Here is a 57,671-nt window from a genome sequence, read left to right on the forward strand (position 1 = left end):
CTCCAGCGGATGAAGCGATTGTAGAGTGTCTTGTGGGGACCGTAGCCCTTGGGCGCGTCCTTCCACTGCAGGCCGTTGCGGATGACGTAGACGATCCCGCTCACCACACGCCGATCATCAACCCGTGGCACGCCATGCGACAGCGGAAAGTACGGCGAAATCCGCGTCATCTGCCGCTCGCTCAGCAGAAACAAATCATCCATCACGGCATCCTCCAGGACACCGTGAATCACATCTCAAGCAAAATTAATAGGTCCTGAGCCTAGTGACGATGAGGCTCGAGTCATCCAGTCTAAAGCCCTCTCAGACGCCGTCCCTTAGGAGCCGTCTCGGAGATTGCCAACAGGCTTTTTCAGACGAGCGGAACGTCCACCAGAACAGCCCCGTGAGACCGAGCGGCGGCAACGTCCGGATCTGCGTTTATCTCCGCGAAGGAGCGTGGCGCGGGCAACTGCTTACAAGAACGCGCCGCCTTGAGGGTTAGTGCAATCCCTGTCGGGCAGACTCCGCACATGCGTCCATCGTGTTGCCGGCTGCGGATTCCGACGAATTCGGCGGGCAATTCCGATATGAATTCGGCACCCTGTTCCGATTTCATTCCGGCACCCCATTCCGATTTGAAGCCGGCAGGTGCGAGGTGATTTGCCTGGGTCGTTCGTGATGATTGTCGTGGATGGATTTGACGGTCAAGCGATCGTGGCTGGAGGGCTCTGCGACTGGCGTTGTCGCATGCTCTCGCCGGCGAGTTCGATGCGGTAGGCATTGTGGGCAATACGATCCATGACGGCGTCGGCGATCGTGGGATTCCCGATAATCTCGTACCAGCGGTCCACGGGGATCTGGCTGGTGATGATGGTGGCGCGGCGCTCGTAACGATCCTCGGTGAGTTCGAGGAGATCGCGTCGCTGGGTATCGTCGAGTTTTTCCGGCCCCCAGTCGTCGATGATCAGGAGTTCGACCCTGGCGAGCGCCTTGAGCAGGCGGGCGTAGCGGCCCTCGTCACGGGCCTGGGCCAGGGTGGTGAAGAGCCTCGGGGCGCGATGGTAGGCGACCGAGACATCGTCGCGGCAGGCCTTTTGCCCGAGGGCGCAGGCGAGCCAGCTCTTGCCGACGCCGGCCGGCCCGGTGATCAGCAAGCTGCGATGCTGACGGATCCAGTCGCCGCCGGCGAGGCTGAGGAAGAGCCCGCGGTCGAGGCCGCGCGACGCCTTGAAGTCAACATCCTCGATGCTGGCGTTGTGGCGCAGCCTGGCGGTGCGTGCGCGGTTCTCGAAGCGTTTTTGGCTGCGCGCGGTGCTCTCGCGTTCGAGCAGGAGGGCGAGCCAGTCGGCATGTTCGAGGGCGCGGCTTTCGGGCTGGGCCTGGAGCTCCTGGAAGCTTGGCCATGCCGTGCAGTCCGAGCTCGGCGAGCAAGGTCATGGTGGGATGGATCAACATGATGATGTCTCCTGGTGTCAGTGGAAGTAGCCGGGGCCGCGCAGATTGCTGTGCTCGATGATGGCGGCGGGTTCGGTGGAGGTCCTGGCTGGTGCCGCGGCTTGTCGGGCGGCGATGGCGGCAACCGCGCGGTAGGCGAAAGCGCCGATCTCGAGGGCGCGCGCGGAGACGGCTTCGGCCTGGGACGGCTTGAGGTCGCGGAACAGGCGCAGTACGCCGAGGCAGGTTCTGAAGTCGTGTTCGGGATGCGGGCGGTTGGCCAGGATGGCAATGACCAGGCCCTCCGTGCTCGGGCCCACCGTCGCCGCCCAGCGCCGAAGCCGTTCAGGGCTCCAGTCGGCGTAGCGCCGGTGAGAGCTCGGCATGTGATCGGGGTTGGTACCGTGCCGGCGTCCGCCATAGCGGCGCTGGTGAGCGGCGACGCGCTGGCCGCGATGGAAGACCTCGATCGTCCGGCTGGTGGCCCGCAGATCGACCTGTTCGCGGATCAGGCCGTGGGGGACGGAGTAGAAATAGCCGTCATACTCGACGTGGTAATCGACGCCGGCGCGGGCCAGCCGCCACTCGGCGAACTCGTAATCCTCGGGCAGTACCGCCAGGGCCGGCCGCTCGACGGTCTCGAACAGATGGCGGCGGGTGACGCCAAGGCGCCGGATGACATGGTCGTTGATCCGGTCGACGGCGTCGCGGATCGCGGCATTGGCCTCGGCCAGCGAGAAGAAGGTCTGGTTGCGCAAGCGTCCAAGGATGGCGCTTTGCGCGAAGCGGACCCCGTTCTCGACCTTCGCCTTGTCGCGCGGTTTGCGGACGCGGGCCGGCAGTACGCCGACGCCGTAATGCGAGGCCATCATGCCGTAGCTGCGGTTGAGATCCGGATCGTAGAACGAAGCCTTGTTGACGCCGGCCTTCAGGTTGTCCGGCACGATCAGGCGGGGGACGCCGCCGAAAAACCGCAACATCCGCACATGCGAGCCGATCCAGTCCGGCAGGGCCTGGGTCCAACTTGCCTCGGCGAAGGTGAAGTTCGAGGCGCCAAGCACGCCGACGAAAATCTCGGCCTCCCGGATGACGCCGGTCCGGGCATCGACGATGCCGAGCTTCTTACCGGAATAATCGACGAAGACCTTGTCGCCGGCGACGTGCTCCTGACGCATGGTCGGCGACAGCCGACGCTGGAAGCCGCGCAGGAGGTCACAGAAACGGCTATAGCCGTAGCCCTGCGGATGGACGCCGCGATACTCCTCCCACAGGATCGCCATCGTCACGCCGGGCTTCTTCAGCTCGACGACGAGGTCGCCCCAGTTCGGCTCGGGGCGGCGACGCGCCCCCGAAAGAGCACCGGATCGCGCGAACAACCGGCCTGCCAGCGCATCCTCGCTCAGCTCCGCCGGCAGCGGCCAGGACAGGCCGGCTTCCCGGGCTCGTGCCAGGTTCCCCTGCACGGTACTGCGCGCCACACCAAGACGACGCCCGATCTCGCCGGGGCTCAGATCTTCCTCAGCCAAACGCAGCATCTGCCGCAGTTGTCTCATGGTCAGCTTCCTCTTCGCAGGCATCACGGTCTCCGTCTCGGTCGATACGGAAAACGTCTGCCAGAGTGGCTGACCCAGGCCTCCAACACCCCCTTCAGGGTGCCGGCTTCATCTCGGAATCACATGCCGGCTTCAAATCGGAATGCCCTGCCGGCTTCGCTTCGGAATACCCCGCCCGCTTCAATCGGAATCCGCATGCCGGCCGACGCTGCGTCAGGGCAATCTGGAAACCAGCCCCCGTACAGGGTGGTGTCCTCTTTGTCTATGACAGCGAGAAGTGGCGAGCGTTCACCGATTTAGAACATCCCGTTTTGTCCGTCAGCACAAGCCTCCCGGCCCGGATTCCGCCCAATTCGCGAACCACAAAACGGAGCCCGCCGGATCTTGGACGCGCCGGGTGCCGCTGGCGAGCTGGGTCAAGTGGAGCGCCAGCGGCGTCATTCTGCATTGTCCACATCTCCGGCGGCCACGAGCCTGAGTCCTGGTAGTCATGGGGGAGCGAATGCATCATGGCACCCTTGCTCGAGCGATCGAGATCGCCGCGGAGGCCCACGAAGGCCAAAAGGACAAGGCCGGCGAGCCGTACATCGCGCACCCGATGCGGCTGATGGCGCGGTTCCTCGCAGCCGGCGGAGAGCAGGATGCCATCATCGCGGCACTGCATGATGTCGTGGAGCACTCGTCGTGGACTCTGGGAGATCTGCGGCAGGAAGGTTTCTCCGACGAGATAGTGTCCGCTGTCGACGCCCTCACCCGCCGAGACGGAGAGGAATACATCAGGTTCGTTCGCCGCGCGGCCCGTCACCCGCTGGCCCGTTTCGTGAAACAGGCCGACATCCTCGACAAAATGACTCATCTGTCGAAGGTCCGCGATGGTGAGCGCTTGCGTGAGAAATATGCCGCAGGTCTTAGCGTTCTTGATGAAACGCCGCTCTCACTCTGATGCGCTTCAGCTTCGGCCCATCCAATTCCCAGATGGCCCTCTCCGCGATCCTGACCGGACCGCTGCGCTATAGGGTCGGTGGACGGGCGCCTGGAGCTAATGTTGACGCCGAAACTGCAGAGGCCCTAGCAGCCCTTAAAACGAACAGGGCTGGCGGCCCCAGCACTCGCCGCGCACTCGACCTCACTACCCGATATGCGAACCTGATCAGGATCAGACTCAGAACTTTCTTGTGTTTCAGGGGCGCTCTCATCACAAGAATGGGGATCTTGCGGTGAAGCGCCCTTTGCCCGCGTTCTATTTGTGACCGATCCGCCTCGTAGGCTTCGTTCAGTTCCCGGATCCTGTTCTCCAAACTGTCATAGGTTGCCTGCTTGCCCGCAAGCATGGCGTGGCTCGCCGCGCCGATTACCGCCTCTTCATCAGCATTTGACAGCGAGGCCTCGAACGACGCTCGTGCCTGCTGGTGCCGAGCCTGTTCTTTGACGATCTCAATCTGGTGCAGATCGACCGCCCGCGCCAACTCGCTGCTGGCGATATTCCAGGAAGATATCTGCACCGGGATACTCGACGCGGCCGTCACTCTCAGCAGGGTTTCAGTTTCTGACGCATATCCAGCGTCGATGCGGAGCAGTTCAGCCCGAAAGAGAGAAACAAGCCGGTCGAACTCATCCGAGAGCCGCTTGATCTCGCTGTCATAATGTAAATTCTCGGCGACTGGGACCCGGAAATCCTTGCCGGCCTTCGGCATTGCGGTGGGCCGCTCGAACATCAGGCCAGAGGCATCAAGGCGCGCGCCAATCAGTATCCTGGCGGCTTGCGCGGGTACGACCTGCTTCTCAACTGCCTTGCTCTCGATCGCCGCGGCAACGCGAGCGTAGAAGGCCCGATAGGTGAAGGCTCCCGACGCAACGAGGTGATCAAAGGCTCGTTGCGTCATCGCCTCCGCAGCCGGAATGTCCTTCAGGCGCTCCAGGATCTGATCGACGTTCGAGAAATCCTTCTCCAATGAGAGATAATGCTCGTCCGGCTTGATCGCATCCGAGTAGCGCCCCTTGAAGAGGACCATGGGCGTCCGCATGATCGCGCACTCGAAGATGCGCGGCGAAATCTGCCCCATCTCGATCTCAGCTTCGCGCGCCGCCACGAACGGCTTGAACTGCTCATAGCTCGGTACAACGCAGCCATTCACGGCCGTCATCTCATGGAAACGCTTCGCGATACTGCCGTCAAAGTCGAAGACGTTGCAGCCTGACTCCGAGCCGAGCATGGCCTGACAGTCGCCGACGAAATCGAACCAGGCCGTGCCGTAGATCCGGCTCGCCTCATCCATCGCGATATCGCACTTGATCCCGCGCGCGTCGCAGACTTCTTTCATGCGCCGGCCGATTTCGAACTTCTCAAACCCCAACCGACCGTAGAGGCCGCCGATATCGCGCCCGCGATAGCCTATCGGGATCGAACGCTCAGCCAGCGGCTTGGGCTTCGACCTATTGGTTGCGATGTCGTCGGGAGCGTATCCGGTGAAGACGGTAAGGAATTCGACGCCGGGGAATTCTGCCCGGGGATAGACGTATTCCAGGCTATCCTGCGGGACGCACGTCAACACAATATCGAAGCCGATATCCTTGATCGCCGCCTTCACCGTGTCCGTTCGATCATACTCATCCTGGACGGCAAGGACCTTGATCCCGCGAAACGTCCTCAGCTTCTGGCGATATGTGTCAGAGACATAACCATCGATGCAGAACCTGGCGCAATAGCTATGGAAAACGACGTCATAACAGTCGAAATCGAAATCCACGAGCGCGTTATGAGTGGCATGGACAAATTCAACGTCGTACCCACTGAACTGCTTGAAGGCGTTCAGATAATCGAGCGTCGTCTGGACGAAGGCGCTCCACTTCGAGTAAGCGACGAGGGCACGCCTAGTTGAAGACATCGGCCAGTCCTCTTCCGAGTGGTGGCATCCAGTATTATTACGTTAGCTGGTTTTTTAATTGCGTGTCTATTCCTTTTTTTTGCGAAGACTTGTTTTCCTAGCGGAACTTCCAAAAACCCAGGCTGAGTTACGTTTCCAGAAGGTCACCGTAGTAGCATTTAAAATGCTGCGGACAGGATAAACTTATGAAATCTATGCAAAAGCAGAGACGTGGGCCTGGGATGGACGGTCATCACATTGCGGTCGGAGGTTCGCCCCTACCGATCCCTGTCGACAGTTATCTTACAACGACACTGGATTTTTTGAGGTCGCTTCGCGGACTGGCGACCGAAGAGGACGGCGTGCTGACAAATAGCGCGCGATTAGAACAGCGTTTCCTTGAACGCCTCGGCTGTTGCCGGGTCGTCATCCCCTATCCCGGTCCTGTTCATCCGCTGAGAGACAATCCATTCGCGCAGTTCCTGCGGAGGCTGCATCAGCAGATCTTTGCCGCCAGAGCCATCGAGCCAGGCTTCGAAGTCTCGAGGCAGCAATGTCGCCGGCATACGGTTGTGGATCTCGGACATCCATTTGTTCGCGTCGCGTGTGATGATCGTGCAGGTTGTGATCGTCTCGCCGGTCTCCGGATTGGTCCAAGCCTCCCACAAGCCCGCGAATCCGAGCAGGCCACCATCTGCCGCGTTGATGAAGTGGGGAGTCTTGTCGCCCTTCTCTCCAGTCCATTCGTAGAAGCCGCTCGCCGGGATGATGCAGCGGCGTTTGACATACGCCGATCGGAACATGGCGCTGGAATCGACCGTCTCGATGCGGGCGTTGAAGGTCGCCCCGGACTCGTTCGCCTTCTTCTTCCACCAGCCGGGGATGAGGCCCCACCGCGCTTTCTTAAGCATGCGGTTGGAGTCGGCGTCGCGCACGATGATATCGACCTCGGTCGTCGGCGCGATGTTGTAGCGCGCCTGCAGGTTCGGCCGGTCGGCCGGTACGGTCAGCGGCTGGCTGAAAGTGACGATCTCTTCCCACGAATACGCTTGGCTGAACCGACCGCACATTGCCGCTACTCCTCGCCTATCCGTTTCCGCCGCTCGATCTCGCGAGGCTCGGCGGGCAGCAGATCATCCCGCCCGCCGTCGATCACGGTCAAGCCTCCCATCGTCGTCGGAAAATCGGGCGGCCGTGTCTTCCCAACGTCCAGGCAATAGCCCCCGCACTTGAACCCGTACTTCTACGCGCACCGGCCCCGGAACATCTCGAGCAGATCGCCCAGCGTCATGGCAGCGCCGAATTTCTCCGCACAGGCCACCAGACCCCCGTCTGCCCAGCGCTTGCAGTGGTTGCAGCAAAAGCGAATGACGACCCACGGATAATGCCTCAGGTCCGTGTCGAGTGTCGGCGGAATGGTGGGCCTGATCGGCATTGATATATGACATTTGACTCGTGCTGAATGAGAATAAAGATAGAACAAACGACCACCCCAAGGAGTCAACTGATGAGTGATCGCCGCGCGAATACGTCGCTGATTGCGACGGCTAGGCCGCGTAGGAAGGACCGGCCGGCGACGAAGGTGAAGAACCAGCGCGAGCGCCTCGCCGATCCGGGCGCCCTGCGCAAAAGGGAACGCCAGCACGGCGCGCGCCATCGGGTTCGGCCAGATCACCCTGATATTCCGTTCTAAGCGGTCGCGATCATGGAAACAGTTCAGGACGCCATTTTCGAAGGCGCTACCGAGCTGTCCATTCACTGCGAGGAGTGCAGGTTTGTTCGCGTCGTGGATATTCGGCAGTTGCCGGGCCTGATGGGTGAGCAGCCGCTTAGCTCTTTGCATGAACGGCTGAGGTGCAAACGCTGCGGGTTGCGGCCCAAACCTGAGCACGTCAAATTAGCGAAGCCTCCAACCTTCCACTCGGGCCGTTACCCTGGATGAATGAACTGGATGTGTACCGGGCCGTCGAGCGCGTCGAGCAGCTGACTGGGTGTCTCGAGGAAACGCCGGAAGAGGCCGAGCTGATCGCGCTCGTTACGGCGCTGGAGGAATGGATCGTCCGCAATCCCTACCGCGATAGCCAATGACTTCCCAAATGGGGTGGAGAGCGGACACTACAAATTGAGACCTTCAGTTTCCTTTACAGGAGGAAGTGAAATCCAAAAGATAGCACTCTCGCGAAGCGAAGGAGACCAGCATGCCCACATTCACCGGCACTCTCGCGAACGACGTCCACGCCAGCGCGACGGACAACGTCCAGTACGGGCTCGACGGCAATGACTCGTTGACCTATTCGGGCACCGCCGCTCCGGCCCTGTACGGCGGCGAAGGCGACGACACGCTCGACTACAGCAACGGGTCCGCCACCAGCGGCGCCCTCTATGGCGGCAACGGCAACGATACAATCTTCTGCACCAGCCTCGGGCTCGGCGGCGGCTCGTCCACCTATGGCGACGAGGGTGACGACCAGATTACGAATTTTGGTGGCTGGACCGATGGCGGCAATGGCAACGACACTATAACCGTCGGCAAGAGCGGCTTTTACGGCGGGATCGCCTTCGGCGGCTGGGGTAACGACCTCATCCAAGCGTCGAATACGGGGTTAGTCGACGGCGGCTACGGCAACGACACGATCTACGCCGGCTATTCGGGTATCGGCGACACAGCAATCGTCATTGGTGGCGATGGCGACGATTTTATTGCAAATACGAACCAGACTGCAGGCAGCACGGAGCGCATGTCGATCTTCGGAGGGGATGGAAACGATTCGCTCTATGGCGGCGGCGGGCATGACGTGCTGGTCGGCGGCACTGGACGCGACCTGCTCGTCGGAAACGGTGGAAATGACTACCTTTACATGGGAAGTGACGGCGGGTCCGGTTACGGCGGCAGTGGCAACGACGTCGGCGTAGGGGCAGCCGGTAACGACGTTTTCGTCATGGAGGCCGGTGCCGATACCGCCTACGGTTATGACGGCGCCGACTACTTTTACCTCGGGGACGGAAACGACATTGCTTTTGGTGGGAGCGGCACGGATGTTCTGCTCGGCGAAGCCGGCGCTGACTATCTCGAGGGTGGCGAGGGCGTGAACTACTACTTCGGCGGTGCCGAGGGCGACACGTTCGTCGTCAAGGATGTCGCTTCGGTCCAGGTGGTCCAGGACTGGAAAAACGGCGCCGACATCGTGAGCTTCGAAGGTTCGGGCTTCTCGTCCTTCGCCGACGTGATCTCGCATTCGTATCAGAACGGCGACTATTTCGTCGTCGAAGTCGATAGCGACACGGCTGTTTGGCTCGTCAACGCCTCGGCTCAAACAGTGACGGCGTCCGACTTCTTCTTCTGACATGCCTAACATACGGCCGCCCCAGCGCTGGTATCTTTCGCCGACGATTGCAAAGGGCGGCCGTTTTGATCAGGACGGATCCTCCAACTGAAGTACCTGCCGTTGATCGGCTTCGTCCCGCAGACCCTTATACGACGCGTGCCGCAGCTTCCCGTCAGTGGTCCAGCCGCGGAATTCGATCTCCGCGACCAGGATCGGATTGACCCAGCGCGCGCCGGCTCGCTTCAACTGCTGATCTGGCTTTGGAGTCACCAGCGCATCGAGAGCCTTGCGTAGATTCGTAGCGGATCGATGCGTGAAGCCCGTGCCGACGCCACCGACATAGGAGAGGTGGTCGCCCTTCCTAGCCGCGAGCAGCAGCCGACCAATGCCGCCCAGCGCCGACGACGACAACTCATAGCCGATGATGGCGAAGCCCTCGGATTGGATGCATTTGATTTTCCGCCATTCGCCGCCCCGGCCGGATCGATAGGGGGAGCCGCGCCGCTTGGCGATGATGCCCTCCAGGCCCATCTCACAGGCTACCGTCAGGAAGGCGTCGCGGGCGGCGTCGACATCCTCGCTCATCAGGATCGACGTGTTTGGCTTGATGACTCCGGCGAGCATCTCGCGCCGCTCCTCGCACGTCAGCGGGCGCAGGTCGTGACCGTTGAGATAGAGCAGATCGAAAGCGTACAAGAGCGCCCCAGCGGCAGATCGTTTACCGCCCCGACCTCCGAGAGCTTGCTGCAGGGCGCTGAAGTCGGAAGCCCCGCGGTTGTCGAGCACGACGGCCTCACCGTCTAGGATAGCGCTATCCAGCCCGAGATCCAGAGCATCAGCCGCGATCGTCGGGAACCGGCTCGTCCAGTCATGGCCGCCGCGAGTCAGGATTCGCACTGTGCGGTTATCAATGTGGATGGCGAGACGGTAGCCGTCCCATTTCACTTCAAACGACCATTCGTCGCCAGTAGGCGGCTTTGAAGCCAATAGAGCCAGGCAGGGCTCGACCCGCTCGGGGATGGGGTCAAAGTTGAGCTTCCGCTGACGCGCATCCCGCGGCTTGCTGACAGGGCCACGGACAGTCTCGGCCACAGGGCCAACACGCAGGATACGACGCGCGCACACAACTGATACTCCACCAGTGAAGAGCGGCCCCGCCGGCTGGGGGGACGTTTTTGGCGGGACTACTCCCAGGCCGTGAGGGCGCCGGATGTGGACAGCGCCAACACGCATAGCGAACCCATCGCGAAGCGCCGAGTTCCGCCATCGCGGGTTCATCGAACCGCTGTACGGATAATTTGGCTAGATGGATCGTTTGGCCCGCCGACCCCAACCCGGCGGCAGTTCAAGACGAAGCGATAGCGGAACGATTCGGCTTCAGTTCCCGTTCACTCTCCAGCGGGCAGTATCGTCTACAGGAGGATAGCGATGAGACTAAGAGCAATCGCTTTCGCAGCCGGGATTTTGTTCACGGCATTCGCCGGGGCCGCATCGGCGCTGCCGCGTGGACTGGAGATCGATGCTCCATCTGACCTTATCCAGGTGCAGATGCGGTGCGACGCAAGCAGGTGCATCGATCAACGCACCGGCGTCTATTCGCAGTCAACCTGCGACCGCTACGGCTGCAGGCCGCTCGGCGGTCCGGTGGGCCGCGTTGGCGGTTCTGGACGTGGCTATGATGGCGGTCCTAGAGGAGGCTATGACGGCGGGTATGAGGATCGTCCTCGGCGGCGCGGTTGGGACGATGACGGTCGCGGCTATCGGGGCGGAGGCGGTTTCAACTGCAATTCCTCCCGCTGCATCGAGGCAGGGACCGGCCGTGTCTGGGAGAGCACCTGCGATCGGTACGGCTGCCGTCCTCTTCGGCCGGCCCGCGGCCAGCGCTGGTAGAGCAGCGGTGCCGCTGGCGACGACTAGTCCTCGGCCTTGATCGGGAGCGTCTCGAATGCCGCGGCCCGGTCGGAAGCGCTCATCGGCAGAGACAGGAGGAAGAGCCTGATCTCGCGATCAATAATGTCTTTGGGCCGCATACTGCCGAATTTGTCCCAGACCGCCGCAGCGAGGTCCGCATTGTCGGACCAGGGCCAGCGCTTCTGAGCTCCCTTGACCGGGATCCGTTTGGCATGACGATCAGAAAAGATCTGCCACCGGAGCGCACGCAGGAAAAGCCGCTTGTCGCCGATCGAGCGGGCAATCGATGCCAACGTCGCGGCATGGAAGGGAAGGTACTCGGGGGCGACCTGGCCCCAGCCCAGATCGCCGAGGCTCACTGAGAAATCGACAGTCGTGTCGGAGCCCGTTTGGCCCCTCACCCCGTCGGCCAGGCGAAAGAACTCGATATCTCCCGGCCGCCCGCCGGGGGATGAAGCCTTGACCTCGCCATCGCCTGCGAAGATGAATCTTAGATTCAACGTGTCGTGGAGCTGCTCGGGATCAAACTTTCGCCCATGCCGCGTCGAGAAGGAAATCAAGGCAGGCCGCGACGTCAGGACTAGACCCTCATGCATGCGCAGCTCTGAGCTATCTCCGGTACGCAGCTCGACTCGGCGCAGTGATCCTCGCCCGCTGATCTGAAAATCGACTGACATATACCGAGGCCGCAAGTCGTACCGGTTCCAATATCCGTTATCGATGACGCCGAGCGCTGCTCGGAACGACTGGATCCCCCGCTCAGCAAGGGAGCGAAATCCTTCATCGGGAAAGTGCTGGTCGAGCAGGAGGAGCGTCTGGATCGAATAGAGGTGCGCATTGACGATGAAGGGGTTGTGCCGGTCAGGCATCGGCACTTCCTGAAACCAGATGAACTGTTCGTTTTCAGATCTCAGGCCGCCCAATGTGACTGGTAGCAAAAACGCCTTGCCTGCGCGCCTGGCGAGCTCCGCGAACCTGGCCTCACCCGTTTTGCAGGAGTGGATCAGAAGCCGCTCGACGATAGCCGCCTGGCCGAACGCGGAAGCCCACGGCGCCTGAAGGAGGACATCATTGATCTGCGTGTCGTAGTCATACCGCCACACGACTGCATCGCCGCCCACTCCAACCGCATTCTGCTCGAAGAACGCCAGCGCGGCGCGTGCCTTCTCATTCGGCTGGTACGTGGCGCATGTCTCCTCGAAACTACGCGCGTCCCGCGCAAACATCGCAAATGCCACCGACGACATGTTGCGGAACCGGCTGCCGTCGGGCGCCTCGGAAAACGGAAGCCCTTGTTCGTCGAGCCGCGGCGACGACCGCCAGTAGGCTGTCTTCTCCGGCAGATCGACAGCGCCGGAGGTGGCCTGCGCAGCGATGCAATAGCTCACCACGCCGCTGAAGCACTGACCATCACTGCCTATCCCAGAGTTGCGTCGTTCCATCCCGAATATCGCCGCCGCACCGAGCAAAGCGATCGAGACCGAAGCTACCGAGACTGCAACGTGCAGATACCGCATGCCCATGCGTCCTCACAGTTGGAGCGGGATGGGGTGCGCAAAAATGGCGCCATCGAAGCGGTGCCGACGGCCCCGCGCTCAGTGAGGAAACGCTCAGGGAGCATCCGAGGTTGCGCCCGCTAGCTAGTCAATTTTGGAGGCGGGAAGAACGGCTGAAAGCGAAGAGCCCTGAAGCCGTCAGTCATCCTTCACTGCAAGCCCCGCCAAATAAAGGCTGGAGAGAATGAGCGCACCGATTGTAAGCGCCCCAAGGGCGCTTCCGGTTATGGCAAACGCTGAAATCGTGGAGGCGGTCGCGAAGCCGGCGGATAGTGAAATACTCACCCGAATCCCTCCAGTTTTGGCCGTTCTATCACGTAGTATAGAAGGTCACGAGATCTTCGAGATGGGTGAACGGCTTAGTTTTCCTCCCTATTAACACAAAAAGCCCGCCGCCCCTTGCGGAGCAGCGGGTTAATCTCAGGGGTCTCGTCACTCAAGGCTCGCATACGCCGGGAGTTTCCGACAAGCGTTATTATGCCGCCTTCCTTGCCGGTGGACGCCCCTCGATGACCACGCTGAGCGGGCCGGCTTTGCCCTCGGCGCCGTTCTGCGCGAAACCCGAGGTCGTTCCAAAACCGCAGCCCCCCGCGCCGAGCCCATATTGCGATCGAATGCCATTGATTGAATAGCCCGCAACATTCACGCTAGGCGTCGAGGCCGGCGAATACCTCGGTCGTCCTGTCAGGGCCGTGTACGGCGCTAGCATGGAAGTGCCCGGGGTGATCCGCCCCCGCCGAGCGGTCCGGGTTGAATGTTAGTGGGAGGTTGGCCTGAGCGCCAGCGCGGGCGGCGTAGCTGGTGCGGGTTGCGCAGCCGGCCGCGCGGCCATGGCGGGAATGAAGACCTCCGGCGCGGGAGGCTTGTATCCGAGCGAACCGTGCGGGCGCAGCGTGTTGAAGTGCCGCCGCCAGCTTTCGACGACGATCTTCGCCTCGGCGAGGGTGTAGAAGATCTCGCCGTCGAGGAGTTCGTCACGCAGCCTGGCATTGAAGGACTCGATGAAGCCGTTCTCCCAAGGGCTGCCGGGCGCAATGTAGGCGGTCTTGGCGCCAACCGCGCCGATCCATCCCTGCACGGCCTTCGCGACGAACTCCGGTCCATTATCTGACCGAATGTGCTCTGGCACACCGCGCAGGATGAACAGGTCCGAGAGCACGTCGATGACATCGATGGCCTTCAGGCGCCGGCTTACACGGATTGCCAGGCATTCATGGGTGTACTCATCGATGACGTTCAGCATCCGGTATTTTCTCCCGTCATGGGTGCGGTCCTCGACGAAGTCGTAGGACCAGACATGGTTGGGCCGCTCGGCGCGAAGACGAATGCAGGATCCGTCTCCCAGCCAGAGACGGCCGCGCTTGGGTTGCCGGGCCGGAACTTTCAGCCCCTCGCGTCGCCAGATGCACTCGACCCGCTTGTCATTGACGACCCAGCCTGCCGTCGAGCGCAGCAGCTCGGCGATCTTGCGATAGCCATAGCGGCCGTAACGGCGGGCGAGTTCCACGATATCGGCGGTGAGTTGCTCCTCATCGCCGCGTCCGCGTGGAACCCGGCGTTGGGTCGAGCGATGCTGCCCGAGCACACGGCAGACCCGCCGCTCCGACACCTTCATGACGAGCCGGACATGCTCGATGCAGGCACGGCGACGCGCGGGGCTTACCAGTTTCCCGACGCGGCCTCCTTCAGGATCAGCTTGTCGAGCGTCAGGTCCGCGACGGCGCGGCGCAGCCGGGCGTTCTCGGCCTCGAGCTCCTTCATCCGCTTCACCTGATCTGTCTTCAGGCCGCCGAACTCACGGCGCCAACGGTAGTAGCTCACCTCCGTCACGCCGATCGAGCGGATCGCGTCGGCAACGGATTGGCCCTGCGAGACCAGCACATCGACCTGGCGCAGCTTCGCGACGATCTCTTCGGGTTTATGACGCTTCTTCGGCATTGCGGTCCTCCTGTCTGCCTCAAGACATACTTCAGGGTGGACCAATTCAACGGGGGTGGATCACTCCTTGTAGTCGCGCGCCTGTCGTGCCAGATACCCAAAGCTAAGCTTGATTGGTTCTGCCGCGAGAGCAGAATGAGTCGCTCTGCCGCTACCAACTATGATGATCTGGGCCCATCCTGTGACGATCAAGGCCTCACAACAGCGAATTCTGCTTACAGGCACTGCAGGCTTCGTTGGCTTTCATGTCACCGAGGCTTTGCTCGCGCAGGGCGTTCAGATCCTGGGTATCGACAATCTCACTCCGTATTACGATCCTGCGCTCAAGCAGGCGAGGCTCGATCGTTTGGCTCCGCGCAACGGCTTTTCTTTTGAGCAACTCAACATTGCCGACTATGACGCGCTTGATGACGCATTTGCTCGATTTCGCCCGGACGCCGTGATTCATCTCGCGGCGCAGGCTGGCGTGCGCTATTCGCTTAAAAATCCGCGCGCGTATGCCAGCGCCAATCTCGACGGCTTCGTGTCAGTATTAGAGGCCTGTCGTCATCATCCGGTTCAGCACCTGATCTATGCCTCATCGAGCTCGGTCTATGGCGCCAACGCCAAGGTGCCGTTCAGTGAGCATGATGGCGCCGACCACCCAGTCTCACTATATGCGGCAACCAAGCGCTCCAATGAACTGATGGCACATTCGTATGCCCATCTCTACGGCATACCGGTCACGGGCCTACGCTTCTTCACGGTCTATGGTCCTTGGGGCCGACCGGACATGGCCTATTTCAGCTTTACCAAGGCGATTCTGGAAGGCCGACCGATCGACGTGTACGCCGAAAGCGAGATGAGCCGGGATTTCACCTATGTCGACGATGTCAGCGAGGCAATCGTCCGGCTAGTCGGTGAGCCGCCCGGAACTTCCCCCGATTTCAACGGTGCCTCGCCTGATCCCGCAACGGCTGCGGCACCCTACCGGGTTTACAATATCGGCAATCACACTCCAGTCCGACTCGACCACTTCATCGCCGTGATCGAGGCTGCATGCGGTAAGAAGGCCATCAAACGGCATATGCCAATGCAGCCGGGCGACGTGCCCGCCACATATGCCGACGTAAGCGCACTCGCATCCCGCGTCGGTTTCAGTCCGTCCACCACGATAGAAGACGGCATTCAGCGCTTTGTCGATTGGTACCGCGACTTTTACGACTTATAGCTTGAAGATCGAGCGCGCTACACGTCGACTTGCCCGATCCATGCAGCGAGCCGCGCATATGCGAAACCGGCTCCGCTCACCGGCGAATGATGAGCCTCAAGGCTCGGTGGAGATTTCCAACCTCAAGACCAACCGGTCCGCCAGATCGCGAACTTCGCCTTTGTCTCGGCATTAGCCGGATAAAGTCCGAAGATGGTTTCACCGGCACGGACGCGTTCTTCGACGAAATCCTCATAGGCCGTCTGCTCATAGGCCTCCCCTGCGACTTCGTTGGCGAGATGGGCCGGGATCACGCAGACCCCCTCGCCGTCCCCGACCACGATGTCACCGGGGAATACCGGTACATCGCCGCAGCCGATCGGGACATTGATATCGGCCGCGTGGTGGCGGATCAGATTCGTCGGGGCGCTCGGCCGATTGTGAAAGGCCGGGAACGGCATCTGGGCGATGTCGGGCGAATCCCGGAAGCCACCATCAGTGACGACCCCGGCGACTCCCCGCTGCATCAGCCGGGAGACAAGAATGCCGCCGGCAGACGCCGCGCGCGCATCCTTGCGGCTGTCGATCACCATGACATGGCCGGGCGGGCAGGCCTCGACCGCCTTGCGCTGCGGATGCTCGATATCGGCGAAAACCCCGAGATGGTCGAGATCTTCGCGCGCCGGGATGTAACGCAACGTATAGGCCTCGCCGACCATCCGAGGGACCGCAGTTCCGAGCGGCCGCACGTCCTGGATGAAAACATTGCGGAAGCCACGCTTGAACAGGGCAGTCGTTAGAGTAGCGCTGGAGACGCGCTTCAGCTTTTCGCGATTTTCGGGGGTCAGCACGGACGTCATCGGAAGGTGATCCTCATTCGCTCAAAGGAGGCGGCATTCGACGCTGATGATCGCCGCCCCGGGGCCGCTATACCGCGCAGCCCCGGAATGCCGCTCTTGGTCAGGACATGGCAATCGCGCTTCACTCGATCTTTACGTTCGCCTTCTGGGCCACCTCGGCCCAGCGCTTGGTTTCGGCGGCGATATGGGCGGTGAAATCGGCCTGGCTCGAGCCGACCGGGTCGACCCCAAGCTTCCTGAGCTGCTCGACGGTTGCCGGCTCGCGCATGATCGCCTGCACCTCGGCAGAGAGCTTGTCGACGATCGGTTTCGGCGTCGCGGCAGGCGCAAAGAAGCCGTGCCAGGAGGTCGCGGCATAGCCCGGAATGAACTCGGCCAGCGCCGGCAAATCCTTGGCCACGGCGAGCCGTTCCGGCGTTGCGGTCGCGAGTGCCCTGATCTTGCCGGCTTCCACATGCGGCCACGCTATGGTGATGTTGTCGAAGGAAAGCTGGATCTGGCCGGAGAGCAGATCCTGGGTCACCTGCCCGCTCGATCGGTAGGGTACATGGGCCATATCCGTGCCGGTCGCGACCTTGAACAACTCGGCTGCCATATGCGTCGAGGTGCCGGCGCCGGACGAGCCGAACGAGTATTTGCCCGGGTTCTTCTTCAGCAGTTCGATGAGTTCCGGTACTGACTTCGCCGGCAGGTCGAGATTGACCATCAGGATATTCGGCACGCTCGCCACCTGCGAGATCGGCGCAAAATCCTTGATGTGGTCAAAGGGCATCTTGCTGTAGACGGCCGCGTTGATCGCATGGGTCGAAACCGTGCCCATGGTCAGCGTGTAGCCGTCGGCCGGCGCCCTCGCGACAGCCGCAACACCGGTATTCCCGCCCGCGCCCGCCCGATTTTCGACGATGAACCTGCCATTGAGCCGCACGGCCAGCCGCTCGGCCAGGATTCTGCCGAGAAGGTCGGTCGTGCCGCCGGCAGCGAAGGGCACCACGATGGTCACGACCTTCGAAGGGTAGTCCGACTGCGCCAGGGCAGCCGGGGCGATCATCAAGCAGGCGGCGGCCATTGCCGCGCGTCGCGTCAAACTCATCAGGTCTTCCTCCCTTGTTGCAGCGCCCGCGCAATTCTCGCCGGCTCGACCCTTCCCGGGTTCCTTGCCGCAGGACATAGCACAGCATTTCAGATTTGAAATCTGAAATTTCAGACTTGTTCGGACTTGATGTTTGTGATGTTTGATGCGGCGATGCAGGGCGGAACGCCGGAGCCCGATCGGGATTTCGGTGCCTCCCCCACACATGCTGGGACTATGATGACCGAGACCACCACGATCGAACCCGTCGCCCCTCACCTGCTGCGCTCCTTGCGCGAGCATGTGCATGAGCGTCTGCGTCGTGCGATCGTGGCCGGCAGCTTCCAGAACGGGGAGCGGCTGAACGAGCGTCAGCTCGCCGAAATGCTCGGCGTCAGTACAACCCCGGTGAAGGATGCGATCCGTAAGCTCGAAAGTGAAGGGCTTGTCCGCACAGAGGCACGACGCGGCGTCTTCGTACTCTTCTCCGCGCGCCAGGCTCTGGAGATGGCGCTTGGCCGCGCCGCAATCGAAAGCGTGATGGCCCATATCGCCGCCAATCGCATCAGCGACGCCGAGATCCGCGACATGTCGCGGCTGATCGACGACATGGCGCACGCGACCGAGCACAGCGCACTCGAGGACCTCGTCAATCTGAACGAGGCCTATCACGGCGCGATCCACCGGATCTCGGGCTGCGCCTATCTGGAGCGCCGGCTGGACGGACAGCGCATGTATGATCACGCCCAGCGCATCGCACTGCTCGGCGAGCAGGACGAACGCCGCCAGGGTTTTGTCGAACACCAGGGAATCTTCGAGGCGCTGGCTGGGCGCAAGCCGCAGCTCGCCGAGCAGCGAATGAGGAGCCACATCGTGCGCTCGGCCAAGAGCCATGTGCGCCAGGTGTTCGGCTCGGATGCGGAGGGATTGGCCTATGACGAATGACCGCTTGCGGACCGCATTACGCGGGATTTCCGGTGTGCATGTCACAGCCTGGAAGGGCGACGGCGAGGCCGACTGGGCCCTGACCGGCCAGATCGTCCGGCGCATTGCCGAGGCCGGCATCCACAATATCGTCTCGGCCGGAAATACCGGCGAATTCTACCCGATGACCACCGACGAGGTCGTCCGCAGCCATGCTGTCGCCGCCGAAGCTGCGGCCGGCAAGTCGCTGGTCACGGCCGGCATCGGCCGCTCCCTTCGCGAAGCGATTGCGACCGGCAAACTCGCAGTTGCGGCCGGTTGCGATGCGGTGATGGTGCATCACCCGCTCGATCCCTTTGCCGCGCCGCAATCGCAAGCCGATTACATTCTCGCCATTGCCGAGGCCCTGCCGATTCCGGTCGTCGCCTATATCCGCTCCGACGCGATCGGCGTGAAGGACCTCGCCCGCGTCGCGACCCACGCCAATGTCGCCGGCGTGAAGTTCGCGTCAAACAACATGATGCTGCTGGCCGAATGCGTGCGCGCGACCCAGGGCACCAGTGCGAACTGGATCTGTGGACTGGCCGAAGGCTGGGCCGCACCGTTCCACGCGCTCGGCGCCCGCGGCTTCACCTCCGGACTGGTCAACGTCGTGCCCGAACGCTCGCTGGCGATCTGGCGGGCGCTGGAAGGCAACGATTATGAACTCGCCCGACACCTCGTCGACGAGATCGCCGGTTTCGAGACGCTGCGTACCAAGTATGGCAACGGCGCCAATGTGACCGTGGTCAAGGAGGCGCTCGGCCTGCTGGGCACGCCCGTCGGCCCCGTCCGCCTGCCCGGCCTTCCCGAACTGAACGAGAGCGAGCGCGCCGAGCTGCGCCGTGTCGTTGCTGGCTGGGGCGCACGGCAAGCAGCAGCGGAATAGCCGCAAGCGTCATCGCAGAGCACTGCGACAAGGCATGCAGCCCGCATCCCCGCCGGCGCACCGCGCGCAATGGCGGTCAGGACCACAAGCAAGAAACATCCGAGGAAACACCATGCCCCACCCCCGCAAGACGCCCGAGACGCTGCGCAGCAGGCGCTGGTTCGGCGCCAGCGACCTGCGCTCCTTCGGTCATCGCTCGCGGGCGCTGCAGATGGGCCTCAATCACGAGGAGTTCATGGGCAAGCCGGTTATCGGCATCCTCAACACCTGGTCCGAGATCAACCCCTGTCACACCCATCTGCGCGACCGGGCCGAGGCGGTGAAGCGCGCGGTCTGGGCCGCGGGCGGTTTCCCAGTCGAAATCCCGGTGATGTCGGCCTCCGAGCAGTATCAGAAGCCGACGACGATGCTCTACCGCAACTTCCTGGCGATGGAGGCAGAGGAATCGATCCGTTCCCATCCACTCGACGGCGCGGTGCTGCTCGGCGGCTGCGACAAGTCCACGCCCGCCCTCGTGATGGGCGCATGCAGCGCGGGCCTGCCCTTCATCTTCGTGCCGGCCGGCCCGATGCTGCGCGGCAACTGGGCCGGCAAGGTTCTGGGCTCCGGCGCCGATGTCTGGAAATACTGGGCCGAGAAGGAAGCCGGTAACATCACCGACGGCCAATGGCGCGAGATGGAAAGCGGCATCGCCCGCTCGCACGGCACCTGCATGGTGATGGGTACCGCGGCGACCATGATGAGCCATGCCGAGGTGCTCGGCCTCACCTTGCCCGGCGCCTCCGCGATCCCCGCCGCCGATGCCGCCCACCCCCGCATGGCCGCGGCCGCGGGAAAGCGCATCGTCGAAATGGTCTGGGAGGACCTGACCCCCGACCGCATCCTGACCCGCAAGAGCTTTGAGAACGCGCTCACCGTCCATATGGCGGTGGCGGGCTCGACCAATGCGATCATCCACCTGATCGCGATGGCGGGTCGGGCCGGTGTGCCGCTGACGCCGGAGGATTTCGACACCTTTTCGCGCACGGTGCCGGTGATCGCCAATCTGCGGCCGTCCGGCGACTTTCTGATGGAGGATTTCTTCTATGCCGGCGGTCTCCCCGCTCTGTTGAAACAGCTTGAGAGCAAGCTGCATACCGACGCCATGACAGTGACAGGAAAGCCCCTTGCCGAGACGATCGCGCTCGCACAGGTCTATGATGACAACGTCATTCGTCCACTCGACAGGGCCGTCTCGACCGCCAACGGGCTTGCCGTCCTGAAGGGCAACCTTGCGCCCGATGGCTGTGTCATCAAGCCTTCCGCGGCCGAGCCTCGGCTGCTCCAACATCGCGGCCCGGCTCTGGTTTTCGAGGATTACGACGCGATGATGCGCGCTGTGAACGACGAGGACCTCGATGTCACCGCCGATCACGTCATGGTCCTGAAGAACTGCGGCCCGGTCGGCGGCCCGGGCATGCCGGAATGGGGCATGCTGCCCATTCCCAAAAAACTGCTGAAACAGGGCGTGCGCGACATGCTGCGCATCTCGGACGCCCGCATGTCCGGCACCAGCTACGGCGCCTGCGTGCTCCATGTCGCGCCGGAGGCTTATATCAAGGGGCCCCTCGCCGCGGTTCAGACCGGCGACGTCATCGTTGTCGACGTCGAGGCTCGCAGTATCTCCGTCGAGCTTAGCGACGAAGAAATCACCGGTCGCCTCGCCACTTGGTCACCACCCGACCGCAATTATGCTCGCGGCTATGGCCGCATGTCCGCCGCCCATATCCGCCAGGCCGACAAGGGCTGCGATTTCGACTACCTGGAGGGCACGGCCAAGGTGGCGGAACCGGAGATTCACTGAGCGACCGCAGAACGGCCACGGCCGTGGAAGCGGCAAGCCTCACGACAGGCCAATCCTGCCCTTGGACTAGCCGAGAGCCCGGGGCATTATCCATGCGAGCACCGAAGGCGCCGAAATGGTGTGGCTAAGGCGATGGGGCAGTTGATGACGATGGGGTATGACGACACGCTCCCCTTCGACCCACGCCTTGCCTACGAAATGCCGACCAACTCGCAGATCGAGCAGGAGCGCTGGGTCTTCGCCATGTGCAATGGCAGGCGCGGCGGCCGCTTCGCCGAGATCGGCGCCTTCGATGGCGTCCTCCACAGCAACAGCTACTTCCTCGAAACCGAACATGGCTGGACAGGTGTGGCGGTCGAGCCCAACCCCGAACTCTTTGCGAAGCTCCGGCAGAACCGCACGGCGATCTGCCTGGAAAAGGCTGTCTACCGCGAGTCCGGCAGGGTCCTTGACTTCGTTGCCTCCCAGGAGATCGGCACCCTCGAGGAATTCGCCGACAGCGACGGCTATTCCAGACACCGTCGCCAGGTCGTCGCGGAGAAGGGGCTGATCCAGGTCGAGACCATCACCTTCAACGAGATTGCGGCGATGGGCGATTTCGCGCTGAACGGCTTCGACTATGTCTCGCTCGATACGGAAGGCTCCGAACTCGACATTCTGCGCGGCATCGATTTGGCTCGCCACCGAATCCCGCTCTTCACCATCGAGCACAATTTCGTCGAGCCGCGCCGGGAGGCGATCAGACTCCTTCTGGCGCAGGCAGGCTATGATAGGCTCAACGTCGGCTTCGACGACTGGTATTTTCATCCGCCGATCTTGTGCGAACGAAATCACGGCACCGTCGTAGACCACGGCAAAATCAACCGCCATTTCAAGAACCTCTACAGGGACTAGGGGAGTGATTACACAGCACGCACATCCCGAAAGGCCTTCGACGCATGTTGACGGTTTCCAGCAAGTCTGGAAGAAGCACGCACACAAAACGGCCAATTGAACGATGTTGGCGCAATCTTGAGGTTGAATGTGAATTCGCCAGTCGCGCAGCGGTTTATTGAACGCGTCCAGGATCGGTCGGTCGTCATTGGTATCGTCGGACTGGGTTATGTGGGTATCCCGCTTGCGCTGGCGGCGCTGCGCCAAGGCATCAAGGTCATCGGCTTTGATATCGACCAGCACCGCGTCGACGATCTGAACGCCGGGAAATGCGCAATCAAGCACATCCCAATGGATCTGATCATCGAAGGCGTGAAGAACCGCACCTTCATTGCGACCACGGACTTCGACCGTATGGCCGAACCGGATGCATTGCTGATCGCGGTGCCCACGCCGCTGACCAAGCATCGCGAACCTGATCTCTCCTATGTGGTGAAGACCACGGAGGCGATCGGCAAGCGCCTGCGCAAGGAACAGCTCGTTGTCCTCGAATCGACGACCTATCCCGGAACGACCGACGAGGTCATGCGCCCGATTCTCGAGCAGGCCACGGGCCTGAAGAGCGGCGAGGAATTCTTTCTGGCATTCTCGCCGGAGCGCGAGGACCCGGGCAATCCGGACTTCGGTACTTCGACCATCCCGAAGGTTGTCGGGGGCGACGGCGCCGATGCGCTCGCCATATCGATGGCGCTTTACAGCGCGCTGGTTGTCAAGGCCGTTCCCGTTTCCTCGACCGCCACCGCGGAAGCGGTCAAGCTGACCGAGAACATCTTCCGTGCCGTCAATATCGCGCTCGTCAACGAGCTGAAGCAGGTCTACGCCGCGATGGGCATCGACGTCTGGGAGGTGATCGATGCCGCCAAGACCAAGCCCTTCGGCTTCATGCCCTTCTATCCCGGCCCCGGCCTCGGCGGCCACTGCATCCCCATCGATCCGTTCTACCTGACCTGGAAGGCGCGCGAATACGACATTACCACGCGCTTCATCGAACTCGCTGGGCAGATCAACACCCAGATGCCCTATGCCGTGGTCAACAGGCTCGCCGAGCTCGTCGACACCGAGGTCCGCAAAAACCTGAGCGATGCGAAGATCCTGATCCTAGGTATCGCCTACAAGAAGAACATCGACGACATGCGCGAAAGCCCCTCGCTCAAGCTGATCGAGCTGATCGAGAAGCGCGGCGCGCACGTTGAGTTCCACGATCCCTTCATCCCTGTCATCCCGCCGACCCGCGAGCATGCCGAGCTGACGGGCCGCAAGAGCGTGCCGGTTAGTAAGGAATCGCTCGCTGGCTTCGACGCCGTGCTGATCGCCACCGACCACGACGATGTCGACTACGGAGCGCTGGTCGCAAATTCGAAACTGGTCGTCGACACGCGCAACGCCTGTGCCCGCGCCGGCATCGTCGCCAACAACGTTTTCAAGGCCTGATAAGATGACGAGTTTCGCCCTGATTGGCGCCGCCGGCTATATCGCTCCCCGTCACATGACGGCCATCAAGGCCGTCGGCGGCGATCTCAAGGTGGCCTATGATCCCAACGATTCCGTCGGCATCATCGACAGCCATTTTCCGCAGGCCCACTTCTTCACCGAGTTCGAGCGCTTCGACCGGCACGTCGACAAGTTGCACCGGCGCGGCGAGGACATTGACTATGTCAGCGTCTGCTCGCCCAATTATCTGCACGACGCCCATATCAGGTTCGGTCTGCGTTCCGGCTGCGACGTGATCTGCGAGAAGCCGCTGGTCCTCAACCCTTGGAATATCGACGGCCTCGCCGAAATCGAGCAGCACAGCGGCCGCAAGGTCAACACCATCCTCCAACTTCGGCTCCACCCCGCGATCCAGGCGCTCAAAGAGCGCATCGCTCAGTCGAATGAACGTCATGCTGTCGATCTGACCTACATCACCTCGCGTGGTCGTTGGTATCACGCCTCATGGAAGGGTGACGAAAGCAAGTCGGGCGGCGTTGCCACCAATATCGGCGTCCATTTCTTCGACATGCTGGCTTATGTCTTCGGCCCGCTACAGTCACAGACCGCCAATCTCCGCGAACCGGAGCGCGCTGGCGGCCTCCTCTCCTACGAGAAGGCCGACGTACGCTGGTTCCTCTCGGTCGATGCCAACGATCTTCCCGAAAGCGTCAAGGGCAAGAAGACGACATATCGTTCGATCTCGCTGGACGGCGAGGAGGTCGAATTCTCCGAAGGCTTCACTGACCTTCACACGCGCAGCTACCAGGAAATCCTGGCCGGCAAGGGCTACGGCCTCGACGACGTCCGCTTCTGTGTCGAAGTCGTCTCGCAGTTCCGGAACGCGCCGATCGTGACCAGTGGAGAGCAGCACCCCTTCGTCCATAAATATCTGAAGGCCTGAGACGATGGCCGCGGCCTTAGAGATGCGCGACGACCCGCGTTTTCCCGGCGCGAAGATTCACGAGAGTGCCTATGTCGACGACGGCGTCACTCTCGGGCCTGGCACGAAGGTCTGGCATTTCGTCCATGTCCTGGGGCAAACGGTCATCGGCAAGGACTGCGTCCTTGGCCAGAACGTCATGGTTGGGCCGCGCGTCACCATGGGCGACGGCTGCAAGGTCCAGAACAATGTCGCCCTCTATGACGGCGTCGAGCTCGAAGACGATGTCTTCTGCGGCCCGTCCTGCGTCTTCACCAACGTGAACAATCCACGCGCGTTCCTAAACCGGAAATCCGAGTTCCGCCGCACCCTCGTCAAGAGAGGCGCGAGCATCGGCGCCAATGCGACCATCGTCTGCGGCCACACACTCGGCGCGTACTGCTTCATCGCCGCCGGCGCAGTGGTGGCGAAGGACGTACCGGATTTTGCGTTGATGGCTGGCGTACCGGCCCGCAGGATAGGCTGGATGAGCCATAACGGCGCCAAGCTTGGGCCGGATCTCACCTGCCCTGAAACCGGCAGGCGCTACCACGAAACCGGACCGAACACCTTGGAGGAGATTCTGTGATGGGCACTCCGGCGATCGAGTTCATCGATCTCAAGGCGCAGCGCCAGCATATCGGCCAAGCCATGGATGACGCCATCCTCAGAGTGGTTCATGAGGGCAATTACATCCTGGGTCCGCAGGTCAAACAGTTCGAAAGCGAACTCGCCGCCTACTGCGGCGCAAAGCACGCCATCGGCGTCGCCAACGGCACCGATGCGCTCGTGCTGGTACTGGAGGCGCTCGGTGTCGGCGCTGGTGACGCTGTGATCTGCCCGAGCTTCACCTTCGCCGCCACCGCCGAAGTCGTCGCCTGGATGGGCGCCACCCCGGTATTCGCGGAGATCGACAACGCCACTTACAATATCGACCCCAAGGGCCTCGCCGCCGCGCTGGTCACCGCAAGGAATAACAACCTCAACCCACGCGCCCTGATCACCGTCGATCTCTTCGGCCAGTCTGCCGATTACGACCCGATCGAGGCTTTCTGCGTCGAGAACGGCCTGGTGCTGATCGCCGATTCCGCGCAGGGTTTCGGCGCCCGCTACAAAGGCCGCGTCGTCGGTTCGATAGGCCAGTTCGCCACCACCAGTTTCTTCCCGGCCAAACCACTCGGCTGTTATGGCGACGGCGGCGCGATCTTTACCGACAGCGATGAGCACGCGGCCCTGCTCCGCTCACTGCATTTTCACGGCAAGGGCTCATACAAGTACGACAATGTCCGTGTCGGCGTGAATTCGCGCCTCGACACGCTTCAGGCCGCCGTGCTGCTTGAGAAGCTCAAGATATTCGCCGAAGAGATCGAAAAGCGCCAGATTGTCGCCGGGCGCTATACCGAGGCACTCAAGGACGTCACTGTGACTCCCCATGTGATGCCCGACTGTGTTTCGACCTGGGCCCAGTACACGATCCGCGTCGACGCTCATCGCCGCGACGCCTTCCAGGCGGCGCTGAAGGACAAGGGGGTGCCGACGACGGTTTACTATCCAAAGCCCCTGCACCAGCAAACCGCTTACAAGCACTTCCCCGTTGCCGGCAACGGCCTGCCGATCTCGGAGCGCGTCGCGCAGGAGGTCGTGGCGTTGCCGATGCACCCCTATCTCGATGAAGCCACGCAGGATTACATCATCGAGGCCGTGCGCGAGGCCCTGAAGCGCGAGGCCTCGGCGGCGTGACGCCGAAGCGGCGCCTTGTCTACCTGTCGCTGGAAACCCCACGCGAAGGCCAGGCGACCTATACCCACGTCCACGAGATCATCGCGGGCCTGCGCGAGATCGGCTGGCAGGTCGATCTGCTCGCAACCGTCCGGGGCGGCGCGAGCTCCGGCACCGGCTATCTGACACGCCTTTTCGATTACGTCCGCGCGCAGTGGGTTCTGGCGCGCCGACTGGGCACTTGCGATGGCGTCTACATGCGCGCGCATTTCGCCGCGCTGCCAGTCGCATTGTGGGCGCGGCTGCGGGGCGTCCCGGTGTTCCAGGAGATCAACGGCTTGCCGGCCGACATCTTCGTGACGTATGGCTGGCTCGGCTGGATCGCCCCGCTGATCGGCTGGCTCTATCGGAGCCAGATGCGCATGGCGGCGCATGTTTTCGTCGTCACGGAAGGCCTCCGCAATTGGGCCGAAGCCCAGGCCGGGCACAGTCGCATCAGCGTTGTCACCAATGGCGCAGACGTCAAACTGTTCACGCCCGATGGGCCACACTCGAACGAACCGGGTCGCTACATCGCTTTCGTCGGTGGCCTGACGGCCTGGCACGGAATCGCAACCATGATCGCGGCGACGAAGGAAGCAGCGTGGCCGGCCGATCTCGGCCTCGTCATCATCGGCGACGGCGTCGAGCGTGATCGCCTCAAGGACGCAAGCCTTGGCTCGCGCGTGCGCTGGCTCGGCCGCCAGCCGCCCAAGGAAGTCGCCTCCCATCTGCGTGGCGCAGTGGCCGCGCTTTCCATCACTGAAGACACGGCCGGCCATCTCGGCACAGGCGTCGCCCCCCTGAAACTTTTCGAAGCCATGGCGAGCGGCGTTCCGGTGATCGTGACCGACCTGCCCTTCCAGCGCGAGCTCGTCCGAGACTACGAGACCGGACTGGTGATCCCGATGGCGAACCCGGCCGCTCTTGCCGGAGCTGCTGCGGAGCTTGCAGCCGATCCGGACCGCGCGCGCCGCCTAGGATACAATGGCGCGAACTATGTTCGGGCGCATGCCTCTTGGCGTAAACGCGCCGAAGAGATTGCGGAACGCCTTGCCCCCATCATCGATGCACGGATTGCCAGAAGCAAATAAAACCGGCCTGAGCCGCTATCGCGCTTGCCACAACGTCGTTTTACTGCTTGACACCGACAGTAGCCGCCGAGATTGGAACTATACTGCTTAGAATATTTGGGACGGTGAGCGCAATCGAGCGTCAGATGGAAGATTCTACAATTTCAGCTGACATGCTCAGCGCCCTTGGCGCCGTCTTGCTTCACCGGCTGGGCGCCACGAACTCGTCGCTCGGCCCCTTCACGATTCGAAGAAAAGAATACGACTGCAGGCTGCCCATGCCGGGGCGCACATGACCAAGGTCGCACTCGTCTGCATCTCGCCGCTGCGGCATGACTCGCGCGTGCTGCGGCACGCCGAACTGCTCGCGGGCGTCGGCTACGACGTCCGCATCTTCGCGCAGGCCCCACTACCGGATTCACCCCCGGCTCCGATTACGGTCCTGCCGGGCCCCGGCAGTGACTGGCGGGTGCGTTTCGGGATGGTGTTCAGGCAGGCTCCGGCAACGCTCCTTCCAGCCAGCGCGGATTCGCTTTACTGGGCATCCACGACCAAGCTGGCGGCGCGCCGCGACCTGCTGCATTTTCGCCCTGACCTAGTCATCGCCAATGACTGGCGCTCCTTGCCTGTCGCCTTCACCGCCAAGCGTGCCGGCGGCGCCCGCATCATCTACGACAGCCATGAGTTTGCACCCGAGGAATTCTCGGATAGTTGGCGCTGGCGCGCGCTAGCTCAACGTCATGTCATGCGCGTTGAAGACCGCTACATCCGCGAGGCGGACGCAGTCGTCACCGTCAGCCCCGGCATCTCCGACGCGCTGGCAGAACGCTACGGGCTCCGCGAGCGTCCCATCGTCATCTCTAATACCCCGTCCTGGCACGGCACCCCCTTCCGCCAGACGGGAAGCCCGGTCACCGTGCTCTACCACGGGGCTGTCGTGCCCCGCCGCGGCCTGGAAACGCTGATTGCAAGCCTGCCCCTCTGGCCGGCCGACTTCAGGCTGATCATCCGCGGCCCGACGCAGGGGCAATTCGACCAGCATTTGCGCAGTCTTGCCGGGCATCTAGGCGAGCGCATCGCTTTCGAACCCGCCGTTGCCCCCTATCAGGTCGTGGAAACGGCAGCGCAAGCGGACATCGGAATCTTCCTGCTTTCGAACAGCACGACCCATGCCCGTTTCGCACTTCCGAACAAGGTCTTCGAGTATATGCAAGCCGGGTTGATGCTGGTCAGCAGCGATCTGCCCGAGATCCGTAAGCACGTCGAGTCAACCGGCTGCGGGTTACTGCTCCCCGGGGACAGCCCGGAAGCGATCGCGGCCTCCCTCGCCGGCCTGGATCGCAACCGGATCGACGCCTGCAAGCGAGCCAGTCTCGAATCGGCGCGCCGGCTGAACTTCGAGGCCGAGAGCACCAAGCTGCTGACGATAGTTGAGCAACTCTGCCACTCGACGGCCTGAGGGTGCTCTTACTGGGCGGCTAGGTCCTGCACCGCCCGGTTGCGAACAGCGCGGTCGATAGCATCGAAGAACCGGTCGGCCTCGGCCTCCCAGTTGAGGTCCTTTGCCGCCTCTAGCGAGCGCGCTTTGCAGGCCTCGATCGAAGCGCGGTCGAAACCATTGATTGCGTTTGCGATGGCCTCCGGCGTCACCTGCGGAATCAAGCGGCCGAGTTCGTATTGCCGCAACAGCGCTGTCATCTCCGGCAAGTCCGAAACACATAAGGCAAGGCCGGCCATTGTGTATTCGAAGAACTTGTTGGGCAGGACGTGGACGTTCTGCTGCGAGTGCCCGGATAGCGCGAAAAGGCCAACATCGAAGCGCGCGGCCTCCTTGACCAGGTCGACCATCGGGACCGACGGCGCCAGCACGACGCGTGCACCGAGGCCCGCAGACCGAATCCGATTGGCAAGCGCCTCAAGATACTCGGCCGGACCGGGGCCACGGATCGTCAACCGAAACTCCGGCCGCCACAGCGCGACGCTGTCGATACAAGCCTCGAGCCCCCGGCCGACATTGACGACCCCATGATAGAGCACCTCGATGGTCTCGCCGCATGGCCGGTGCGGATGGGCTTCGTAGCGTGGCATGTTGCGGATCAGCAGCGGCTTCTGGGGAAGACGGTAGAGTTCGTAGAGGCGGTTGGCGATGCCTTGCGAGACGCAACTCGTCACAGCCGCGCCGGCGATCCCCTCACGTTCGATAGCTGCGATGACTGGGCGCTGGGTGAGTCGCCAGAGCAGACGCTGAGCATATTCGTCGACCGCGAGCTCGTGCGTGTCATACGCATAAGGCACCTGCTGTTCGGCCGCGAGGCGCCGCACGATCGGCAGTGCCGTCCAGTCATTAGCGAGCCAAAGATCAGCCTGCTCCCGGCTGGCAAGCTGGTAGAGCCGCTCGAAGCGGTCGTTCAACGTCCAATAGGCCGTATTCGCGTACCGTGGGTTGGCGTAGACCAGCGCGATGTCCATGGCGCGGCTGGCTCGACGAAGGAAAGGAAAGAGCGTGCGCCGCGCGACACGCCCCGCCATTGCTCTGCTCGCCGATCGCCAATTCGCCGGGAGTAGATGCACCCCCTGGTCGAGCACGTCCCGTGGGCGCGAACTTGGCGCAGTCTGTGTCTCCCCGCTAACAGGCTTCCCCTCGAACTCGCCAGCATCAATCGGAGAAGCGAAATGCTCTACGGCCAAACTCGCAGCATTATCGGAACCGATCGTGAGGCTGCGCCATTGCGGCGACTGCGAACGCGCGCCGGGTAACCCAACTGCGACCACGTCCCAGCCGTGCGCGTGGAACAGATCGCCCTGGCGGCGGACTCGTGGATCGTCGGGAATCGCGGAAAAGCAGATCAGCCCGATACGCGGCTTCCGTGCCGCCGAACTAGCCATGATGATAAAGGCCCTCGAGACAAGACAGGAGCCGGCGCAACCGGCGAACGGAACACCGCATCTCCGGCTTCCGCATCTCCGCCAACATACTGGCTCGTCGCCAAGTAAGCCCCCCTTGTCAATCGCAATATGCCGGCAAGCGTGATTTATCGCAGGCTCGGACTTGGAATGTGGTGACTTTACTTCTATCAAGCCGCCGGCGCGGTCTGCCAGCGCGCGAGATTTGTCACGAAGGTTTCCATGTCGAATATGATGGATCAAGCCGCAGTCGACTCGCGCAATTCCACATTCTGGAGCGAGTTGTGCGGGACACAGTTCGCCAAATCGCTGGGCGTCACAGATAGCTCACCGAGTTCGCTTAAGAAGTTCGATGACTGGTATTTTGCCTTCTATCCCTATCTATTCGTGCATATACCCTTCGAGGATATGAAGGGGAAGGACGTCCTTGAGATTGGCTTGGGATATGGCACCGTCTCGCAGCGCCTCGCCGAAGCCGGCGCGCTCTATCGCGGTCTCGATATCGCCCCTGGCCCTGTTGCGATGGTCAACCATCGTCTGAAGCAGGCCGGGCTCGATGGCGAGGCCCGACAAGGCTCTATCTTGCAGGCCCCGTTCCCCGACGAAAGCTTCGACTATGTCGTAGCAATCGGCTGCCTGCATCATACGGGCGATCTGTTTAAGGCCATAGAAGAGTGCCGGCGCGTCCTTCGCCCCGGCGGCAAGCTCATCTTCATGGTCTACTACGCCTACTCTTACAGGCGCTTCTACCAGGCGCGCAGCGAAACGCTAAAATACATGCTGCGCGAGATCTTTGGCTCTCGCGGCGTCGTCGGCCTGAGCGCGCAAGCCGAGCGAGCAGCCTATGACGCCAACCAAGCCGGCGAAGGCGCGCCTCACACCGACTGGATTTCAATCCGATCGCTGCGCAAGCTCTGCCGCAGCTACGCGTCGTTCTCCGGCCAGACCGAGAACATCGACAACGGAGCCCCGTTCGAGCGCAGCCCACCTCGGCGCGAACTCCTTAAGTCTTGGATTCCACGCTGGTTCGGATTGGATTTGTACGCCACGGCAACCAAGTAGCGGTTGAACCAACCGCTAGCTTAGGTCCACCCGCCTGACCTCAGGCGTGCTGCAATGCGCTTGGCTAGAGGCTCGACCGCGGGAAGCGCGGTCAGCACGCGCTGCGCGAGCCCGGAGCGCACGATCCCACGCAGTGTCAACGTTCGCGCTCGCCGCACGTGGATTCGAGCCAAGAGAACCCGCACGCGGAGTCGCTGCGCGAGGGGGAGTTGCGACAGGACGCCTGGAGCCAGCTTGATCATTCCGCCATAAGCCTGGGCTATCTCCTCCCGATAGGAGTCGTAGACTTTGTTCAGCCTCCCGATCCATTCGATCATGCTGAAGTAATCTGCCTTCTCAATCTCCAGCATGTTGCGCAGCGCAACGACGACCAGCGCCCTATCGTCGCCGGACGACAAGGCGGCACGAAACGCAGCGCTAGCGGCAGCCCGTCGCGATTGCTCCAGCAGCATTTCGGCATCGTAGCTGACGAGCACTCCGGAAAAGTCGCTCCCTTCAACAGGCCCAGGCATCGCCAGCCGGCAGATATCGGCAATTTGGACTAGGCCCTCGAGCTGCGCCATTTCCCGACCGAAGCTGGCATAGATTCGGCGAACCTCGATCTCGAACAACGAGCGAAGATGGCTGAATTCGACGATCAACCGGTCGACTTCGCTTCGATACAGGACACTTTCAGCCACGTCCTTTCGAAGCTGGAAGCTCTCTTCCAGTTCCGGAAATGCGGTCGGATGCTCCATCAGCAAGCCGGACGAATCCAGCATCGAGGGAGACTCCCAGGGGCGGCCCAAAGGCGTCCGATTTCTAGCCACCAGATGCCGTTCGATCGCAGCGGCAATCCCAGCGTAGAACGTGCGATAGGTAAAGTGTTTGGACGCGACAAGATGGTCGAAGGCGCGCTGCGTCATTGCTTCGAGCGCCGGCAAATCCCTAAGGCGAGCGAGGACCTCGTCCACGTTGGAGAAATCCTTCTCCAACGCGATATAATGCTCGCCTGGAGCGATTGTGTCCGAGTAACGCCCCTTGAACAGGACCATCGGCGTAAGCATCATCGCGCATTCCAGAACCCGCGGCGAAATTTGCCCCATCTCGATCGCACCGTCACGATCTGCAACGATCGGCAGGAAGTCGGCGTAGCTCGGAGGAACACCACCGTTCTCGGCCGTCATCTGCTTGAAGCGGGCGTCGATGCTGCCATCGAAATCGAACACGTTGGAGCCAGATTCCGATCCAAGCATCGCCCTGCAATCGCCGACAAAGTCGAACCACGCCTTACCATAGATCCGGCTTGCCTCGTCCATTGCGATGTCGGTTTCAATACCGCGCGCGGAACAGAGTTCTTTCATGCGGCGGCCAATCTCGAACTTGTCAAAGCCAAGTCGGCCATATCGGCCACCGATGTCGCGCCCGCGATAACCGACGAAGATCGACCGTTCAGCCAACGGCTTCGGCGGCGGCAGATCAGAGGCAAAGTCATCCGGCACATAGCCGGTAAATACTGTGATGAACTCTACGTTCGGAAAATCGGATCTAGGGTATACATATTCGAGACTATCCTGCGGCACGCAGGTCAATACAATATCAAAGCCCAGATCCTTGATTGCAGCCCGAAGAACATCAGTATTATCATACTCGTCCTGAACGGCCAGAACCTTTATACCAGAAAATTTCTTCAAGCGCTCCCTATAGCTGTCGGACACGTATCCTTCGAAACAAAGACGCGCGCAATAGCTATGAAAAACAATATCATATGAGTCAAAATCGAAACCTATCGATGCGTGATGAGTGGCATGAACGTAGTCCACCTCAAACCCACCGAACCGCTTGAAAGCAGTGAGATAGTCAAGCGTCGTCTGAACAAACGTGCTTGACATTGAATAGGCCACGAGCGCGCGCCGAACGCTTGTCAAATGTCAATCCTCTTTCCGTCAGTGCAGCGGAGATAGGTGGAAGCAAGTTAATTGGTCAAGAGCGGAACGCACGAGCACGGCCGCGGAGCCCAACCACATTGCCACGGCGAACGCGTCGCGCTAGAGCTTCGCCGCCGACGGGGAACGACGCACGTTTCGCGGCTGCGTATTGCCAATCAATGCCCCGGAAGTTTGCATCGCCAGAGACCGTCCTCTATTCGCCATGCGATCGGCGAACCTGAAGATGAGCCGGCCCTCCGTAGCGGACCAGTCATGCCCCACATCTTTACAGTCCTCGGCGCTAGGCCGCAATTCATCAAGGCCGCTCCCGTCAGCCGTGCCCTCGCCAAGGAGGGCATGACGGAGGTCATCGCCCACACTGGCCAGCATTTTGATGCCTTGATGTCAGATGTCTTCTTTGACGAGCTCGATATCCCGAAGCCTACCTACAATCTCGAGGTCAACAGCCTCGGGCACGCCGCTATGACCGGCCGCATGCTCGAAAAACTCGAAGAAGCAATGCTGGCAGAGAGGCCGGACATCGTCTTGATCTACGGCGACACCAATTCCACGGTAGCCGGCGCGCTGGCCGGAGCCAAGCTCAACATTCCCGTCGCCCATGTCGAGGCCGGCCTGCGCTCCTTCAACCGCCGCATGCCGGAAGAGATTAACCGAGTCGTCGCGGATCATGTCAGCACCCTGCTGTTCTGCCCGACTGAGACTGCCATCCGCAATCTCGCCACCGAGGGGATTACTAGGGGCGTGCACGCCGTCGGCGACGTCATGTTTGACACCACGCTAGCTGCAGTGAAGCGGGCCGAAGGCCGTTCGACCATCATCGAGACCCACGGGCTGAAGCCGGGCGGCTACGCCGTCGCAACGATCCACCGCGCAGAGAATACCGATGACCCTGAGCGGTTCCGACAGGTCATGGCCTGGCTCGAGGAGGCCGCCCGTGAGCGGCCGGTCGTGATGCCAGTACACCCGCGCACGCGCAAGCTTCTCGCCAGCCGAGGGCTGACGCCCGCAGGCCTGACCCTGATCGACCCGATCGGCTATCTCGACATGGCCCGCCTGCTCAGTCAGGCGGCCGCCGTCTTCACCGACTCTGGCGGCCTGCAGAAGGAGGCCTATTTCCATCGCGCCCCGTGCGTAACACTGCGCGACGAAACGGAGTGGGTCGAAACCATAGATGCGGGCTGGAACCGGCTCTGGACCGGCCCCGACTATGCCGCACGACGCGATATTTTGGACTACGGCACCGGCGATGCATCCTCGAAGATTGCACGAGCCCTGAAGGACGCTTTGTGATCGCGCATAGCTCTTCGCTCCACACTTCAAGAATCGCTCGAGCGCAACCTGTGCAGCACGAATGCCGATACCACCAGCCCTAGCGGCAGTGGCAATATCGTGTGTAGGGCTCAAGGAACCAAGGCGATCGCCGCCGCCGCTTCGGGCGGCGCGCCCGCCTGCTGCAGGAGCAGCACGAAAGTAACATCACGCTGCGTAGCTCAAGTACGATACGACAGATCGAACCCGACCTGACGCCCGGGAGATCTGGCCAATCCAGGCTGTGGTCAATTTCCGCTTATTACTGCCGATTAACTTTCCAGCTGATCGATTTAATAATCGCATAAGCGACGTCGTTCTCTGTCTTGAGATATAACCGATCAGGGTTCGTCTTAGTGAATTTAAATTCTGAAATATTACTTTCAAACCGCCTGCATTGCGCATCCAAGCAGATAAAAACATCTTTGCCACCCGAAACCGCGGAAGCCGCTACGCGAATGGTAATTTCGATAGGTGTAACGGCATCCCCTGTTCTTAAATCTATCTCTATTCCGCTAAATGGTCGGTTCGGAACATTATCGCCGATATAGTTTGGCTTGTCCTGAAAATTCTCTATTCCAGAATCACCTGCAAGATCAACACTTACGGAACCGACGCTGCCTCTAATTATATCTGCATCATTGTCCAGATATTGGAACGGACGAAATCCGATAACAGACGAATATATTCCGTGTGGAGCAAGAGCCTCGTTAAAAATTGGATGGCGCTTAATTTCATCAACGCGAATTACATCATCCGTCTTAGCCAAAGCAAAAATGCTTCCACTAGAACGGCGATCGATCCAATATGCTCCGTATGTGGTGTCTATTAACCTCCAAGATTCGGAAATCTTCACTTCTGGAATTATGTGACTCGATCGTTGATTTCCCAACTCGAAATAAAACTCCACTGACCTAGCTTCAATCTCAGCCATCTCAAATAAAGCGAGCGCAACCGCAGTTTGATTACCACAAATGCCGTGTCGAACTACGATGCATTGCTCTGCATTGCTACCGGGCTCCAAAAACGCGGGACTCACTTTTAGAAAGAAACTCCGAAGTGCAGTGCTTGAGAGGATCGGAGTAGCGTTCGCTACCGCGATCGCATAAATATAACCAAAACACGCTGATTTGGGGGCCCGCCGCGCGTCGTCTGGAGTTAACTGCGGCGCTGCCGTCAATCTTCGGTCGCCGCTGGCCTCGTCTTCGTCCCGCATTGTGGTCGGACACTCATTGGCTAAGCCGAAGCTATGCCAAGCGCCCAGAGCGCCCTGATACAAAAGACATGCTTCGTACGTGAGGGGGCTTTGCCGCGGGCAGTTCAGATCACCTTGCCTGAGTTGCTCGGCAACCAACTCGGGAAGAGAAATCTCAACCTTGATCTCGTCCGGAGGGGATAAGGGAAGAGCGGCCTCGGGGCCACGCCTATAAGCGGCAATTCCAAATACAAACGCCACGTTTAGAGTCAACGAAATTGCGACCAGAGATCGCTGGAGAAATTTGTTCATTCTCGCGCCGCAGGAAACAGTTCATCTGAACATGAGCTTCTGATTGTAGCAATTTCAATCAAGCGCGGCGACACTACTTTCGGCGCATTCGGCGCTGACGATACTCCCAAGTTTTATCCAGCTGTGAGTTCGTTTCCGGCGGTTGTGGAGCCCGTTCGGGCCGGTGAAGCGGCGGGCTCTGGCGCTGTGCTTTTCGCATAGCGGGGGGCCAGGGCCCTGCGCGGAGTGAAGGTCGAGGCGAAGGCTGCGGGCGTCTGCCAGCCAAGCCGGGAGTGAGGGCGGGCAATGTTGTAGTCGACGCGCCAGTTGGCCAAGGCCGTCCGTTCCTGTGCCAGGGACGAGAAGAGGGGCTCGTTCAGCAGCTCGTCTCGCAGGCGGCCGTTGAAGCTTTCGATGAAGCCGTTCTGCATCGGCTTGCCCGGCGCGATATAGTGCCATTCGACGCAGGCCTGATCCGCCCACGCCAGAATCGCGTTGCTGGTGAGCTCGCTGCCGTTATCGCTGACAATCATCTTCGGCCTGCCGCGCTCGGTGATCACCCGGTCGAGTTCGCGAGCGATACGAAGGCCCGACAGCGAGGTATCGGCGACCAGCGCCAGGTTCTCGCGCGTGCAATCATCCACGATGGCCAGGATCCGGAAGCGGCGGCCGTCCGTGAACTGGTCGGAGACAAAATCGAGCGACCAGCGTTCGTTCGGTGCGAGGGGAACCAGCATCGGCGCTCTTGTGCCGATGCCCCGTTTACGGCCACCGCGCCGGCGCACGGCCAGCTTCTCATCGCGATAGAGCCGAAAGAACCGCTTGTGGTTCACGACATGGCCTTCGCGTTTGAGCAGGACATGCAGGCGCTGATAGCCAAAGCGCCGTCGCTCCCGGGCGATCGCGATCATTCGCTCCCGCAGGCGCGGTCATCAGGCCGCGCAAATTGGTATCGGACGGACATCCGGCAGCAGCCGATGGCTTTACACGCCCGCCGTTCGCTCGCGCGTGACGCTCCACGAGATGAGCGACGGCTTTCCGATCGGCGGCGGGCGTCACCATTTCTTTCCCAGCAGATCCTTCAGCGCGACATTGTCGAGCATCGCATCGGCCAGCATCCGCTTCAGCTTGGTGTTCTCATCCTCCAGCGTCCGGAAGCGCCTGGCCTCCGACACGTCCATCCCGCCGAACTTCGCCTTCCACTTGTAGATGCTGGCGTCGCTGACACCGTGCTTGCGGCACAGATCTGCGACCGAGGTCCCGGACTCCTGTTCGTACGCATGCGGTGTAGGCCGCCTTGCGGCGAGAGATTTCGACGTCCAGCTTTTCGCGGGCAATCCAGCATCAGTGCTGGCAGCGCTGCTGGAGAGCTCGGCGTGGATGATGAGACCTATGTTCGGCGCAGGCGCTGGAGCACGGAAGAGAAGCGCGCGGTCGTGACGGAGGCGCTGTCGAGCGGGAACGTCATCGAGACGGCGAAGCGGCACGGCATTCAGGCGCAGCAGATCTACCGCTGGCGCGAGCGGCTCGATGAGCGGCAAAGTCCGACGGCGTTTCTGCCGGTGTCGATGGCACCGAATGCCGTGCCGCTCAGTCCGGCACCGAGGCCGCATCAGGATCACCGACCAGCAGCGCTGCTGGATCGCTCGCCGCGGGTCGAGATCGTGTTGTCCTACGGTCGGCGGATCATCGCCGAGGGCGGCGTCGACGTTGATGCGATGGTTGAGTTGGCGCGCGGCCTTGAGGCGTTCAGGTGATCCCGGTTCCGGTCGGCATGAAGGTCTGGCTGGCGACGGGCCACACCGATATGCGCAAGGGGTTCTCCTCGCTGGCGCTGGTGGCGCAGGAGGTCTTGAAGCGCGATCCGCTCGGCGGCCACATCTTCTGCTTTCGCGGGCGTCGCGGCGATCTGTTGAAGGTGATCTGGCACGACGGTCAGGCGGCGAGCCTTTACGTGCGGCGGCTGGAGAAGGGCCGCTTTCTGTGGCCGTCACCGGCTGACGGCGTCGTTGCGATCACACCCGCGCAGATGGGCTATCTCCTCTCCGGCATCGACTGGCGCAATCCGGTGGAGACGTGGCGGCCGACCTCGGTCGGATGAGACCTTTTTGCTTGTGTTCTCCGAGAGATGTGATTCCATCCTGGTCGTGAGCAACACCGCCGCATCGACGACTTCGCCGTCGCTGCCGACCGATCTGGCAGCGGCGCATGCGATGATACTGGCCGAGCGCGCGGCGCGGCTCGAGGCGGACGCGGCCGCCTCTCTCGCGGCTGCGGAAGCACTGAGGGCGAAGGCCGAGGCCTCGTCCGTCGAGGCGACGATCGCGCATCTGAAGCTGATGATCGAGAAGCTCAAGCGCGAGCTCTACGGTCAGCGTTCCGAGCGCACCCTGCGTCTCATCGATCAGATGGAGCTTCAGCTCGAGGAGTTGGAAGCCAGGGCGACTGAGGACGAGATCGACGCGCAAGCAGCGTCACGCCGAGTGGCGACACTGCCGCCTGCGCTGCGGCGTCACCCGGTGCGCAAGCCGTTCCCCGAGCACCTGCCGCGCGAGCGCGTCGTCGTGCCGGCCCCGACCTCGTGCCCATGCTGCGGCTCCTCAAGGCTGTCGAAGCTCGGCGAGGACTTGACCGAGACCCTGGAGGTCGTCCCGCGATCCTGGAAGGTCGTCCAGACGGTCCGCGAGAAGTTCACCTGCCGCTCCTGCGAGGCGATCACGCAGCCGCCGGCGCCCTTCCATGTGACGCCGCGCGGCTTCGTGGGGCCGAACCTGCTGGCGACAATCCTCTTTGAGAAGTTCGGGCAGCATCAGCCCTTGAACCGCCAGAGCGAGAGATACGCTCGCGAGGGCATCGACCTCTCCGTTTCGACGCTGGCCGACCAGGTCGGAGCGGCGACCGCGGCGCTGGCGCCGCTGCATGCGTTGATCGAGGCGCATGTGCTGGCGGCCGAGCGTCTGCATGCCGACGATTTGACGGTGCCGATCCTCGCTAAGGGCAAGACCGACACGGGCCGGATCTGGACCTATCTATGGACGGCCCCCGCTTCGCAAGGGATATTCGCATCGTTCCGGCAAATCGTCGTTGCAGCTATCTATCCGGCCTTATGGCGTCGCTGCCACGGGCCTTGATGAGATCCGCGGATCGGCGCCCAATTACGTTGGCGAGCGCGAAGCTCGATAGGTCCAACGGGCTTGGCCGATCCCGGTCCGACCGGTTGCCATCACTTTGCCGAATGCCCTCGCAGACGAACCGGGTTCCGATTTTACGCCGGAAGCCGGTATTCCTCCCCGCTCATCATGATCGCCCATGCGATCCGAGCGGTTTTGTTGGCGAGCGCGACGGTTGCGACGTTGAACGGACGTCGGTCGAGCAGCTCGGTGATCCAAGCGTTTCTCACCTGATGAATCCGGACACGATGGACAGCCGCTCGAGCCCCATGGATCAGCAGCTTGCGGATGTAGCCATCACCACGCTTGCTGATCCCGCCGAGCCGCTCCTTGCCTCCGGTCGAGTGCTGTTTTGGCACTAGTCCAAGCCAGGCAGCAAAGTGCCGTGCCGAAGAAAAATGCTTGGGATCGCCCACCGTGGCAGCAAGCGCGGTCGCGGCGAACGGGCCTATCGTGGTCACTTTCATCAGCCGGCGGCACACCTCATCGTCCTGGGCGGTTGCGAGGATGGCCCGATCATAGCGCTCGATATTCTGCTCGGTCTCTCGGATCTGATCGGCCAAAACCAGGAGGGCCCTGCGGGCACATTCCGGAATGCGCTCATCAGTTCCGACGAGCTCCATCAAATCGCGGGCACTTGCCTTTCCCTTGGCGGCAACGATGCCGAATTCGGCCAGGTGACCACGCAGAGCGTTCACCGCACCGGTTCGTTGCCGTGTCAGGAGATCGCGCGTGCGATGGAGCATCAACAATCCTTGCTGCTCCGCGCTCTTGAGAGGAACGAACCGCATGCCGGGACGCTGAACTGCCTCCCAACAGGCTTCCGCGTCTGCGGCGTCGTGCTTGTTCGTCTTCACATAAGCGCGCACGTAACGGGCCGGCATGAGCTTGGGCTCATGGCCCAACTTGGACAACTCCCGGGCCCAATGATGAGCACTGCCGCATGCTTCAGCCCGACGACGCAACCTGGGAGCCGTGAAAAGAAATCGAGAACCTTTCCACGGGCCAGTTTTCGGCGAATGATCTCACCATCCTCGGTGACCCCGTGAACCTGAAACCAGCTTTTCGAGATATCGAGACCGATCGTCATCCTTGTCATGGCTGTCCTCCTCATGCTGGAGCCGCTGAAGCCTATCAGTAGCGGGGACCGTCCATCTCATTATGTGCGCGATGACGGCCCCTTCGCCGGACCTGCGCCGCCGGCGGCGGTCTATTACGCCTCGAGCGACCTACGCGGCGAGCACCCGCAGAAGCATCTGGCCGGGTTCGCAGGCATCCTAATGCGACTGTTACAGCGGCTTTGAGCCGCTGTTCGACCCCCAGCGGAAGCAACAGCCAATCACGCCGGCGTTTTGCTACGCTCATGCCCGGCGCGGATTCTTCGAGCTAGCCGACATCGCGAAAAAGGCCCGCGACGGCAAGAAGGGCAAACCGGTCTCCCCGATCGCCCTGGAGGCGGTCAGGCGCCTCGACGCGCTGTTCGAGATCGAGCGCGCCATCAATGGCTGCAGCGCCGACGAGCGGCATGCCGTGCGCCAGGAAAAGAGCAAGCCGCTTCTCGACGACATGCATGCCTGGTTGCTCCGCGAGCGCGAAACCCTCTCGCGCTCCGCCGAGGTCCTGAAGCCGATCAACTACATGCTCAGGCGCTGGGCCGACTTCGCCCGCTTCCTCGATGGCGGCAGGATCTGTTTGTCCAACAACGCCGCGAAAGAGCGCTGCGAGGCATTGCTCTGGGACGGCGCAACTGGACCTTCGCCGGTTCCAAGCGCGGCGCCGATCGTGCCGCCGTCATGCTCACCCTCATCGCCACAGCCCGCCTCGACGGCGTCGACCCGAAGGCCTGGCTCGCCGACGTCCTGGCCCGCATCGCCGATCTGCCCGTCTCGCGTCTGCGCGAACTCCTGCCCTGGGAGTGGCGGCTCCTGCGCGAAGCTGAAAAGCCCGCAGATCAGCAGGCCGCCTGACCCTCGCAAACCGTTATCATAGCGCCGACATCGTACGCGCGCGGGCCTCTATCCCGCGGCCCTCGTCGTATGCGTACTGATCACCGAAATCCCTCTCCCGACCATCAGGAGAAGCATCGGTGATGACGCGCCGCCGGTCTCCCGGGGCGCGCCCCGGGAGACCGGCGGCAGCGCTAAACTGGGGAGAAATCAAACGGCGCTTCTGAGGAGTTTTGATCCGGCAGCCACAATCGCGGCCTGAAACGATGCAGCTCAACAAGGTCCACTCCGTCCGGACCCTGGCGCTCGTCGCCCTTGATCTCGGCAGGGACGAAGACTGGCTCGCCGATCTCGCTCTCGACATGGAGCCAGAGGACGGGCTGATCTGGGTCTACGATCCACCGCACGAGGACGGCACTATGGCCTTCACCGACTTCGGCGTCGAAAGCCTGCTCAACCTCATCGACATCCATCGTGACAGGACGAAATAAGCACGCCGCGGCCCACGCCGGATGGATACTGATGTTCCTTCAAGATCGCGATGATCTGCTCTTCCGTAACCGTCCGGTCTCGGCCGCCTTGCGCGGTGGGCGGGGTTTCCCGAACGGTGTGACCTTAAGTCTAGCTTTAAGGTCATGGCGATGGTTCGGGCGGAGGTTTTGGGCGCGATCGAGCGGCGACGACGCTGGCGCTATGAGGACAAGGTCCGGATCGTCGAGGAGAGTTTCGCCGCGGGTGTGACGGTGACGGATGTGGCGCGTCGCAACGGCGTCGCGGCGAGCCTGGTTTTCACATGGCGACGTCAGGCGAAGCTGGGACAGCTGAGCGGCGGTCATCCGGCGCCGCTTCTGCTTCCGGTCGAACTGGCTCCTGCCGTGACCGACCTCACGCCGGCCCCGGCATCCGAGATCGCCGGCGCGGAGCCTGCGCGTCGAAGCCGTCGTTCGTCCGGCATCATCGAGATCGCGCTCGGTTCTGGCCGCAGGCTGCGGGTCGATCGCGATGTCGATGCGGATGCGCTGCGGCGGGTGCTCGACGTGTTGGACCGGCGATGATCGCGATCCCCGCCGGGATGCGGGTTTATCTCGCCATGGGCCCGACCGATATGCGCAAGGGCTTCGACGGTTTGGCGGCACTGGCGCAAGGGGCGCTGCAGCAGGATCCTTTCTCTGGCCACCTGTTCGTCTTCCGCGGCCGCCGTGGCGACCTTCTGAAGGTGCTGTACTGGGACGGTCAGGGCTTCTGCCTGTTCGCCAAGCGGCTGGAGAAGGGCCGCTTCATCTGGCCGGTGACGACGGACGGCGTGGTGCGGCTCACGCCGGCGCAGTTGTCCATGCTGCTGGAAGGGATCGACTGGCGCGCGCCGATCCGAACCGATCGCCCCAGCCTGGCGGTATGAAGCGGAGGGCCAGGGGCCGATTCAGAGACACGGCCTGCGGTCAAGATCGACCATGATTCAATGGCTTGGCCGCCAGCTTCCCGGTAATCTCGGACGACCATGCCGAGCGCCTCCGCAGACCTTCCCGACGACGTCGCGACGCTCCAGGCGCTGCTGATCGCGGCGCGGGCCGAGAGCGCCGCCCATCTGCTCATGATCGAGAAGCTGAAGGCGCAACTGGCGAAGCTGCGCCGGATGCAGTTCGGGCAGTCGTCGGAGAAGCTCGACGCCGCGATCCATCAGCTGGAACTGGCGCTCGAGGATGTCGAGGAGGGCACGGCGGCACGGACGGTTCTGGAGCGCGCGATCATGCCCGCAACTCCCGACGCCCGGCAGCATCCGGTTCGTCGTCCCTTGCCCGATCACCTGCCGCGCGAGGACGTCGTGCATTGGCCGGCGGGCATTGCCGGCGGCGATCTCGGCTGCGGCTGCCCGGCCTGCGGCGGACAACTGCGCCGGCTCGGCCAGGACGAGACCGAGGTGCTGGAGCGCGTCACCCTGTTCAAGGTCGTCCGGCATATCCGCCCCAAGATCGTCTGCCGCCTGTGCGAGATGATCGCGCAGGCGCCGATGCCGTCGCTGCCGATCGAGCGCGGGCGGCCTGGCCCTGGATTGCTCGCCCATGTGCTGGTGGCCAAGTATGCCGACCATCTGCCGCTGTACCGCCAGTCCGAGATCTATGCCCGTGAGGGCGTCGACCTCGACCGCTCGACCCTGGCCGATTGGGTCGGATCGGCGGCGGCGCTGCTCGCGCCCCTGGCCGAGGCGATCGGCCGACACGCGCTGGCGGGGCACACGCTCCACGCCGACGATACGCCCGTGCCGGTGCTCGCGCCCGGCTTTGGCAAGACCGCGACGGGTCGCCTCTGGGTCTATGTCCGTGACGAGCGACCCCATGCCGGAGCTGCGGAGCCGGCTGTCCTCTATCGCTACACCCCGGATCGGAAGGGCGTGCGCCCGCAAGGCCATCTCCAGGGCTTTGCGGGATATCTCCACGCCGACGGCTATGCCGGGTTCGACAAGCTCTATGCCGGCAGCCAAGGCCAACCGGCCGCGGTCATCGAGGTCGCCTGCTGGGCGCATGTGCGGCGCAAGTTCTTCGACATCCATCAGGCGAACGCCTCGCCGGTCGCAGCCGAGGCCTTGCGCCGGATCGGCGAACTCTACCAGGTCGAGGACGCTGTCCGCGGCCGCCCGCCCGACGAACGACGACGATCGCGTCAGGAGCATGCCGTTCCGCGCCTCGCGGATCTGCGAAGCTGGCTCGACAGGACGCTGCCAATGCTGTCGGGCAAGAGCGAACTCGCCAGGGCGATCCGCTACGGACTGTCGCGCTGGCCCGCGCTGACCCGTTACGCCAGTCGCGGCGATCTGGAGATCGACAACAACGCAGCCGAACGCGCGATCCGGCCGCTCGCCATCGGCCGCAAGAACTGGCTCTTCGCCGGCTCCGACAGCGGCGGCGAGCGCGCCGCCGTCATCTACACCCTGATCGAGACCGCCAAGCTCAACGGCCTTGATCCCCAGGCCTATCTCCGGGATGTTCTGGCCCGCATCGGCGACCACCCCATCAACCGCGTCGGTGAACTCGCCCCTTGGAACTGGACGAGCCATGCCCGGACTGTCGCGCCAACAGAAGCAGCTATCGAAAGCGCTGCTGGAGCTTGATGAACAGGCGATGCTAATCGAGGAGCTGGACGGCTTCATTGCCGGCCTCCTCGTCTGCCCGCAGATGATCCCGCCCAGCGCCTGGCTGCCATGGGTCTGGAACAGCGAGGATGGTCAAGGCGAGCCGGTGTTCGAGAGCCTCGACCACGCCAACAAGGTCATGGGACTGGTCATGGCGCTCTACAACGATGTCGCGCGCACGCTGTTCGACCAGCCAGAGCGCTATGGTCCGATCTTCAGCATCGACAAGCGCCATAACGAGATCATGTGGGAGATCTGGATCGAGGGCTTCGAAAAGGCCGTCAAGCTGAAGCCCGACGCCTGGTTGCCCCTCGCCACCGCCGATATCGAAGCCGCCAAGGCCTGGACCGGCCTGATGACGCTCGCCGACGTCGCCCGCCGCGATCCCCGCTTCTCCGACGAGCAGATCGAGGCCATCACCGCCACGGCCCACGACAAGATCGCCGACTGGGTGATCGAACTTAACGACTGGCGCCTCGCCAACGCCCAGGCGCCAACCATCCCCGTCCGATCAAACCCCTTCGCCGCTCCAGCTCAGAAGGTCGGGCGAAACGACCCGTGCCCCTGCGCCTCCGGCAAAAAATACAAAAAATGCTGCGGCCTGAACTGAGCGCCAAAGCTCACAGGGCCGAGACCGGACGGTTACGCTCTTCCGAAAAGCGGCTGCGCTTCATGTTCTGGTCCTCTCGAGGGGCCAGAACGAACTTCAAACCGGATTAGGAACGAGGGGCAACGTCAGTCCGCACTCATGTGAAATGTTGCTGTCGCCAGTTTTTATCCAACGGAAGCTCGCTGCTGCGCTTCGGCCATATGAGCGGAGCTTTCTAGTCATCTGGCCTCACAGAGGCTGCGCGTGATGATTGCCAGCCGCCCGGACTCCGGCCGGCCATCTCAAACGGATCGCCTCCGCACGCCTCATCCCGATCCCCCAAGCAGGCCAGCAACCCTCCGGCGTTCAAGCGATAAGCGTCACCAAGGATAATTCTGCGGCAGATTGAGGAAAGTGGTACGGGCAATGGCTGAGCCAACAAGATATAAGAAGGCAGCCCCGATAATCAGAGCTCGTCTCCGCGAGGACAGCGCTCTAAACCACGCCCCGCGAATAAAGCGGCGCACGAAAATAAGCATCAAAAGCACAAATCCTACATAGCTTACACTGATTTTATACCCGGTCGCGAAGCCGGGGATATAAAAATAGTCTCTATGCATGATTGGTACGTGCATGATCATGCCGAGAACAAAGATGCAAACCGAAAGGATAATCACGTTGCGCTCGGCCCGCTCGCTCGCTGCAGCGATTCGAAGCGCAGCGAAGATGGTCACCAGGAAAGCGCCAAACGCGAGACCCGCATACCATAGCCCCATCATGCGGTATGCCATGCCCGGGAACTGGGCATACGCGGTATTATACGGATTGAGATCGTTCATGTTCCTCCCGAGCATCACTGCCCACGACAACGGAGGAAACGGCAGAAACTGCCTGAATGATTGTTGCGCCAGAGCCCCGACATTCAGCAGTGCATCATCCAGCATCAGCAAAGCATTACGGTAGGAAAAGAAGTAAGAAGCCTCGCGATTGATCGAAAGCGCCTCTTCTGCTCCTGCCCCGACTCGTAGCGCCAGATAGCCGGCGACGAGGATACAAACGGCGCAAAGCAACCTCAGCCGTGGTGAGTTAAGGAAAGAAGCCCCCCCCTTCTCTCGATCAAGCCAGATCGTAATTGACAGATAGGCGGCTACGGCCAGCGCCAAGCTCAGACCTTGCTCCCAAACGCCAAGAGCAACGGCAACACAAAGCAGAGCGCCGATTTCCGCCCGCCTCACCTGCTCGAGGCGGGACAGGAAATAGACTGACAGGAGGGCCGCAATCTGCAGCAGATAGCAAGCGAGCGTTGAGACGAAGCGCATTTGAAATGGCACTGCGTCGTTCAACCCGATCAGGATTATCGCAAGAATGCTGAGGCTCGCGTTCCGGAAAAGCTGCCATGTGACGTAGGCCGCCGTCGCACAAGTCACCGCCAATAGAACGGGATGAAGCCAGGTCAACCGTGTTGCTACGGCCAGCGTCGGCACATCTGCGGCCGACAGACCCAAGGCGGGGACAAGAATGTTGAAGTCCAGGTAGCCGATGAGCCCGAAGCCGAATGGTGAAAACCGCTTATAGCCTTCAGCGAAGTCCATCACGGCCAACGTTTGGAAGAAGGAGGCCCCGCGAAAGAAGGTGACCTCTTGGGGAGCATAATAGGTCTTGACCGGTAGAAAATGGACGTAGCTCAGCCATCCTGCGGATATCACAGCGATCAGCAGAAGCGCGGCTGTGAACGGGAATCTGTGGGAGCTACCGATCATTTTCCTCGCCTCCACGCGAAGTCAGTACTGAGGACCAAATAGGCGCAAGGAAGCGGACTTCAGAGCGAGGCCAAATCGACAAGTCACTTCGTCAAGGAGAGAAAGACCAATCCGTGGCTACCCTTTGAAGCGCAGATTCCAGACACGAAACGACTCAGTGGCGCATGGACTGCACCGACGAAAGCCTTGCGGATACTGGAACTCAGTATCCAGCGCCCAAGAATCTTTTTCGTGAAAAGCGACGGCAGGGCAAATGCCGTCATAGTGTCGAGGGAAGTTGTGACATTCGCTGGCGCGTATGTTCTTTGCTCTACCACGCGAAAGCCAGCTTCCGCGAAAAGTTCGGCCCAAGCCTCGACCGAATAAGCATGATAGTGGTTCCAGAACTTGTTGTACCAGCGGCCGTAGCGCTTGGCTGCACCACGCAGTCCGAGGGCGAAGAGCAGGCGAGCTGGCAGCACGTTCCTCTCCCACTGATCCGTGGGAATCGTCACGTAAAAGCGCCCTTCCGGCGCAAGAAGCCGATGCGCCTCTCGCAGAACCGGCATCAGATCGGGGATGTGCTCGAGGACGCTGTTTGAGAAGATCGTGCGGAAGCTCTCATCGGGGCGTGGAATGCTGTCACCGCCGCATACGACCAATTCGTGATAGCGCTCATAGATGCGTGCGCGAGCGATCTCTGCCGGATCAAAATCGATGCCCAGATCGACTTTCTCGGCAAAGAGGACGGCAGCGAAGACGCCGTCGCCGCAGCCGATGTCGAGCACTGGCCGCTGGAACTCGTGTGCAGCGAGCAGGTCGCATTCGAGCGACCTTTCGATCGCTAGCGCTGCGGGTGCCACCTGCAGGTAATGCCGGAGAAAATCACTCTGGAAGCGCATTTGTCTCACTGTGTCTCACGCAGATGGGTGCGAAGGCTGTCACATACCCGCTCCATTTCCGCTTGGGAAAGGCCAACGAATGTCGGCAGAACGATAACGCCGGCACTGATGCGGGATGCCGCCGGCAGTTCTGGGCAGCGGTAGGGCGCGAGCAGGTTCAAGGCATAGAAGCCGGGGCGGGTCTCGATCCCATCGGCGGCCATCCGTTCCATAATCGCGTCGCGCCGTGCCCGCAGGCGATCGAGGTCCGTGTCGCCTTCCAACCGGACCGCCATCGCCCACAGGACGGGATCAACCGCCAGCTCGAACTTTTGCACAACAGCGCAAGGCAGATCGGACAACAGCGCCTCATATGCGGCATGGATACGCTGGCGCTCGGCGATGACTTCATCGAGGTGGAGGAGCTGCGCGCAACCAAGGGCCGCCTGCAAATTCGTCAGGCGAAAATTGTAGCCGACGACGTCGTGCCAGTAGCGCCTCGTCGCCATACCGTGAGACCGCAGGATACGCATGTGCTCGGCGAGCGCGTCGTCGTCGGTCACGACCATTCCGCCTTCGCCTGTCGTGATCGTCTTAGTGGCATGGAAGCTGAATGTTCCGACACGCCCCATCGTGCCGGCGAAGCGGTCGCCATAGCGGGAGAATGCCGCCTCAGCGGCGTCCTCGACGACGGTTATTCCCAATGCATCGGCTGCCGCCGTAATGGCATCCATCCTCGCGACGTTCCCGTATAGATGCACGGGCATCACCGCCTTCGTCCGCGGGGTCGTCAGTCGCTCGATCTCGCCGGGATCGAGAAGCCAGCTATCCCGATCCACGTCCGCGTACAGCGCGGTTGCCCCCAAACTGAGGGCGACATTGGCGGCGGCGACGAAGGTGAACCCCGGAACGATGACCTCGTCTCCCGGCCCAATCCCTAGCCCGCGCAAAGCTAGTTCGATCGCGGTCGTTCCGTTCGAGACCGCGAGTGCGTTGCGCGCGCCTACGCGCTGTGCGAATTCGCGCTCGAGCCGGTCGACGTAGGGTCCACCGGAGATCCAAGTCGAGCGCAGGGCGTCAAGGAGGAACTCCTCCTCGTCCCCGAACATCATCGGGCGTGCCCATGGGATCGGGCCGGCTTTCCCGAAACACGCGCTCGGCGCGGCAGCGTCATCTACCGGCGTTGACTTGGCGACCATCGTTCACCTGCGCGCGTAGACGGCAAATCCCGTCGCGAGTGGCTCGAAGACACGTTGTGTGAAACCGAGTTCCTGGAGCCGGCGGTCGATATTGGACCGAGTATGGTAATGATACCCGCGCGGATCGATCAGCTTGGCGAACTTGCGAATGATGTTGATCGGATTTTCGGCGTCGAGGAAATTGAACATCGCCACTTGGCAATGTCCCAGCATGTTGTCCATGAAGCCTCGCTCATCCTGAATATAAGGCAGAACCCCAATCGCGATCGCGACATCGGTGTCCGGAATCACGGCGGACGATATGTCATGCCGCTGCACCGAGATTTTTTCCCTCAGATGTTCCGGCAAATTTCTCGTCGTCAGGGCGACGGCTGCATGGGCAAAATCCAGCGCCAGAACATCGGCGCCGTTCTCGGCCATCAGGATGGAGAAAATTCCGCTGCCGCAGCCGATATCGGTCGCGCGCTGTCCGGGCCGGACCTCCCGATCAATGAAGGAGCGCACCATCAGATAGCGCTCGCGCATGAACTTCTTCTCGATCGGAAAAATGAAGCGCCTGTAGAGCGCCCGAACCACGCGCGGTCCCGCGAGGCCCTCCTCCGAGCCGGTGTCGTAGAAGCCCGAGAACCCCTCGATATTGCGTTCCCAGTACTGCTTAGTACGTTCGGAACGAAGCTCTTTCTCGTCCTTCATCCGACAATCTCCAGATCAGGAAGCGGAAAGATCAGTTTTCCACCACGCTTTCTAAATTCCGCCTCCCGCGCGATGAACTCGTCTTTGAAGTGCCAGGGCAGAACGAGGAAATAGTCTGCCTTCCCGCGCGCCTCTTCCTCGGAGACGATGGGGAGAGAGGTACCAGGCGTACGGCGTCCCCATTTATCGGGATTCCTGTCCGCGCAGCCGGCGATAATCTGCCGATCAAGCCCAAAATATTGCAGGAGGACGTTACCTTTGGTCGACGCGCCATAGACGTAGATCCGCTTGCCGCCAGCGGCTTCGCGAGTCAGGAAGTCGCGCAATGCCAGCTTGATGCGCTCGACGCGCTCGACGAAGGCAGCATAAGGAGCATCGCTCTCCAGTTCGAGCGATGCTTCCTTGGCCCGCATCGCGTAGACCCGATCGCTGGTAGCGTGAGACGCCTCACGCCGGCAAACCCAAGTCTGGAAGCTGCCGCCATTGATGTCATTCAGTGCCACGTCGAAGATGCGCAAACCATGCGCCTCGACGAGCCGGTCGATCTGCCTCAAGGCATAATATTCCAGATGCTCATGGCATATCGTGTCGAATGAATTGCGTGAGAGCATAGTCGCGAGATAACTCTGCTCGAGCACCCAGATCCCCTGCTCGGCCAGCGCAGACGCTATCGCCGCGACGAAGGCGCCGGGATCCTCGAGATCATAGAACATCGAGATCGAAGTGATCGCGTCGGCCTTGCCCTGCGGGCTAATGGCTTGAAACGCCTGTTCCGAGAAGAAGCGCGCGTGAACGTTTAGATGTGCCGGATATGAAGCGCGGAACATCTCGGCGATCGGATCGATGCCGAGGCGAACGAGTTCGTTCTCATCGTAGGCGCAAAGCAAGGTGCCGTCATTGCAGCCGATATCGAGCACGACGTCTCCGGCCTTCAAGCCAGCGCGCTGCGTGATGCTGGCGGCGATACCCGACAGATGCGCCCGCATCGTCTCGTTGATGCCCGAACGATAGCCGTAATTGTCACCGAACATCTCGGCAGTATCGACGGAGTGCTTGAGCTGCACTAGTCCACACTCCGCGCAACGCATGAGCGTGAGCGGCGCGCTCGGCGGATCGGCCTCCGATGCTGCTGGAAAGCGGCCCGTAAGTGACTGAGAGCCGAGATCGATTGCGAGCCGCAACTGACCGCTGTTGCAAATCCGGCAGTTGTGGACTTCCTTAAAAAGGCTATCGGCTACCATCGCTTCACGACCTTTAGGTAGAGAACGTAGAAAGCGGCGCGCGTATAATCCGCAAAAATCCGAAGAAAGCGGGTCTTGCTTTCTCCGCCGAGGCGTTCCCCGTAGAAAACAGGTAATTCGACATGCGTGAAACGCTCGCGCTGAGAAAGAAGTAGAAGCCTGAAAAAATAGTCGCCGTATCCCCAGAAGATCTTGTCGTAGTCCAATTTCAAGATTTTCTCGCGCCGAATAGCAAACAACCCGCTCAAATTGTCATCGATTCGTGTCCCCAGGAGAAGTCTGAGAAAGATATTATAGAGATAACTCAGGTAATATCTGAGCAGGCTCGACATTCCACCGCCGAACGTGAAGCGGGAGCCGACGGCGACATCGACATATTGGGCGACCTGGACGAGCAAGACGCCATCGGCAGGCTTATGATTGAAGTCGGTATCCATTACCAGGATGACGTCGCCGCTCGCCCGCTCGATCCCCTCCCGGATGGCGTAGGCGAGGCCGGGTTTCTCGCTGCGCACGATCAGCAGCACCCCCACGTCGTCCGAAAACGCATCCCGCACGGCCGCCGCTGTCCCGTCCGGACTGCGGTCGTCGACGACTAGAATCTCGTACGTGCGCTTCGCTTCGCGAAGGCGCGTGCGCAGTTCTTCGACGAGCAGGACGATGTTCTCTTTTTCGTTGAAGGTCGGCAGCACCACGCTCACCGACGGTTGCGTCACAGACAACAGATCACCCATCGTATCGAGCAGATTGAAGCCCGGCAGCCGCCGCGACAGTTCCTGCCGTCTCCTGCCCCGCCTTCCGATCGAGCGCTCGGCGTGCCGACCTCGCCGCCGTCTCGCCGCCCCGTTCGAGCGAGTGGCGTTCCAGATCGGCCTGCACCATTTGCCTGACCATATCCTCGAACGAGATCTCGGGAACCCAGCCCAGCTTCACCCGCGCCTTGGTCGCATCGCCCAGAAGATAGTCGACCTCCAGCGGCCGGAAATACTCGGGATCCACGGCGACGAGTGTCTGCCCGGTGTCCGCGTCGATGCCGGTCTCGTCGACACCAGCTCCTTTCCACACGATCTTCCTGCCAATGCAGGCGAAAGCCAGTTCCACGAACTTCCGGACCGAATGCGTCTGGCCGGTCGCCAGCACATAATCGTCCGGCTCCGGTTGCTGGAGCATCTGCCACATGCCGCGCACATAATCTTGGGCGTGTCCCCAATCGCGGTGCGCGTTGAGGTTGCCAAGATAAAGCCGCTCTTGCACGCCAGAGGCGATGGCCGCGACGGCCCGGGTGATCTTGCGCGTTACGAAGGTCTCGCCCCGAACAGGGCTCTCGTGGTTGAACAGGATGCCGTTGACGCCGTAGACGCCGTAGGCGCTACGGTAGTTCGCCGTGATCCAGTAGGCATATAGCTTTGCCGCCGCGTAGGGGCTGCGCGGTTCGAATGGCGTGAACTCGTTTTGCGGGCGAGTCGGCGAGTTGCCATAGAGCTCGGATGTCGAGGCCTGGTAGAAGCGGGTGTGCTTTTCGAGCCCGAGCATCCTGATTGCTTCGAGCAGCCGCAGAGTTCCGAGCGCGTCGGACTGAGCGGTGTATTCCGGCGTCTCGAAGCTGACATGGACGTGACTCTGCGCCGCCAGGTTATAGATCTCTGAGGGTTGAATCATCTGAACGAGGCGCACGAGGCTCAGGCCATCGGTCATGTCGCCGAAGTGCAGGAAGAAGCGCACGTCGCGCTCATGCCTGTCCTGGTACAAGTGATCGATCCGCTCGGTGTTGAACGACGAGGACCGACGCTTCATCCCGTGAACGACATAGCCCTTGTCGAGCAGAAGCTCCGCGAGATAGGCCCCATCCTGACCAGTGACCCCGGTGATTAGAGCCGTCTTCGGGGACATTGATCTTCCTTTATAATAAGGACGCTACGAGCGCGCGTAAGTCTGCGCGTAAACAGCAAGTGGGTGTAGTTGGTCAAGCGCTTTCGGTAGGCTGTCGGCCAACTTGATGCCGCCTCGATTGCGGGATCAGCGACCAGGCAAGGGCTCCGGGAAGACCGGAAATAAGATTTGCCAGCCCGAGGATGATCGACGTGGCAATGGCCACCGAGATTGACTGCCCGAGGACCGAGAAGCCGAGGGCGAGCCCCGCCTCTCTTACGCCCCACCCTCCAACCGAGATCGGCAGGCTGCTGACGAGCATGACCGAAGGCATGATCAGCATGATGTCCACGAGACCGACGTCGGCCCCGAGCTTACGCGAAACAAAAACCGTGATAAGAGCATTGAATAAATGCATCAGAAGGGAAATAGAGACGGACAAAAACAAAATTGTAGGATAATTAAATAATTCTCGCACATCAGAAATAATCCTTGCAGCGGCCAGGAGCACTCTACTCGTTATATAGTTATTAAAAAATCGGTCTATGAACATGAAAACTATCAAAACAACAACAAACAAGATAATAAAACTAAACAGAACAAGAAAGACACCGAGATCGAACTTGATGAACACAAGCGGAAGACCCGCAAAAATGAGGACAAGCAAGGCAATGAAACCAACAAGCCGCTCGGTCACTACGCTGCTGATCGCAAACCGCAACGGGATCTGCCTAGCCACCTGCCAGATCCGAACGGCATCCCCACCGACCGAGGTTGGAAGAATCTGATTGAAAAAATGTCCGATCATCGTCCACAGCAGAGAGAGGCGCAGACTGAACCTGATCTCATAAATGCGGAGAACGATGACCCATCGGATGGCATTCAAAGCGAGGATGGCCAAATAGGCCAGGAAGCAAAAAAACAATAAGAAGAGGTGCCTTACATCGATAAAATTCCTAAAATTACCGCAGATAAGACCATACGCTATGCAAGCCAGCAGAATGGCCGGGAAAAACCATCGGAAAAGCGTCGAATATTTGAAGAAGAAATCGATCATTCTGCCTGGGAATCTAGTCACGAGGGCGGGTTTATGGTCCAGTCGAACGTTACGACCTCAAGGTCGCACCTCGTGCCTGCTCAGTGGTCAACCGAGGCGCCAGTATGCCACGAGCAAACCTTGTTAGAGATCACTATCAGCCCCACCGCCTCGACATTTCAGCCTTGGACTGAAGCGAGGTAAGCGGCGCAGACGGATTTCACCTCACCGAACTCCTTGATGAGGCCGCCCTCCACCCAGAGTGCCTTGGTGCAGAATCGCTCGACGAGTTCCGTGCCATGAGAAGCAAAAACCAGAATACGCGAACGCGAGATCAAGTCGATCATCCGAGTCTCGGCCTTCCGGACAAAAGCCGCGTCGCCAGCACCAAAGACCTCATCGAGAATAAGGATCTCCGGATTGATCGAGGTCGCGATGGCGAAGGCCAGCTTTGTCTTCATACCCGCCGAATAGGCACCCACGTGCAGGTGGATAAACTCCTCAAGCCCGGTGAACTCGACGATCTCGCGGCGCTTCTCGTCGATGTCGACCGGCGCTACGCCCAGTAGCAGCAGGCAGAACTCGATATTGTCGAATCCTGAGACGTCGTCGCGCATGCCGAGTCCTACCGTCAGTAGCGCTCCGACCCTGCCCTGGATGACGGCCCGGCCCGAGGTCGGCGGATAGATGCCCGCCAACACCCGCAACAAAGTCGATTTGCCAGCACCGTTGGGTCCGATAACGGCAACACGATCCCCTTCCACCAGCGAAAGATTGACCCCCTTCAATGCCTGAAGGATCGGCCGCTCGCGCGTATCCAAGGTGATACGCATCGGCTTGAGAGGGGTCGACAGCAAGCGCTTGAGTGAGCGCTGATCCTGCTGGAGCAAGGGAAAGTCTACGTGCACGTCTTCGAGAACGATCTTGACCATGACCGCCCTCCTCAGAGCCAGTAGATGATGCGCGAGCGGAAGCGGCTGTAGAACAGATGCGCCGCCGCAAAGCCGCACAGCGTTATACACCCGACCACAAGATATGAGACCAGAGCGGGGTTCGTTCCAAGAAGAGGCGCCCGAACGAGATCAATCACGTGGAAAAACGGATTGAACAACGCCACCCATTCCTTGCCCGCCAGCGCCTTGGCCGGCCAGATCACCGGGGTAATGAAGAATGATATCTGCAAAAGGCTCTGGATGATCGGCAGCAGATCGCGGAAGCGCGCGCCGACCATCCCGACCAGCGGAACGAGCCACAGCGTCTGCAGGAAGAGAAGCGCAATACCGATCATGGCAAGCAGTGCGTGGAACAGAGTAATATCGACAAAAAAGAAGAGGACGGCCAAAGCAACGACAAATTGATTGGCGAAGACAATGACATTTCGCCAAATCACACGAAAGACATACACAAAGGGAGAGCGGCGAACTTGTCGAATATACACCTCGGATTCGACAAAGGTCATTACGCTTTCCGCGCATATCGCCGAGATAAAATTCCAGACGACCGCCCCCACAGCAACGAATGGGAGATATTCTGCCAATGAAACCTTGAAAAGCGTGCTGTAAACAAACGCCAACGCCAGGACGAAGATCGCGGTGGTGGCGATCAGCCAGAGCGGCCCTACCCAGGAGCGGCGATAGCGCGCGACAATGTCATGCCAGCCGAAGCGCAGCCATAAGCGCCACGCCATCAGGCCTTCGACAAAATCAAGGGAAGCAGATCTATTTGTGTCTGATATCATGGATGCTTTGGCTGCCTCGCCGGGGGCGGACGGGCTTCTTCACTTTGTGGCTTCAGGAACCGCCTGCGAGCTCAAACATACTTCCGTACGTCTGGCACGAAATGCGCGTGGCTCATCATACAGCGCGTGATATTTGCTTTATTCGCCTTCGTCCACTCAACCGTACGGCGGATGCCCTCTTCATGCGGAATTTCGGCAACGAAGCCCAGTTTCTCGCGAGCCTTGTCGGTCGATGCGAAGCGCTGGCCGGAGCGATCCCAGTCGCGGGCAGGCGTCAGCGCGATTGGGGTGGCATTGCCAGTCGCAGCGTTGATCCGTTCCGCCAACTCGCGGATCGAGACCTCGGCGCCGGAGCCAAGATTGTAGATTTCGCCGGGGTCACCCTTGAGGCCACAGGCCATCAGCCCGCGAGCCATGTCCTCCACGAAAATGAAGTCGCGGGTCGCGATGCCACCGTTCTCGACCGGCAGAGCCTCCCCATGAAGCGACTTCCAGACGAAGGTCGGGGTCACATTGCGCCAAACAGTGGCAGGCGTACCGCGCCAGCGCCCAGCCCCCAGGATCTCGCCCGGCCCATAGACGTTCTGGAAGCGCGCCTTCACGAAGGGTAGGCCGTAGCGGGTGTGATAATAATTCCCGTACATCTCTCCGATGAGCTTCGAGATCGAATACGGACTGTCATGGAAGAGGGAGACGGGCGCCTCCTCGGTCGTCGCCGTCGCACCATCGAATGTCTTGGCAGCAACCGCGCAGCCCGCCGCGGAATAGACCACCTTCTTGAGCGACTTGATGTCCTTAAGACGTTCGAACAGCTTCAGGGTGGTCAGCGTATTGTTCTCATGGTCCATGAGAGGGTCATGGATCGAGGACTGGTTCCCGTGGAAGCAGGCGAGATGGTAGGCGTAATCGAGGTCATCATCGAGCGCAGCCAGGATTCGCTCGCTCGTAATCGGCCCCGATACCAAGCGGACCACCGGATCATCCGGAACATTGACCGGATCGGCGGACAGGAAATTGTCCACGATGGTTAGCTTGCGGGGGCGTTCCTTCAAGATGAAGCGCACGAGGTTCGAGCCAACGAAGCCCGCGCCACCAACGACGAGGACGTTCTTGCCCGTGAAGGTTTCGGTCATGGAAACGATCCGTTCTTTTCATCGCCAGCGGGCGCCTGCCCGCCGCGAGCAATCTGGCTTCGAGGCTCCGCCGCTCAGGCTTTCGCCGGCGGCGCCTTCAGGTGGCTGTAGATGGCGGTGACACCATGGGCGTCATACCAGGTGAGCATCCGCCGAATGGTCTGTTCGAACGAATAGCGCGGCCTCCAGCCGAAGGTCTCCATCGCCTTCGACGGATCGAGCACAACGGCAGGCACGTCGTCCGCTCCAGGTTCGACCTCAGGCACGGGCTCGGGCAGGGTGATACCGAGATGATCAACGACGATGTCGAAAATCTCCTTGATCGTGTGGCCAGTCCCCGTGGAGACATTGAAGACGCCGGTCGGCGCCCCCTCCGCCATGACCAGATCCATGACCGAAAAGAAATCGTCCATGTCGATGAAATCTCGGACTGTCCTCGAACAGAAACAACCCTTGCCCGCCTTCAACCGCGTATAGAAGGTCGGAATCGGCCCGATGGCGAGGCGCGGCCCCGTCACGTTTGCCAGGCGAAGCGAGACGAATGGCAGGCCGGACATGGCCAGGTAGTTCTCGCCGGCCTGCTTGGAGATGCCATAGCTCGTGAAAGGGCGAGCCGGAGCATCGACCGGGATCGGCAGGCGCTCCGGACGGCCATAGCCGAGAGCCGTATGGAAATTGACGAACCGCGTGACACCGGCCGATTTTGCGGCCTCGGCCACGTGAATCGTGCCTTCGACATTCGTGCGAGTGTCCTCCAGCCAGTCGTCAGGGTCCTTGTAGGCGGCCGCCGAATGGATCACGTGGCTCGGCTTAAACTCCGCGAACAGCTTCTCAACCAGGGCCCGATCCGTGACCGAGCCCTCCACGACACCCATCCTGGGATGCTCGCCCGGCAGCGAACCGCGCTGACCGGTGGTAAAACTGTCGAGCACCAGCACGTCGTGCCCGGCCTCGAGATAACGCACGGTCAGGTTCGAGCCCAGGCAACCGGCTCCACCGGTGATGAGGATCCGCATCGTTAGCCTCAGGCCTTGGACGCTGTCTTGATGTCGGCCCGGGCTTCTTTGAGATGCGTGTAGCCACCGACCA

Annotated in this window: 49 protein-coding genes and 5 pseudogenes (1 of these 54 running past the window's edge); 25 read left to right on the forward strand and 29 right to left on the reverse strand. The window is 61.4% G+C overall.

The features are described from left to right. From AC1DIO_RS18390 to istA, 3 genes and pseudogenes are all read right to left on the reverse strand, one after another. The coding region (locus AC1DIO_RS18390) for a transposase (RefSeq protein ID WP_476853819.1) at window positions 1-203 on the reverse strand (203 nt) is incomplete at its 3' end. 483 nt (window positions 204-686) lie between these two features. Continuing rightward, window positions 687-1,437 (reverse strand): annotated as a pseudogene (gene istB / locus AC1DIO_RS18395) (IS21-like element helper ATPase IstB). 17 nt (window positions 1,438-1,454) lie between these two features. Further along, window positions 1,455-2,993, reverse strand: a complete 1,539-nt coding sequence (gene istA / locus AC1DIO_RS18400; RefSeq protein ID WP_476853820.1) for an IS21 family transposase — start codon at window positions 2,991-2,993, stop codon at window positions 1,455-1,457. A 478-nt stretch (window positions 2,994-3,471) separates the two neighbouring features. Between istA and AC1DIO_RS18405 the strand changes: the two genes are divergently transcribed. Further along, complete coding sequence (locus tag AC1DIO_RS18405) at window positions 3,472-3,912, forward strand: HD domain-containing protein (protein WP_476853821.1); 441 nt, start codon at window positions 3,472-3,474, stop codon at window positions 3,910-3,912. Between the two features lie 67 nt (window positions 3,913-3,979). Here the strand turns inward: AC1DIO_RS18405 and AC1DIO_RS18410 are convergent, their stop codons facing one another. The 3 genes from AC1DIO_RS18410 to AC1DIO_RS18420 all read right to left on the reverse strand — a co-directional run bounded on the left by AC1DIO_RS18410 (window position 3,980) and on the right by AC1DIO_RS18420 (window position 7,676). Then, window positions 3,980-5,854, reverse strand: coding sequence for a hypothetical protein (locus AC1DIO_RS18410; RefSeq protein ID WP_476853822.1), 1,875 nt, complete (start codon window positions 5,852-5,854; stop codon window positions 3,980-3,982). Window positions 5,855-6,216: 362 nt separating this feature from the next. Then, window positions 6,217-6,903 (reverse strand): SOS response-associated peptidase, encoded by a 687-nt coding sequence (locus tag AC1DIO_RS18415; RefSeq protein WP_476853823.1) that lies wholly within the window; start codon window positions 6,901-6,903, stop codon window positions 6,217-6,219. Window positions 6,904-7,076: 173 nt separating this feature from the next. Continuing rightward, a complete protein-coding gene (locus AC1DIO_RS18420) occupies window positions 7,077-7,676 on the reverse strand; it encodes a hypothetical protein (RefSeq protein WP_476853824.1) in 600 nt (199 codons plus the stop codon). Between the two features lie 95 nt (window positions 7,677-7,771). On the opposite strand from AC1DIO_RS18420, the gene AC1DIO_RS18425 reads away from it, so the two are divergent. Continuing rightward, window positions 7,772-7,921 carry a hypothetical protein gene (locus AC1DIO_RS18425; RefSeq protein WP_476853825.1) on the forward strand — a complete coding sequence of 50 codons (150 nt, stop codon included), beginning with the start codon at window positions 7,772-7,774 and terminating at the stop codon, window positions 7,919-7,921. Window positions 7,922-8,031: 110 nt separating this feature from the next. After that, window positions 8,032-9,177: a calcium-binding protein gene (locus tag AC1DIO_RS18430; protein ID WP_476853826.1), complete on the forward strand. Its 1,146-nt coding sequence runs from the start codon at window positions 8,032-8,034 to the stop codon at window positions 9,175-9,177. A 69-nt stretch (window positions 9,178-9,246) separates the two neighbouring features. On the opposite strand, the gene ligD is transcribed toward AC1DIO_RS18430, so the two are convergent. From ligD to AC1DIO_RS18445, 3 genes are all read right to left on the reverse strand, one after another. Then, complete coding sequence (gene ligD / locus AC1DIO_RS18435) at window positions 9,247-10,251, reverse strand: non-homologous end-joining DNA ligase (RefSeq protein ID WP_476853827.1); 1,005 nt, start codon at window positions 10,249-10,251, stop codon at window positions 9,247-9,249. 821 nt (window positions 10,252-11,072) lie between these two features. Next, a complete protein-coding gene (locus AC1DIO_RS18440) occupies window positions 11,073-12,587 on the reverse strand; it encodes a D-glucuronyl C5-epimerase family protein (RefSeq protein WP_476853828.1) in 1,515 nt (504 codons plus the stop codon). A 796-nt stretch (window positions 12,588-13,383) separates the two neighbouring features. Further along, window positions 13,384-14,564 (reverse strand): IS3 family transposase gene (locus tag AC1DIO_RS18445; protein ID WP_476853829.1). Its coding sequence is split into 2 segments (ribosomal slippage): window positions 13,384-14,300 and window positions 14,300-14,564, totalling 1,182 coding nucleotides; the frame shifts between segments, so codons are not numbered across the junction. A gap of 181 nt (window positions 14,565-14,745) precedes the next feature. On the opposite strand from AC1DIO_RS18445, the gene AC1DIO_RS18450 reads away from it, so the two are divergent. Continuing rightward, window positions 14,746-15,774 (forward strand): NAD-dependent epimerase, encoded by a 1,029-nt coding sequence (locus AC1DIO_RS18450; RefSeq protein WP_476853830.1) that lies wholly within the window; start codon window positions 14,746-14,748, stop codon window positions 15,772-15,774. Window positions 15,775-15,896: 122 nt separating this feature from the next. On the opposite strand, the gene AC1DIO_RS18455 is transcribed toward AC1DIO_RS18450, so the two are convergent. Continuing rightward, window positions 15,897-16,613: a ribonuclease activity regulator RraA gene (locus tag AC1DIO_RS18455; RefSeq protein ID WP_476853831.1), complete on the reverse strand. Its 717-nt coding sequence runs from the start codon at window positions 16,611-16,613 to the stop codon at window positions 15,897-15,899. A gap of 121 nt (window positions 16,614-16,734) precedes the next feature. After that, a complete protein-coding gene (locus AC1DIO_RS18460; protein ID WP_476853832.1) occupies window positions 16,735-17,703 on the reverse strand; it encodes a Bug family tripartite tricarboxylate transporter substrate binding protein in 969 nt (322 codons plus the stop codon). 219 nt (window positions 17,704-17,922) lie between these two features. Between AC1DIO_RS18460 and AC1DIO_RS18465 the strand changes: the two genes are divergently transcribed. The 10 genes from AC1DIO_RS18465 to AC1DIO_RS18510 all read left to right on the forward strand — a co-directional run bounded on the left by AC1DIO_RS18465 (window position 17,923) and on the right by AC1DIO_RS18510 (window position 28,992). Next, on the forward strand, window positions 17,923-18,627 hold the full coding sequence (locus AC1DIO_RS18465) for a GntR family transcriptional regulator (protein WP_441477023.1): 705 nt from the start codon (window positions 17,923-17,925) through the stop codon (window positions 18,625-18,627). Then, window positions 18,617-19,534, forward strand: a complete 918-nt coding sequence (locus tag AC1DIO_RS18470; RefSeq protein WP_476853833.1) for a dihydrodipicolinate synthase family protein — start codon at window positions 18,617-18,619, stop codon at window positions 19,532-19,534. The genes AC1DIO_RS18465 and AC1DIO_RS18470 overlap by 11 nt, the downstream gene beginning before the upstream one ends. 112 nt (window positions 19,535-19,646) lie before the next feature. Next, window positions 19,647-21,377: an L-arabinonate dehydratase gene (gene araD, locus AC1DIO_RS18475; protein WP_476853834.1), complete on the forward strand. Its 1,731-nt coding sequence runs from the start codon at window positions 19,647-19,649 to the stop codon at window positions 21,375-21,377. A gap of 144 nt (window positions 21,378-21,521) precedes the next feature. Beyond that, a complete protein-coding gene (locus AC1DIO_RS18480) occupies window positions 21,522-22,271 on the forward strand; it encodes an FkbM family methyltransferase (protein ID WP_476853835.1) in 750 nt (249 codons plus the stop codon). A gap of 129 nt (window positions 22,272-22,400) precedes the next feature. Then, window positions 22,401-23,741, forward strand: a complete 1,341-nt coding sequence (locus tag AC1DIO_RS18485; protein ID WP_476853836.1) for a nucleotide sugar dehydrogenase — start codon at window positions 22,401-22,403, stop codon at window positions 23,739-23,741. 4 nt (window positions 23,742-23,745) lie between these two features. Continuing rightward, the gene (locus AC1DIO_RS18490) at window positions 23,746-24,684 is read left to right on the forward strand and encodes a Gfo/Idh/MocA family oxidoreductase (RefSeq protein ID WP_476853837.1); all 939 of its coding nucleotides are present in this window, start codon (window positions 23,746-23,748) and stop codon (window positions 24,682-24,684) included. A 4-nt stretch (window positions 24,685-24,688) separates the two neighbouring features. After that, window positions 24,689-25,291: an acyltransferase gene (locus AC1DIO_RS18495; protein ID WP_476853838.1), complete on the forward strand. Its 603-nt coding sequence runs from the start codon at window positions 24,689-24,691 to the stop codon at window positions 25,289-25,291. After that, window positions 25,291-26,442 (forward strand): DegT/DnrJ/EryC1/StrS family aminotransferase, encoded by a 1,152-nt coding sequence (locus tag AC1DIO_RS18500; RefSeq protein WP_476853839.1) that lies wholly within the window; start codon window positions 25,291-25,293, stop codon window positions 26,440-26,442. The genes AC1DIO_RS18495 and AC1DIO_RS18500 overlap by 1 nt, the downstream gene beginning before the upstream one ends. Then, window positions 26,439-27,554 carry a glycosyltransferase family 4 protein gene (locus tag AC1DIO_RS18505; protein WP_476853840.1) on the forward strand — a complete coding sequence of 372 codons (1,116 nt, stop codon included), beginning with the start codon at window positions 26,439-26,441 and terminating at the stop codon, window positions 27,552-27,554. Before AC1DIO_RS18500 ends, AC1DIO_RS18505 begins: the two co-directional genes overlap by 4 nt. A gap of 271 nt (window positions 27,555-27,825) precedes the next feature. Beyond that, complete coding sequence (locus tag AC1DIO_RS18510; RefSeq protein ID WP_476853841.1) at window positions 27,826-28,992, forward strand: glycosyltransferase; 1,167 nt, start codon at window positions 27,826-27,828, stop codon at window positions 28,990-28,992. Between the two features lie 8 nt (window positions 28,993-29,000). Here the strand turns inward: AC1DIO_RS18510 and AC1DIO_RS18515 are convergent, their stop codons facing one another. Beyond that, window positions 29,001-30,002 (reverse strand): glycosyltransferase, encoded by a 1,002-nt coding sequence (locus AC1DIO_RS18515; protein ID WP_476853842.1) that lies wholly within the window; start codon window positions 30,000-30,002, stop codon window positions 29,001-29,003. 657 nt (window positions 30,003-30,659) lie between these two features. Here AC1DIO_RS18515 and AC1DIO_RS18520 point away from each other — a divergent pair. Then, window positions 30,660-31,499, forward strand: a complete 840-nt coding sequence (locus AC1DIO_RS18520; RefSeq protein ID WP_476853843.1) for a class I SAM-dependent methyltransferase — start codon at window positions 30,660-30,662, stop codon at window positions 31,497-31,499. Window positions 31,500-31,519: 20 nt separating this feature from the next. Here the strand turns inward: AC1DIO_RS18520 and AC1DIO_RS18525 are convergent, their stop codons facing one another. Beyond that, window positions 31,520-33,382, reverse strand: a complete 1,863-nt coding sequence (locus AC1DIO_RS18525) for a hypothetical protein (RefSeq protein WP_476853844.1) — start codon at window positions 33,380-33,382, stop codon at window positions 31,520-31,522. Window positions 33,383-33,679: 297 nt separating this feature from the next. On the opposite strand from AC1DIO_RS18525, the gene wecB reads away from it, so the two are divergent. Then, window positions 33,680-34,717 (forward strand): non-hydrolyzing UDP-N-acetylglucosamine 2-epimerase, encoded by a 1,038-nt coding sequence (gene wecB / locus AC1DIO_RS18530; RefSeq protein ID WP_476853901.1) that lies wholly within the window; start codon window positions 33,680-33,682, stop codon window positions 34,715-34,717. Window positions 34,718-34,997: 280 nt separating this feature from the next. On the opposite strand, the gene AC1DIO_RS18535 is transcribed toward wecB, so the two are convergent. Together AC1DIO_RS18535 and AC1DIO_RS18540 are read right to left on the reverse strand one after the other, a co-directional pair. Then, entirely contained in the window at window positions 34,998-36,242 is a 1,245-nt protein-coding gene (locus AC1DIO_RS18535; RefSeq protein ID WP_476853845.1) for a transglutaminase-like domain-containing protein, read from the reverse strand. 113 nt (window positions 36,243-36,355) lie between these two features. After that, window positions 36,356-37,495 (reverse strand): annotated as a pseudogene (locus tag AC1DIO_RS18540) (IS3 family transposase); the annotation flags it as partial. Between the two features lie 102 nt (window positions 37,496-37,597). Between AC1DIO_RS18540 and tnpA (AC1DIO_RS18545) the strand changes: the two are divergent. The 3 genes and pseudogenes from tnpA (AC1DIO_RS18545) to tnpC (AC1DIO_RS18555) all read left to right on the forward strand — a co-directional run. Beyond that, window positions 37,598-37,978, forward strand: coding sequence for an IS66-like element accessory protein TnpA (gene tnpA, locus AC1DIO_RS18545; protein ID WP_476853846.1), 381 nt, complete (start codon window positions 37,598-37,600; stop codon window positions 37,976-37,978). Between the two features lie 17 nt (window positions 37,979-37,995). Further along, window positions 37,996-38,322, forward strand: coding sequence for an IS66 family insertion sequence element accessory protein TnpB (tnpB, locus tag AC1DIO_RS18550; protein WP_476853847.1), 327 nt, complete (start codon window positions 37,996-37,998; stop codon window positions 38,320-38,322). Window positions 38,323-38,434: 112 nt separating this feature from the next. Beyond that, window positions 38,435-39,253, forward strand: a pseudogene (tnpC, locus tag AC1DIO_RS18555) (IS66 family transposase); the annotation flags it as partial. A gap of 233 nt (window positions 39,254-39,486) precedes the next feature. On the opposite strand, the pseudogene AC1DIO_RS18560 reads toward tnpC (AC1DIO_RS18555), so the two are convergent. Next, window positions 39,487-40,490, reverse strand: a pseudogene (locus tag AC1DIO_RS18560) (IS110 family RNA-guided transposase). Between the two features lie 61 nt (window positions 40,491-40,551). On the opposite strand from AC1DIO_RS18560, the pseudogene tnpC (AC1DIO_RS18565) reads away from it, so the two are divergent. The 6 genes and pseudogenes from tnpC (AC1DIO_RS18565) to AC1DIO_RS18590 all read left to right on the forward strand — a co-directional run. Then, a pseudogene (gene tnpC / locus AC1DIO_RS18565) lies at window positions 40,552-41,358 on the forward strand (IS66 family transposase); the annotation flags it as partial. Between the two features lie 245 nt (window positions 41,359-41,603). Continuing rightward, on the forward strand, window positions 41,604-41,828 hold the full coding sequence (locus AC1DIO_RS18570; protein WP_476853848.1) for a hypothetical protein: 225 nt from the start codon (window positions 41,604-41,606) through the stop codon (window positions 41,826-41,828). Window positions 41,829-41,996: 168 nt separating this feature from the next. Beyond that, the gene (gene tnpA / locus AC1DIO_RS18575) at window positions 41,997-42,392 is read left to right on the forward strand and encodes an IS66-like element accessory protein TnpA (protein WP_476832807.1); all 396 of its coding nucleotides are present in this window, start codon (window positions 41,997-41,999) and stop codon (window positions 42,390-42,392) included. Beyond that, on the forward strand, window positions 42,389-42,736 hold the full coding sequence (tnpB, locus tag AC1DIO_RS18580) for an IS66 family insertion sequence element accessory protein TnpB (protein ID WP_476832808.1): 348 nt from the start codon (window positions 42,389-42,391) through the stop codon (window positions 42,734-42,736). The genes tnpA (AC1DIO_RS18575) and tnpB (AC1DIO_RS18580) overlap by 4 nt, the downstream gene beginning before the upstream one ends. Before the next feature lie 99 nt (window positions 42,737-42,835). Beyond that, window positions 42,836-44,443: an IS66 family transposase gene (tnpC, locus tag AC1DIO_RS18585; RefSeq protein ID WP_476832809.1), complete on the forward strand. Its 1,608-nt coding sequence runs from the start codon at window positions 42,836-42,838 to the stop codon at window positions 44,441-44,443. A gap of 10 nt (window positions 44,444-44,453) precedes the next feature. Beyond that, window positions 44,454-45,074 (forward strand): UPF0149 family protein, encoded by a 621-nt coding sequence (locus AC1DIO_RS18590; protein ID WP_476853849.1) that lies wholly within the window; start codon window positions 44,454-44,456, stop codon window positions 45,072-45,074. Window positions 45,075-45,433: 359 nt separating this feature from the next. Here AC1DIO_RS18590 and AC1DIO_RS18595 read toward each other — a convergent pair whose 3' ends face one another. From AC1DIO_RS18595 to AC1DIO_RS18655, 13 genes are all read right to left on the reverse strand, one after another. Next, window positions 45,434-46,813 carry a hypothetical protein gene (locus AC1DIO_RS18595; protein WP_476853850.1) on the reverse strand — a complete coding sequence of 460 codons (1,380 nt, stop codon included), beginning with the start codon at window positions 46,811-46,813 and terminating at the stop codon, window positions 45,434-45,436. Between the two features lie 83 nt (window positions 46,814-46,896). After that, window positions 46,897-47,694 (reverse strand): class I SAM-dependent methyltransferase, encoded by a 798-nt coding sequence (locus AC1DIO_RS18600; RefSeq protein ID WP_476853851.1) that lies wholly within the window; start codon window positions 47,692-47,694, stop codon window positions 46,897-46,899. Window positions 47,695-47,699: 5 nt separating this feature from the next. Next, window positions 47,700-48,872, reverse strand: coding sequence for a DegT/DnrJ/EryC1/StrS family aminotransferase (locus tag AC1DIO_RS18605; RefSeq protein ID WP_476853852.1), 1,173 nt, complete (start codon window positions 48,870-48,872; stop codon window positions 47,700-47,702). A gap of 3 nt (window positions 48,873-48,875) precedes the next feature. Continuing rightward, window positions 48,876-49,565, reverse strand: a complete 690-nt coding sequence (locus tag AC1DIO_RS18610; RefSeq protein WP_476853853.1) for a class I SAM-dependent methyltransferase — start codon at window positions 49,563-49,565, stop codon at window positions 48,876-48,878. Beyond that, window positions 49,562-50,806: a class I SAM-dependent methyltransferase gene (locus AC1DIO_RS18615; RefSeq protein ID WP_476853854.1), complete on the reverse strand. Its 1,245-nt coding sequence runs from the start codon at window positions 50,804-50,806 to the stop codon at window positions 49,562-49,564. Before AC1DIO_RS18615 ends, AC1DIO_RS18610 begins: the two co-directional genes overlap by 4 nt. Next, window positions 50,800-51,540, reverse strand: a complete 741-nt coding sequence (locus AC1DIO_RS18620) for a glycosyltransferase (protein WP_476853855.1) — start codon at window positions 51,538-51,540, stop codon at window positions 50,800-50,802. The genes AC1DIO_RS18615 and AC1DIO_RS18620 overlap by 7 nt, the downstream gene beginning before the upstream one ends. Then, complete coding sequence (gene gmd, locus AC1DIO_RS18625) at window positions 51,533-52,696, reverse strand: GDP-mannose 4,6-dehydratase (RefSeq protein WP_476853856.1); 1,164 nt, start codon at window positions 52,694-52,696, stop codon at window positions 51,533-51,535. Before gmd ends, AC1DIO_RS18620 begins: the two co-directional genes overlap by 8 nt. A gap of 73 nt (window positions 52,697-52,769) precedes the next feature. Next, entirely contained in the window at window positions 52,770-53,732 is a 963-nt protein-coding gene (locus AC1DIO_RS18630) for a lysylphosphatidylglycerol synthase transmembrane domain-containing protein (RefSeq protein WP_476853857.1), read from the reverse strand. Window positions 53,733-53,890: 158 nt separating this feature from the next. Further along, entirely contained in the window at window positions 53,891-54,643 is a 753-nt protein-coding gene (locus tag AC1DIO_RS18635; RefSeq protein WP_476853858.1) for an ABC transporter ATP-binding protein, read from the reverse strand. 11 nt (window positions 54,644-54,654) lie between these two features. Beyond that, on the reverse strand, window positions 54,655-55,398 hold the full coding sequence (locus tag AC1DIO_RS18640) for an ABC transporter permease (protein ID WP_476853859.1): 744 nt from the start codon (window positions 55,396-55,398) through the stop codon (window positions 54,655-54,657). A 122-nt stretch (window positions 55,399-55,520) separates the two neighbouring features. Further along, window positions 55,521-56,582, reverse strand: coding sequence for an NAD-dependent epimerase/dehydratase family protein (locus AC1DIO_RS18645; protein ID WP_476853860.1), 1,062 nt, complete (start codon window positions 56,580-56,582; stop codon window positions 55,521-55,523). Between the two features lie 74 nt (window positions 56,583-56,656). After that, window positions 56,657-57,598: an NAD-dependent epimerase/dehydratase family protein gene (locus AC1DIO_RS18650; protein WP_476853861.1), complete on the reverse strand. Its 942-nt coding sequence runs from the start codon at window positions 57,596-57,598 to the stop codon at window positions 56,657-56,659. 8 nt (window positions 57,599-57,606) lie between these two features. Beyond that, window positions 57,607-57,671: the final stretch of an NAD-dependent epimerase/dehydratase family protein gene (locus tag AC1DIO_RS18655; RefSeq protein WP_476853862.1), read on the reverse strand. The gene runs 895 nt beyond the window's last position; only the last 65 of its 960 coding nucleotides appear in the window; the start codon falls outside the window, past its right edge; the stop codon is at window positions 57,607-57,609.

The organism is Allobosea sp. 05T439 (assembly GCF_056396005.1).

Coding starts and splice junctions, on each gene's coding strand:
- istA (WP_476853820.1), bottom strand. CDS start 2,993: ATGCCTGCGAAGAGGAAGCTGACCATGAGACAACTGCGGCAGATGCTG.
- AC1DIO_RS18405 (WP_476853821.1), top strand. CDS start 3,472: ATGCATCATGGCACCCTTGCTCGAGCGATCGAGATCGCCGCGGAGGCC.
- AC1DIO_RS18410 (WP_476853822.1), bottom strand. CDS start 5,854: ATGTCTTCAACTAGGCGTGCCCTCGTCGCTTACTCGAAGTGGAGCGCC.
- AC1DIO_RS18415 (WP_476853823.1), bottom strand. CDS start 6,903: ATGTGCGGTCGGTTCAGCCAAGCGTATTCGTGGGAAGAGATCGTCACT.
- AC1DIO_RS18420 (WP_476853824.1), bottom strand. CDS start 7,676: ATGCAAAGAGCTAAGCGGCTGCTCACCCATCAGGCCCGGCAACTGCCG.
- AC1DIO_RS18425 (WP_476853825.1), top strand. CDS start 7,772: ATGAATGAACTGGATGTGTACCGGGCCGTCGAGCGCGTCGAGCAGCTG.
- AC1DIO_RS18430 (WP_476853826.1), top strand. CDS start 8,032: ATGCCCACATTCACCGGCACTCTCGCGAACGACGTCCACGCCAGCGCG.
- AC1DIO_RS18440 (WP_476853828.1), bottom strand. CDS start 12,587: ATGCGGTATCTGCACGTTGCAGTCTCGGTAGCTTCGGTCTCGATCGCT.
- AC1DIO_RS18455 (WP_476853831.1), bottom strand. CDS start 16,613: ATGACGTCCGTGCTGACCCCCGAAAATCGCGAAAAGCTGAAGCGCGTC.
- AC1DIO_RS18460 (WP_476853832.1), bottom strand. CDS start 17,703: ATGAGTTTGACGCGACGCGCGGCAATGGCCGCCGCCTGCTTGATGATC.
- AC1DIO_RS18465 (WP_441477023.1), top strand. CDS start 17,923: ATGACCGAGACCACCACGATCGAACCCGTCGCCCCTCACCTGCTGCGC.
- AC1DIO_RS18470 (WP_476853833.1), top strand. CDS start 18,617: ATGACGAATGACCGCTTGCGGACCGCATTACGCGGGATTTCCGGTGTG.
- araD (WP_476853834.1), top strand. CDS start 19,647: ATGCCCCACCCCCGCAAGACGCCCGAGACGCTGCGCAGCAGGCGCTGG.
- AC1DIO_RS18480 (WP_476853835.1), top strand. CDS start 21,522: ATGACGATGGGGTATGACGACACGCTCCCCTTCGACCCACGCCTTGCC.
- AC1DIO_RS18490 (WP_476853837.1), top strand. CDS start 23,746: ATGACGAGTTTCGCCCTGATTGGCGCCGCCGGCTATATCGCTCCCCGT.
- AC1DIO_RS18495 (WP_476853838.1), top strand. CDS start 24,689: ATGGCCGCGGCCTTAGAGATGCGCGACGACCCGCGTTTTCCCGGCGCG.
- AC1DIO_RS18500 (WP_476853839.1), top strand. CDS start 25,291: ATGGGCACTCCGGCGATCGAGTTCATCGATCTCAAGGCGCAGCGCCAG.
- AC1DIO_RS18510 (WP_476853841.1), top strand. CDS start 27,826: ATGACCAAGGTCGCACTCGTCTGCATCTCGCCGCTGCGGCATGACTCG.
- AC1DIO_RS18515 (WP_476853842.1), bottom strand. CDS start 30,002: ATGGACATCGCGCTGGTCTACGCCAACCCACGGTACGCGAATACGGCC.
- AC1DIO_RS18520 (WP_476853843.1), top strand. CDS start 30,660: ATGTCGAATATGATGGATCAAGCCGCAGTCGACTCGCGCAATTCCACA.
- wecB (WP_476853901.1), top strand. CDS start 33,680: ATGCCCCACATCTTTACAGTCCTCGGCGCTAGGCCGCAATTCATCAAG.
- AC1DIO_RS18535 (WP_476853845.1), bottom strand. CDS start 36,242: ATGAACAAATTTCTCCAGCGATCTCTGGTCGCAATTTCGTTGACTCTA.
- tnpB (WP_476853847.1), top strand. CDS start 37,996: ATGAAGGTCTGGCTGGCGACGGGCCACACCGATATGCGCAAGGGGTTC.
- AC1DIO_RS18570 (WP_476853848.1), top strand. CDS start 41,604: ATGCAGCTCAACAAGGTCCACTCCGTCCGGACCCTGGCGCTCGTCGCC.
- tnpB (WP_476832808.1), top strand. CDS start 42,389: ATGATCGCGATCCCCGCCGGGATGCGGGTTTATCTCGCCATGGGCCCG.
- tnpC (WP_476832809.1), top strand. CDS start 42,836: ATGCCGAGCGCCTCCGCAGACCTTCCCGACGACGTCGCGACGCTCCAG.
- AC1DIO_RS18590 (WP_476853849.1), top strand. CDS start 44,454: ATGCTAATCGAGGAGCTGGACGGCTTCATTGCCGGCCTCCTCGTCTGC.
- AC1DIO_RS18595 (WP_476853850.1), bottom strand. CDS start 46,813: ATGATCGGTAGCTCCCACAGATTCCCGTTCACAGCCGCGCTTCTGCTG.
- AC1DIO_RS18600 (WP_476853851.1), bottom strand. CDS start 47,694: ATGCGCTTCCAGAGTGATTTTCTCCGGCATTACCTGCAGGTGGCACCC.
- AC1DIO_RS18605 (WP_476853852.1), bottom strand. CDS start 48,872: ATGGTCGCCAAGTCAACGCCGGTAGATGACGCTGCCGCGCCGAGCGCG.
- AC1DIO_RS18610 (WP_476853853.1), bottom strand. CDS start 49,565: ATGAAGGACGAGAAAGAGCTTCGTTCCGAACGTACTAAGCAGTACTGG.
- AC1DIO_RS18615 (WP_476853854.1), bottom strand. CDS start 50,806: ATGGTAGCCGATAGCCTTTTTAAGGAAGTCCACAACTGCCGGATTTGC.
- AC1DIO_RS18620 (WP_476853855.1), bottom strand. CDS start 51,540: ATGGGTGATCTGTTGTCTGTGACGCAACCGTCGGTGAGCGTGGTGCTG.
- gmd (WP_476853856.1), bottom strand. CDS start 52,696: ATGTCCCCGAAGACGGCTCTAATCACCGGGGTCACTGGTCAGGATGGG.
- AC1DIO_RS18630 (WP_476853857.1), bottom strand. CDS start 53,732: ATGATCGATTTCTTCTTCAAATATTCGACGCTTTTCCGATGGTTTTTC.
- AC1DIO_RS18635 (WP_476853858.1), bottom strand. CDS start 54,643: ATGGTCAAGATCGTTCTCGAAGACGTGCACGTAGACTTTCCCTTGCTC.
- AC1DIO_RS18640 (WP_476853859.1), bottom strand. CDS start 55,398: ATGGCGTGGCGCTTATGGCTGCGCTTCGGCTGGCATGACATTGTCGCG.
- AC1DIO_RS18645 (WP_476853860.1), bottom strand. CDS start 56,582: ATGACCGAAACCTTCACGGGCAAGAACGTCCTCGTCGTTGGTGGCGCG.
- AC1DIO_RS18650 (WP_476853861.1), bottom strand. CDS start 57,598: ATGCGGATCCTCATCACCGGTGGAGCCGGTTGCCTGGGCTCGAACCTG.